The organism is Providencia sp. PROV119 (genome assembly GCF_028482435.1).
GTDB lineage: Bacteria > Pseudomonadota > Gammaproteobacteria > Enterobacterales > Enterobacteriaceae > Providencia > Providencia stuartii.
In genome coordinates this window covers 1-45167 of record NZ_JAMPQL010000032.1, presented here as the reverse complement: position 1 = coordinate 45167, position 45167 = coordinate 1, and the positions used below count along the sequence as shown (strand labels likewise).

At 42.1% G+C, this 45167-nt stretch carries 39 protein-coding genes; 22 read left to right on the top strand and 17 right to left on the bottom strand.

What is annotated here, in order from left to right; genetic code table 11:
• Together gdhA and uspA are read right to left on the bottom strand one after the other, a co-directional pair.
• Positions 1–1056 (bottom strand): NADP-specific glutamate dehydrogenase (gdhA, locus tag PSF11_RS19735; RefSeq protein ID WP_272582847.1); only part of this gene is annotated, 1056 nt, incomplete at its 3' end.
• 265 nt (positions 1057–1321) lie between these two features.
• Positions 1322–1756 (bottom strand): universal stress protein UspA, encoded by a 435-nt coding sequence (uspA, locus tag PSF11_RS19730; RefSeq protein ID WP_004916030.1) that lies wholly within the window; start codon positions 1754–1756, stop codon positions 1322–1324.
• A gap of 473 nt (positions 1757–2229) precedes the next feature.
• Here uspA and uspB point away from each other — a divergent pair, with 473 nt between their 5' ends.
• A complete protein-coding gene (gene uspB, locus PSF11_RS19725) occupies positions 2230–2565 on the top strand; it encodes a universal stress protein UspB (RefSeq protein WP_004916033.1) in 336 nt (111 codons plus the stop codon).
• Positions 2566–2685: 120 nt separating this feature from the next.
• Here the strand turns inward: uspB and pitA are convergent, their stop codons facing one another.
• Positions 2686–4173: an inorganic phosphate transporter PitA gene (pitA, locus tag PSF11_RS19720; RefSeq protein WP_004916035.1), complete on the bottom strand. Its 1488-nt coding sequence runs from the start codon at positions 4171–4173 to the stop codon at positions 2686–2688.
• Between the two features lie 477 nt (positions 4174–4650).
• Here pitA and PSF11_RS19715 point away from each other — a divergent pair, with 477 nt between their 5' ends.
• Positions 4651–5853, top strand: coding sequence for an NAD(P)/FAD-dependent oxidoreductase (locus PSF11_RS19715; RefSeq protein ID WP_004916038.1), 1203 nt, complete (start codon positions 4651–4653; stop codon positions 5851–5853).
• 538 nt (positions 5854–6391) lie between these two features.
• Positions 6392–7090, top strand: a complete 699-nt coding sequence (locus PSF11_RS19710) for a pirin family protein (RefSeq protein ID WP_004916039.1) — start codon at positions 6392–6394, stop codon at positions 7088–7090.
• Between the two features lie 86 nt (positions 7091–7176).
• On the opposite strand, the gene pckA is transcribed toward PSF11_RS19710, so the two are convergent.
• The 4 genes from pckA to PSF11_RS19690 form a co-directional block, all read right to left on the bottom strand.
• Positions 7177–8796 carry a phosphoenolpyruvate carboxykinase (ATP) gene (gene pckA, locus PSF11_RS19705; protein WP_072502635.1) on the bottom strand — a complete coding sequence of 540 codons (1620 nt, stop codon included), beginning with the start codon at positions 8794–8796 and terminating at the stop codon, positions 7177–7179.
• A gap of 204 nt (positions 8797–9000) precedes the next feature.
• Positions 9001–9873: an Hsp33 family molecular chaperone HslO gene (gene hslO, locus PSF11_RS19700; protein ID WP_072502636.1), complete on the bottom strand. Its 873-nt coding sequence runs from the start codon at positions 9871–9873 to the stop codon at positions 9001–9003.
• An 85-nt stretch (positions 9874–9958) separates the two neighbouring features.
• The gene (gene hslR / locus PSF11_RS19695) at positions 9959–10366 is read right to left on the bottom strand and encodes a ribosome-associated heat shock protein Hsp15 (RefSeq protein ID WP_004916047.1); all 408 of its coding nucleotides are present in this window, start codon (positions 10364–10366) and stop codon (positions 9959–9961) included.
• Positions 10367–10417: 51 nt separating this feature from the next.
• Positions 10418–12511 carry an IgaA/UmoB family intracellular growth attenuator gene (locus tag PSF11_RS19690; protein WP_004916096.1) on the bottom strand — a complete coding sequence of 698 codons (2094 nt, stop codon included), beginning with the start codon at positions 12509–12511 and terminating at the stop codon, positions 10418–10420.
• A gap of 421 nt (positions 12512–12932) precedes the next feature.
• Here PSF11_RS19690 and nudE point away from each other — a divergent pair, with 421 nt between their 5' ends.
• Complete coding sequence (nudE, locus tag PSF11_RS19685) at positions 12933–13484, top strand: ADP compounds hydrolase NudE (protein WP_004916049.1); 552 nt, start codon at positions 12933–12935, stop codon at positions 13482–13484.
• Positions 13485–13612: 128 nt separating this feature from the next.
• Here the strand turns inward: nudE and mrcA are convergent, their stop codons facing one another.
• Positions 13613–16144: a peptidoglycan glycosyltransferase/peptidoglycan DD-transpeptidase MrcA gene (gene mrcA / locus PSF11_RS19680; protein ID WP_014657121.1), complete on the bottom strand. Its 2532-nt coding sequence runs from the start codon at positions 16142–16144 to the stop codon at positions 13613–13615.
• 116 nt (positions 16145–16260) lie between these two features.
• Between mrcA and pilM the strand changes: the two genes are divergently transcribed.
• The 12 genes from pilM to PSF11_RS19620 all read left to right on the top strand — a co-directional run bounded on the left by pilM (position 16261) and on the right by PSF11_RS19620 (position 26914).
• A complete protein-coding gene (pilM, locus tag PSF11_RS19675) occupies positions 16261–17103 on the top strand; it encodes a pilus assembly protein PilM (RefSeq protein WP_014657122.1) in 843 nt (280 codons plus the stop codon).
• Complete coding sequence (locus tag PSF11_RS19670) at positions 17090–17629, top strand: PilN domain-containing protein (protein ID WP_004916052.1); 540 nt, start codon at positions 17090–17092, stop codon at positions 17627–17629. Before pilM ends, PSF11_RS19670 begins: the two co-directional genes overlap by 14 nt.
• A complete protein-coding gene (locus tag PSF11_RS19665) occupies positions 17622–18170 on the top strand; it encodes a hypothetical protein (protein ID WP_014657123.1) in 549 nt (182 codons plus the stop codon). Before PSF11_RS19670 ends, PSF11_RS19665 begins: the two co-directional genes overlap by 8 nt.
• Positions 18160–19197, top strand: coding sequence for a secretin N-terminal domain-containing protein (locus PSF11_RS19660; protein WP_014657124.1), 1038 nt, complete (start codon positions 18160–18162; stop codon positions 19195–19197). The genes PSF11_RS19665 and PSF11_RS19660 overlap by 11 nt, the downstream gene beginning before the upstream one ends.
• Before the next feature lie 503 nt (positions 19198–19700).
• Entirely contained in the window at positions 19701–20222 is a 522-nt protein-coding gene (aroK, locus tag PSF11_RS19655) for a shikimate kinase AroK (protein ID WP_004916057.1), read from the top strand.
• Between the two features lie 34 nt (positions 20223–20256).
• Entirely contained in the window at positions 20257–21351 is a 1095-nt protein-coding gene (gene aroB, locus PSF11_RS19650; protein ID WP_004916059.1) for a 3-dehydroquinate synthase, read from the top strand.
• A gap of 319 nt (positions 21352–21670) precedes the next feature.
• A complete protein-coding gene (locus PSF11_RS19645; RefSeq protein ID WP_272682877.1) occupies positions 21671–22576 on the top strand; it encodes an SPOR domain-containing protein in 906 nt (301 codons plus the stop codon).
• An 80-nt stretch (positions 22577–22656) separates the two neighbouring features.
• Complete coding sequence (gene dam, locus PSF11_RS19640; RefSeq protein WP_272682876.1) at positions 22657–23541, top strand: adenine-specific DNA-methyltransferase; 885 nt, start codon at positions 22657–22659, stop codon at positions 23539–23541.
• A 34-nt stretch (positions 23542–23575) separates the two neighbouring features.
• Positions 23576–24250 (top strand): ribulose-phosphate 3-epimerase, encoded by a 675-nt coding sequence (gene rpe, locus PSF11_RS19635; protein ID WP_004916064.1) that lies wholly within the window; start codon positions 23576–23578, stop codon positions 24248–24250.
• Positions 24247–24939: a phosphoglycolate phosphatase gene (locus PSF11_RS19630; RefSeq protein ID WP_072502638.1), complete on the top strand. Its 693-nt coding sequence runs from the start codon at positions 24247–24249 to the stop codon at positions 24937–24939. Before rpe ends, PSF11_RS19630 begins: the two co-directional genes overlap by 4 nt.
• Positions 24940–24958: 19 nt before the next feature.
• Positions 24959–26002 (top strand): tryptophan--tRNA ligase, encoded by a 1044-nt coding sequence (gene trpS / locus PSF11_RS19625; protein ID WP_072502639.1) that lies wholly within the window; start codon positions 24959–24961, stop codon positions 26000–26002.
• Positions 26003–26176: 174 nt separating this feature from the next.
• Positions 26177–26914 (top strand): 3-oxoacyl-ACP reductase family protein, encoded by a 738-nt coding sequence (locus tag PSF11_RS19620; protein WP_014657127.1) that lies wholly within the window; start codon positions 26177–26179, stop codon positions 26912–26914.
• A 57-nt stretch (positions 26915–26971) separates the two neighbouring features.
• Here PSF11_RS19620 and PSF11_RS19615 read toward each other — a convergent pair whose 3' ends face one another.
• The 3 genes from PSF11_RS19615 to PSF11_RS19605 form a co-directional block, all read right to left on the bottom strand.
• Complete coding sequence (locus PSF11_RS19615; protein ID WP_225829671.1) at positions 26972–28150, bottom strand: lactate oxidase; 1179 nt, start codon at positions 28148–28150, stop codon at positions 26972–26974.
• A gap of 52 nt (positions 28151–28202) precedes the next feature.
• Positions 28203–28769: a YceI family protein gene (locus tag PSF11_RS19610; RefSeq protein ID WP_072502641.1), complete on the bottom strand. Its 567-nt coding sequence runs from the start codon at positions 28767–28769 to the stop codon at positions 28203–28205.
• A gap of 97 nt (positions 28770–28866) precedes the next feature.
• The gene (locus tag PSF11_RS19605) at positions 28867–29544 is read right to left on the bottom strand and encodes a hydrolase (protein WP_004916074.1); all 678 of its coding nucleotides are present in this window, start codon (positions 29542–29544) and stop codon (positions 28867–28869) included.
• A gap of 266 nt (positions 29545–29810) precedes the next feature.
• Here PSF11_RS19605 and PSF11_RS19600 point away from each other — a divergent pair, with 266 nt between their 5' ends.
• A complete protein-coding gene (locus PSF11_RS19600; RefSeq protein ID WP_004916075.1) occupies positions 29811–30686 on the top strand; it encodes a pirin family protein in 876 nt (291 codons plus the stop codon).
• Positions 30687–30742: 56 nt separating this feature from the next.
• Here the strand turns inward: PSF11_RS19600 and PSF11_RS19595 are convergent, their stop codons facing one another.
• A complete protein-coding gene (locus tag PSF11_RS19595) occupies positions 30743–31654 on the bottom strand; it encodes a LysR substrate-binding domain-containing protein (RefSeq protein ID WP_004916076.1) in 912 nt (303 codons plus the stop codon).
• Between the two features lie 186 nt (positions 31655–31840).
• On the opposite strand from PSF11_RS19595, the gene PSF11_RS19590 reads away from it, so the two are divergent.
• Together PSF11_RS19590 and PSF11_RS19585 are read left to right on the top strand one after the other, a co-directional pair.
• A complete protein-coding gene (locus PSF11_RS19590; protein WP_072502642.1) occupies positions 31841–33523 on the top strand; it encodes an ABC transporter ATP-binding protein in 1683 nt (560 codons plus the stop codon).
• Positions 33520–35151 (top strand): ATP-binding cassette domain-containing protein, encoded by a 1632-nt coding sequence (locus PSF11_RS19585; RefSeq protein WP_004916077.1) that lies wholly within the window; start codon positions 33520–33522, stop codon positions 35149–35151. The genes PSF11_RS19590 and PSF11_RS19585 overlap by 4 nt, the downstream gene beginning before the upstream one ends.
• A 5-nt stretch (positions 35152–35156) precedes the next feature.
• Here PSF11_RS19585 and yiiM read toward each other — a convergent pair whose 3' ends face one another.
• The 4 genes from yiiM to sodA all read right to left on the bottom strand — a co-directional run bounded on the left by yiiM (position 35157) and on the right by sodA (position 39903).
• On the bottom strand, positions 35157–35837 hold the full coding sequence (gene yiiM / locus PSF11_RS19580) for a 6-hydroxyaminopurine reductase (protein WP_004916078.1): 681 nt from the start codon (positions 35835–35837) through the stop codon (positions 35157–35159).
• A gap of 71 nt (positions 35838–35908) precedes the next feature.
• A complete protein-coding gene (locus tag PSF11_RS19575) occupies positions 35909–37372 on the bottom strand; it encodes a J domain-containing protein (RefSeq protein WP_060561501.1) in 1464 nt (487 codons plus the stop codon).
• Entirely contained in the window at positions 37372–39069 is a 1698-nt protein-coding gene (locus tag PSF11_RS19570) for an Hsp70 family protein (protein WP_014657134.1), read from the bottom strand. Before PSF11_RS19570 ends, PSF11_RS19575 begins: the two co-directional genes overlap by 1 nt.
• A 207-nt stretch (positions 39070–39276) precedes the next feature.
• Positions 39277–39903: a superoxide dismutase [Mn] gene (sodA, locus tag PSF11_RS19565; protein ID WP_014657135.1), complete on the bottom strand. Its 627-nt coding sequence runs from the start codon at positions 39901–39903 to the stop codon at positions 39277–39279.
• A 423-nt stretch (positions 39904–40326) separates the two neighbouring features.
• On the opposite strand from sodA, the gene acs reads away from it, so the two are divergent.
• From acs to actP, 3 genes are all read left to right on the top strand, one after another.
• A complete protein-coding gene (gene acs / locus PSF11_RS19560; protein WP_004916080.1) occupies positions 40327–42282 on the top strand; it encodes an acetate--CoA ligase in 1956 nt (651 codons plus the stop codon).
• Between the two features lie 67 nt (positions 42283–42349).
• A complete protein-coding gene (locus PSF11_RS19555) occupies positions 42350–42661 on the top strand; it encodes a DUF485 domain-containing protein (protein WP_004916081.1) in 312 nt (103 codons plus the stop codon).
• Positions 42658–44307, top strand: coding sequence for a cation/acetate symporter ActP (gene actP / locus PSF11_RS19550; RefSeq protein WP_004916106.1), 1650 nt, complete (start codon positions 42658–42660; stop codon positions 44305–44307). Before PSF11_RS19555 ends, actP begins: the two co-directional genes overlap by 4 nt.
• 79 nt (positions 44308–44386) lie before the next feature.
• On the opposite strand, the gene PSF11_RS19545 is transcribed toward actP, so the two are convergent.
• On the bottom strand, positions 44387–44815 hold the full coding sequence (locus PSF11_RS19545) for a hypothetical protein (RefSeq protein ID WP_014657136.1): 429 nt from the start codon (positions 44813–44815) through the stop codon (positions 44387–44389).
• Positions 44816–45167: the final 352 nt, after the last annotated feature.

The window sequence follows — 45167 nt, the reverse complement described above, 5'->3', positions numbered from 1 at the left end:
AGTCGCTGGGATTGTCGTTGGCATATTCGCGCCTTCAGCAACCGCTTTAACACCATTTTTGATCAGCAATTCTGCGGCAGCAGTATCTAATTCGTTTTGTGTCGCACATGGTAGAGCAATATCAACAGGTACACACCAAGGTTGCTGACCTGCTAAGTAGGTTAAGCCAAACTCTTTTGCATAGGCCTCTACACGACCATAATTGTTTTTAATTTCTTCCAAACGCGCTAATTTTTCTGGTGTAAAGCCAGCTTCATCAACAACAGTACCATTTGAGTCGGATGCCGTGACGACCGTTGCGCCAAGCTCCATACATTTTTCAATCGTATACTGCGCAACGTTACCAGAGCCAGATACCGCTACACGCATGCCTTCAAAACCTAAACCATGGCGTTTTAACATCGCATTTGTGAAATAAACTAAACCGTAACCGGTTGCTTCTGGGCGAATTAAGCTTCCCCCGAAAGAGAGTCCCTTACCCGTGAAAACACATGAAGTATCATTCGATAATTTCTTCATCATCCCAGCCATAAAACCAACTTCACGACCACCAACCCCGATATCACCCGCGGGTACGTCAGTATCCGCGCCTAAATGGCGATACAATTCGGTCATCAGTGCTTGGCAAAAGCGCATCACTTCACCATAGCTTTTGCCTTTCGGATCAAAGTCAGAGCCACCCTTGCCACCGCCCATTGGTAAGGTTGTCAGTGCATTTTTTAGTGTCTGTTCAAAGCCTAAGAATTTTAGAATGGAAAGGTTAACTGAAGGGTGGAAACGCATACCGCCTTTAAATGGGCCGATAGCAGAGCTATATTGAACCCGCCAAGCCCTATTCACTTGCACTTTACCTTGGTCATCCACCCAACAAACACGAAACTGAATCACTCTTTCAGGCTCAACAAAACGCTCAAGTAGTGCTTGTTCACGATATTTAGGATTATTTTCTAAGAATGGCCAAAGTGAGGTAAAGACTTCGCGAACAGCCTGGAGGAATTCAGGTTGCTGAGGGTCTCTTTTTTGTACAGACTCCAAGAACGATGATAGTGAATTCATCTATATCTTCCTTTTTAAATTTTTTGTTGTGATATTCCTCACTCTTTCTTGTGATAATTTTTGGGGAAATGTGAGGTTGATTTGCATTTGCCTATTGAATATATCACTAGTTTGTATTCAAGTTTCAAGGTTTTTTTTACTCTAATACAAAAAAATTTTTCTTGACCTGACAATAAGTAACTTAATTTAAATTTTTTAAGCCAAAAAAAACGCCTGCATAAGCAAGCGTTTTTAGCGAATAGTTTTTCATTTTTAACTGAATGGATTATTCATCATCGTCATTCAGTGGAACAATCAACATATCAACATGGACAGTATTAATCAACTGGCGAGCTGAAGACATCAACTTGCTCCAAAAATCTTGGTGGTGACCACAGACCACTAAGTCCATATCATATTTTTTGATTGCATCAACCAAGACCTGACCAAGATCACCACTACCGCTCAATGTTTCTTGAATTTCATAACCTGCGCCTGCGGAGAGGTCTTTGAGTGAATTACGAGTTTCATCCGTGATACGCTGTTGCATGTCGCCCAAATTCACATCAATAAGGCCAGTGTAGAGATCTGAGTAGTTCACATCAACATGGATCATGGATACTTTAGCCCCGTAAGGTTTTGCCATAGAGACGGCTTTATCCAGTAATATTTTACTTTCAGGTGATAAATCTACCGCTACGAGAATATGTTTGTACGCCATAAAGTAAACTCCTTCCGAATGCTGATTTTGTGATAAGTTAAGAGCCTATCCTATTCTTAGCCTCTTAACTCACCAATCGCTTATAAATACTATACCTGCATACTATGATAGATAAGTGTCGTTTTGATCACATCTGTGCAGATTAGCCTAGTGAATCTTTCATCACATAACATTTTAGAAAACAATAACATCATCTCTACAATATTAATATATAAACGAGAGTTATGTGTGATATTTTTCAATATAAACAAGCAGTAGCCTATTTCTTAGATAATCATTCTGTTATTACACACTTTTACCCAATATCTCTTTTTTATCAGCTTAAATTCGGATAAAAATCGCTCAAAAATCCTCGGGTTTGCACTTTTTTTAGGCAACTTATTATCCTACAATAAACAATAAGCTAGCTTAACACTGTGTTTGCTTTATTTCCTTTGTAGCAACAGCGCAAGCTGATACCTAAGGAGGTGAGTATGTTCAGTATGGTTGCCTTGTTCTGGGCTTTATGCTTTTTGTGTATCATCAATATGATACGCTACTTTTCTTCCATCCGTGTTTTGCTTTATATCCTACGGGATACCGACCCGTTGCTTTATCAATCTGTCGACGGTAATGGCTTTTTCACAACCCACGGCCAGTTAAACAAACAGCTAAAACTGGTTCGTTATATCAATAGTAAGCAATACCTTGAGCATTTTGACGATGAGGTCATATTACGGTGTGAGAGGATACGCAAACAATTTCTACAAATTAGTCAGCTAAGTATCTTAGTGATTGTTAGCTTAATTTACCTACTTATTTTTGCTTAATAGCAGGGTAAAAAAACAAACTCGATACTCCACGGTTTTCAAGGCAAAAAAATAGTGATGAACTGAGCAGCTCATCACTATTATGTTGTATTCATTCTATCAACAGTTTGCGAAACTGTTCTAGATAATCATCAATGCAATCCAGTACAAACCACCAGATAGACAGATAGAAACAGGCAGTGTTAATAACCATGCCAAAGCAATACTCTTAATTGTCTTGCTCTGAACACCCCCACCGTCAACGACCATGGTTCCCGCAACTGCGGAAGATAATACCTGAGTCGTCGAAACAGGCATCCCTGTGTAGCTCGCAACACCAATTGAAACAGCGGCAGTCACCTGAGCAGAAACACCTTGCGCATATGTCATGCCTTTCTTACCGATTTTCTCACCGATAGTGACCGCAACGCGTTTCCAACCAAACATTGTTCCGAGAGACAATGCTAAAGCAACTGAAATAATGATCCACAATGGCGCATACTCAACGGTATACAGTAAGTCATTACTCAATTTTTTCAGCAAGCTTGCATCTTGAGAGCTAGTTTCTGGCAGCTTAGCAACCGCATTTGCGGTATCAGAGATACACATTAATAAGCGACGCATATGATTACGTTGCTCTGGTGATAACTCATCGTAGCTTTGTACGCCATTCAACAACTTTTGAGCTTGGCTCAGAACGATAGCCGTACGTGAGCTATCACAATGGAACTCTTCGCCAATTTCATCGGTGCCAGTCACTGCTGGTGTATTTTCAATTGCATGGTTGAGTGCTGGTTTATGTGTCTCATAGTATTGTTGCAAGTGAACAACAGCATCATGCGTTCTTGCGATATCGTAACCGCTTGAATTCATATTGACGACAAAACCGGCTGGCGCAACACCAATCAGTACTAACATGATAAGACCGATGCCTTTCTGACCGTCATTTGCACCATGTGAGAAACTCACGCCAACGGCGGAAAGAATCAGTGCAGTACGGGTCCAGAATGGTGGCTTGCGCTTACCATCTTTTTTCTCACGCTCTGCGGGCGTTAAGTGAATACGGCGACGTTTTTTCGTACCACTCCAGTAACGGCGTAGAACAAATATCATCAAGCCCGCGATCACAAAACCAATAGCAGGAGAAAGGATAAGGGACATGAAAATACTGATCATTTTGGGTATGTTGAGGGCATCCACAACCGATGAATCAGTCACAATTGCATTGGTTAAACCAACACCAATAATCGCCCCGATTAACGTATGAGAACTGGATGCAGGGATACCAAAGTACCAGGTTCCAAGGTTCCAGATAATTGCAGCCAATAGCAATGAAAAGACCATTGCTAGGCCGTGAGCTGAACTCACATTAAGCAAAAGATCTGTCGGCAATAGGTGCACAATTGCATAAGCAACGCTTAACCCCCCGAGCAGAACGCCAAAAAAGTTAAAAACACCCGCCATAACAACCGCGAACTGAGCGCGCATTGCACGGGTATAAATAACTGTCGCTACCGCATTCGCGGTATCATGGAAGCCATTTATAGCCTCATAGAACAGCACAAATAACAGTGCCAGTACTAACAGTAGGCCGGTGTAAAATTCCAAACCTGTAAAAAGATGTAGCATAGACGTTAAGCCATTTTATGTTGGTCATGAACGCGGCGCATTATCAGTGACAAACGCTAGCGGTGGAAGCAAAATCTAACCTTTTTTTGATTTCACTACTGTTGAAAAAAGTACAACATGATTATTATCCTATAATTATCAGCATATTACACAATTTGTTTTTATTCTGATTTTTTTTCTCTTTTTCGTTAGAATTTCACGCAAATCAGAGTAAATTCATCTTTTTTGGCGAATATCGAACGAACCGCTGATCTTTTAGAAAAACCCTAAAACCAATTTTGAGTCAGCGTCATTGATTAATCACTGACCAAAAAATAAGCCTAAAAGTTCAGCAGACCCTAATTATAATATGTATTCAATACTTTTCATCAGTTGTTACACGATACATGGTATCGCAACGATAAAAGTTTAACGAACTCTAGCCACTCATAAAATTGTAGTGTCTTTTAAAATCAAACAGATAGAGAATTTCTTATTGTGAAAAATTATGACGTCATTATTCTGGGTGCAGGTGCCGCAGGACTTTTTTGTGCATCACTCGCAGGGAAGCGTGGTTTGAATACACTGGTCTTGGATAACGGAAAAAAACTTGGCAGAAAAATCCTCATGTCAGGAGGCGGGCGTTGTAACTTTACCAATATCTATGCCGAACACAGTAATTACCTTTCCGCCAACCCTCACTTTTGTAAGTCAGCACTTGCTCGCTATACACAGTGGGATTTCATTGCGTTGGTTAATAAATATAATATCCCTTACCACGAGAAAACATTAGGCCAATTATTCTGTGACAATAGCGCCCAAGATATTGTTGATATGCTCGAAGAAGAGTGCCGCTTACCCAATATCACCATAAAATTGCGTAGCGAAGTGACTGGCGTTGAAAAAATAGACAATGGTTTTGTGGTAACAGTGAACGGAAATAAAGTGAGTGCACACTCACTTGTTGTCGCAACGGGCGGCCTATCCATGCCCGGACTAGGAGCGACACCTTTTGGTTATCGAATTGCCGAACAGTTCGGTCATCAGATTTTACCGACCCGCGCAGCGTTAGTTCCTTTTACACTGCATAAGCCGCTGTTAGAGACGCTACAAGTCCTCTCGGGTGTCTCTGTTGCAGCAACCGTTACCTCCGCCGATGGTACTTTATTTAAAGAAAATATTCTTTTTACTCACCGTGGCCTATCTGGCCCCGCTATTTTACAGATCTCCAATTATTGGAACCCCGGAGAGTTTGTAAGTATTAACTTACTTCCTGAACACTCTCTGACGGATTATTTGGCTGAAGAAAAGCAAACACATCCAAACCAATCCCTTAAAACAACACTCGCCAAATTATTACCAAAACGGTTAGTTGAAGTTTTGCAAACGCTAGGCCAGATACCTGATTGCGCACTCAAACAACTTACCCACCCACAAATTGAGACACTGCATAACAACTTACATCAGTGGCAAATACAACCTAATGGTACTGAAGGCTATCGTACCGCTGAGGTCACTTTAGGTGGCGTTGATACCCGCGAAATTTCATCGAAAACGATGGGCTCACTAAAAACAGAAGGATTATATTTCATCGGTGAGGTTTTGGATGTCACAGGCTGGCTAGGCGGTTATAACTTCCAATGGGCGTGGAGTTCGGCTGCGGCTTGCGCGGAAAATCTGCCGTTACATACAGAGCAATAAACTATTTAAAGGCGTAACCTACGCAAAAAATCATTTAAAGCCACGCAATGGTTTTTGCATAAACATAATTAAACGGGGTAATAGCGAGGCATTCTAACCTCAATAATACCCCTACTTTCCCTATGTATCGTTCAAAAATCTCGCTGAACCTATAAAAAGTTAATCCATTGAAAAATAATGGATATTATTTAATTTGATAGAAATCATATAATTGCGATTTTTATTGTAATTTATACGATTTTGATTAAAAAAAACACTTTACAAACGATAGTGATAACTATTATCATCAAATCACTACCTCGACATCACTGATACAGTCACTGTCTTGGCAGTACGACATTGCTCACATTGCTTCCAGTGTTTAGTTTAGCCAGCCTTGTGCTGGCTACTTTTTTATCTCCTGATCTTGTTCAAACTTTTTGAATTCTATGGTCAATCGTAACGGCTTCTCTCTATTATTAAATTGTTTAAACTGTCATCAACAAATTTAGCACTGTTCCAACATCGGTTGGCGATAGGCTTTTAAGGAGATGACACAATGATCTATTTACGCAAAGCAAATGAACGTGGCCATGCTAATCATGGTTGGCTAGATAGCTGGCATACTTTTTCGTTTGCCAATTATTATGATAAGCAATTTATGGGCTTCTCTGCGCTCCGTGTCATCAACGAAGACGTTATCGATGCAGGGCAAGGCTTTGGTACCCATCCTCATAAAGATATGGAGATCCTCACCTATGTTCTAGAAGGCACCGTTGAACATAAAGACAGCATGGGCAATATGGAGCAGATCCCAGCCGGTGAATTTCAAATAATGAGTGCGGGTACGGGAGTACGTCATTCTGAGTACAACCCTGATGATAAAAACCGCCTTCACCTTTATCAAATCTGGATTTTGCCGGAAAAGGCCGGTATCGAGCCACGTTATGAGCAAAAACGTTTTGATTCAAAGGATGGGAAACAGCTAGTGCTATCACCTGATGCGAGAGATGGCTCGCTAAAAGTGTATCAAGACATGACATTGTGGCGTTGGGCGTTATCGAACAATGACACCCAAACCTATGCGATTGCCGACAAACGCGTTGTTTGGATCCAAGTGGTTAAAGGCAACATCGAGGTTAATGGCCAAACTGCCACAACCAGCGATGGCTTAGCGATCTGGCAAGAAGCTAGCCTCACAATGACAGCGAGTGAAGACAGCGAAATTTTACTGTTTGATTTACCTGCGGCTGACTAATAGATGACTGCATGCAGATTTACCCACTCAATAAAAAACAAAGGCCCTGAATTCAGGGCCTTATAATTATTTGTTCAACAAACCCATTACAGTTTAGGGCCTGCTTTCACTAATGCTGCACCTGCTGGCGTGTCAGTATATTTGTCGAAGTTCTTCACGAAACGATCAGCCAAGTCTTTCGCTTTCTCATCCCATTGTGATTTATCAGCATAGGTATTACGAGGGTCAAGGATATTGGTATCAACGCCCGGTAATGCTGTTGGAACTTCCAAATCAAAGATTGGCAGCTTAATGGTATCTGCTTTTTCGATATCACCACTTAAGATAGCGTCAATAATAGCGCGCGTATCTTTAATAGAAATACGTTTACCAGTACCGTTCCAACCCGTATTCACTAAGTAAGCTTTCGCGCCGGCAGCTTCCATACGCTTAACTAATACTTCAGCATATTGTGTTGGGTGCAGTGATAGGAATGCCGCACCAAAACAGGCAGAGAAGGTTGGTGTTGGTTCAGTGACACCACGCTCAGTACCTGCCAACTTAGCCGTAAAGCCAGATAGGAAATGATACTGTGTTTGCTCTGGCGTCAAACGTGAAACTGGAGGTAACACCCCAAACGCATCTGCCGTTAAGAAAATGACTTTCGTCGCGTGACCCGCTTTAGAGACTGGCTTAACAATGTTTTCGATATGGTAGATTGGGTAAGAAACACGCGTGTTTTCTGTTTTCGAACCATCGTCAAAATCAACGCTACCATCCGCCAGTACCGTGACGTTTTCTAACAGAGCATCACGTTTGATGGCGCCATAGATATCTGGCTCGGCTTCTTTAGAAAGGTGGATAGTTTTTGCATAGCAACCACCTTCAAAGTTAAACACACCATCGTCATCCCAACCGTGCTCATCGTCACCGATTAGCTTACGTTTTGGATCTGTAGACAATGTTGTTTTACCTGTACCAGACAAGCCGAAGAAAATAGCGACATCGCCTTTTTCACCAACGTTAGCAGAACAGTGCATTGATGCGATGCCTTTAAGTGGCAACAGGTAGTTCATCATTGAGAACATACCTTTTTTCATTTCGCCGCCGTACCAAGAACCACCGATTAACTGCATGCGCTCTGTTAGGTTGAAAGCCACAAAGTTTTCTGAGTTCAGACCTTGCTCTTTCCAATTTGGGTTAGTGCATTTTGCACCGTTCATAACGATAAAGTCTGGCTCAAAACCAACCAGTTCTGCGTCAGTTGGGCGAATAAACATGTTTTTAACGAAATGCGCTTGCCATGCCACTTCCGTGATAAAACGCACTTTTAAGCGAGTGTCCGCATTCGCGCCACAGAATGCATCAACGATAAACAAACGTTTACCTGATAGCTGCTCTGTCACTAAATGTTTTAATTCATTCCAAACTTCTTGGGTCATTGGTTTGTTGTCGTTTTTACCTTTGCCCTGATCAGCCCACCAGACAGTATCACGGGTGACATCATCACGCACAATGTACTTATCTTTTGGTGAACGACCAGTAAAAATACCGGTATCAACCGCAACAGCACCTAACGTGGTCACTGTGCCACGCTCATAGCCTTCTAATCCAGGTTTAGTTTCTTCCTTGAATAGCAGTTCATAACTAGGGTTATAGACAACTTCGGCTACATCATGAATGCCATATTGTTCGAGTTCCTTCGGGGTAATACTTTTAGCGCTCATTATTATTGCTCCTGGTAATCATAACTAATCTACAGATGATCATAATTCTTTACGACTAATTAACAGCGATAGCTATCAAAGAATTGAAAATGTATAATTTTTTTTAATTCATTATGAGACTTAGAGCACGTAATAAGCCTTTAAAATTATAAAAAAAGGGTGCAAAATTGCACCCTCGTCACATAATTAGGTTGCTAAATCGTATCAGTGAAGTTGCTGATTTTGCTCATTTTTCAACCCTTGAATATCGGATTCAATAAATACGTAGTGTGAGCCACAATATTCACACTCCATATCAATTTTTCCATCTTTTTGCAATATATCGATAACATCTTCTTCAGGTAAAGTCATTAATGTGCTTTCACAACGCTCCCGTGAGCAAGTGCAACGAAATTCAACGGATTGTGGGTCGTATAGCGTAACATCTTCTTCATGATATAAACGATGTAGCACCTCTTTGACATCCAGCTCACTCAACTCTTCGCCTTTAATGGTCGCGGTCAACTGCACTAAGTGATCAAAGATATCATGGCTACCTTCATCCGCAGCAGGGAGTACTTGCAGTAACATGCCGCCGGCAATCGCTTTACCTTGTGATTCACCAACGCGAATAAACAAGCGCGTTGGTAACTGTTCTGACTGCATAAAGTAAGCATCAATGCACTCTTCTAGCGTTTCACCTTCGATTGCAACAATCCCTTGATAACGCTCCCCTTGATTGGGTGTGATAGTAATGACCATATAGCCATTACCAATCATCTGCTTTAGTGTGCTCCCAGCAACCACGGAGCCATCAACACGCGCAACACCCCGCATTTGTTGTAAGTTATTGCCATTAATAACAGCCAAATTCACTGGGCCATCACCTTGGATTTGTACAGTAATATCACCATCAAATTTCAATGTTGCGGTAAGCAGGCTGGTAGCAACAAGCAATTCACCTAATAGTCCTTTAACGGCATCTGGGTAGTCATGATTGTTCAGGATCTGCTGAAATGTCTCATCGACAGTGATCATCTCCCCACGTACAGCATGCTGTTCAAAAAGGAAACGGTGGAGTAGGTCTTGTTTAGCCATAATTTCTCTCTATTGCTTATGAGAGGCCTCGTTAAAAACCTCTCACCTTGATTAAAATGTTTTTAAATACGAATAACATCAACGGTTACACGTCATGGGAATTTGTCTGCTTAAATTTTAGCAGGGTTCGACGCTCTTTTTTATCGGGTCGCCGTTCTGGATGCGGCATCGTTAATGCGTTCATCTTCCGAGCTTGGGCCAATTTTTCACGCTGCTCTTGGCTCTCGGGGGTTTCACGATAAAGTAATTGGGCTTCTGGCGCGCCTCTGCGCTGACCACTCACTTCCAATACTTCGACAGTCCGTTCATCATTACCTTGCCTTAGCCTGATTAACGCATTCAGTTCAACAATTTTACCGGGCTTGGTCCTTTGCCCGTTGTAATGAACTTTTCCGCCATCAATCATATCGCGAGCTATCGAGCGTGTTTTGTAAAAACGCGCTGCCCATAACCATTTATCTAGGCGAACTTGTTCTGTAGGTGATTGTTTCATGATGTTATCCTCAGTGCCAATCTTTAAAATGAGGCCTCCATCATTTAGAAACTAACTTTGATTGGAGGGATTGTCTGCCTCAAAGCACTTATCATAATATCGTTTAATATTACGTAATCGCTTTTTATTATTCATGATACGGAATATGACTAAAGTACCATTTAATAACACGCCAATGCCGAGAAAGAGAGTGAATAAGGAACTGATCACATATTGCGACAATACCTTCTCATCCGGTTTGCTATGAAGGGTGATATGTAATGTCCCGTTCGCATCCGTCGACAAATCCGTGATAATACCTTCGACATCAAACGGGGTGTTGATAAGCAAGCCCGCTATCCGTTTAAGCTCCACCCAGCGTTGCAAAGGCGTCATATCATTGAATGTGCTCCCCACGATAAAATCGACGAGCGCTTTATTTTCATCACTGATCAGTAGCACGCCACCCGGTGGAGGGCTATTCAGTTTTGCAGCCTCTTTTTCAACTTCGACTTTGATAAATTCATATGTGGTGACTTCAACTAGCTTTTCCAAGGCCTCGGCACTACCTGCGCGTAATAAAACATGAGCGCCACTTAATTTCCCTGTGGACGCTTTAACAACAAGTGTTCCCCAATCATCGGTGCTGCCTAAATTGGTTAGCGCACTTTTCAGCTTAGAGCAGGCATGTTCTTGGTAACATAACTCGTTGGTTTTCAATATTATTTCAGAGAAATCAAAAATAATATTCATCCCTGATTTCATAATATCACGCTGTAAGCGCGGGTTAACCCCAACACTGTTTTTTTCAGGGTGTAGCTGCTTTTGCACTGTATTAAGTAGCCTAATTGCGCGCTCTATCACTTCAGATTCCGGGTCTGGCGTCAAATTCATATTGTTCCAATACACGCCTGAACAATCAAAAGGCGCAAACTGAGCATGATTCGTATCAGACAGATTAGGCGGCCGATAGCACATCCCAACCCCTTTCGCACTTAAGCTATCACCAACTTTTAATTTTCGCGTTTCCAGTTCAGCCACATTCATGACCTTGATCTTTTCAGCGCCCTCAAGCCATGCAAACCCGAGTTTGATGGGTAAGCACATGGATTGATAGGAAAACATCAAAAATAAAACCAGTAAACCAGTTGCGAGTATCAGGAGATTTTTTTTATATCGCCGATAAGGGTAATAGCGCTCCTCTTCGTGCAATGATAGAAATTGCCCATGCCGCAAAACCTGCCCTGACGGGTACATGTCTATCTGAGTCGCTTTGTTTAACTCATGGTGGATATAAGGTTCCCAATGGGAAGGATAATAGAGATCGATCCCCCCTATAGAGACGGTCGATGATTGCCTTTTATCTAGTTCCCCATACAGTTCCCACCGTTTCGGCTGCCCAAAAACGCACTGCACATCTTGTAATTTCTTAGGGAAGACACGTAAGCGAAAGAGAGCCAATAGGCCCGCAACAAAACAGAAAAAGGCTCCGACAAACCCCCATGACTGCAAAAAAGGAATGGCAATTAGTGCTAAATACCCAAGTAAAAAGCTCAAACAAATCAGTAAAGTGCCTAGCCAACCAGAGGAATGATTTAGCCGATGCTCCTCAATAGTTTCTTTGCGAACACGCAATACTTGAACATTAGGTTCTCCTCTTTCATGAATTGCCGCTTCAGGGGTAACAATTTCCTGAATATCATCAGAGGTCCACTCATAATTAAAATCTTTTAACGAGAAATTATTTAGAGAAATAATTAATGGTAGATGGTTAGTTTCAACTAACTCCATCACATTTTTTTGCTGTAAATAAGGTTCAAGCTGGTGGGGAAGTTTAACTTCAATGGTATCAATAAAATAACGCCAACTATTCGCTTGCTCTTGCCGCAAATTAAATCGAGTGACTGAATTACACACCGTTGCGATCACGGCATTTTTCTTCAATTGCCACGGTGTTTGCTCAGCGCTTTGGGAAGGAAAAGGGTTGGTACGTAAGTACTGAGAGATGATTTGATAGTCGTTATCTATCATCTTCCGGTAAGATGGCTCAGCTTGAGAAGGGATCTGATAGACACCAGAATTCCGCCCCCGCCTGAAATACAGAAAGGAAGCCATTATAGTTAGGCTAATTATAAAAATAGCCATTATAATGACGTAAGTAAGCATTTTTTCCCCAGTGAAATAATATCAAGAAAAGCATAGCAATCACGGCGCTATCGCTATATAAGCCAATTCCTATTCTATTTTTAGTTTTTATGTTAATTTACAATATGTTGTAATTAAAAAATTTTATTTATTAATCTGTGCTCTTTTTATACACTTCATATATACATAAAATAATTCAAGTTGTATGTTTGTATACATGCTAAGTACGCCATTTTAATATAAAAACCTAAGAGACGAAGCACTGTACCTTATTATCATACCTCTCACACAACTAGAAGTGCGATAGGTATACTAACAGCATTTTATCAACCCGATAATCTCTATCAATTTTTTTTGATATGGGTCATAGTTAACAACAGTGTAATAGCGACATTGTAGCGTCGCTGATATTTTTATTCACTCACCCTATTCGGGAATTGTTATGACTGAGCTTAAAAAGCCAAAAATCTTGAATATTCAGGATGTTGCTCATTCCAAGTTATTCAGTATCCAATCTGTTGACCTCGAGTTTAGCAACGGCGAAAAACGCATTTATGAAAGGATGCGTCCAGGGAAACGTGAGGCCGTACTCATTGTTCCTATCATCAATGATAGTTTGATCCTAATCCGTGAATACGCTGTCGGTATTGAAGATTACGAATTAGGGTTCCCTAAAGGCGCTATCGATCCCGGTGAAACCCCAATAGAAGCAGCACAACGCGAGTTAAAAGAAGAAATCGGTTTTGGTGCCAATCACATCACACAAGTGGCGAAACTCACCATGTCACCCTCTTACTTCTCTAGTAAGATGAATATTCTCATCGCAAGCGACCTTTATCATGAAAAGCTAGAAGGGGATGAACCAGAGCCTTTACAACAGGTTAGATGGCCAATTGCACGCATGATGGAGTTACTTGAACACCCTGATTTCAATGAAGCGCGTAATATCAGTGCCTTATTCTATCTTGAGCGTTATTTAAAAAAATACAATTAGCGCCATTTTTCCAAATAGATCACCGATTAATTTTTGCGTTAAAAATAAATAGGAAAATCAATACAACGATTTTCCTATTTAACATTTACTCTCTTGTTAGCTCCCCTTTGAACAGGGAGCCAAACACATTAGAACAGTTCTTGGCTCTCGCCGCCCTCTTCAAAGATAGTCGTTCCAACCTCTTGAATAGCATGCTCTTTAGGCTCAGTACCCTCAATAAAATACTCTTTACGAGAATTGCCTAGCTTACCCGTCCGACTATCAATAGAAACAGCAATGATCCCTTTCGGTGGCTTCATCATCGTAACCGGTACACCTTCTAAGATTGACTTCATAAAGTCATCCCATATTGGTTGAGCGCTTTTCGCCCCCGCTTCACCACCGCTGATTGCAGTGCGCCCTAAGGTACGCCTATTATCATCAAAACCAATCCAAGCCGAGGCGACAACATCAGGGCCGTAACCGGAGAACCAAGCATCTTTCGAGCTATTCGTTGTGCCTGTTTTACCACCAATATCACGGCGACCACCTAGATCTCTCGCTGCACGCCAGCCAGTACCTAACCAGCCTGGTTCACCATAGATATTCGTCATCATTGCATCCCTAATTAAGAACGCTAAAGGTGTGCTGATAACATGAGGCGCATACATATCTTGAGGTGTCGCTTCTTTTGGTGCCGCAGATGTCACTTCCATCGTTGGCTCTTGCTCCGTTGGTTTATCATCTGATTGAGTAATTTCTTCTGTCGACTCGTCATCAACACCTTTAAGGGCGATCGTACGCTCCGTATTTCCATAAATCACTGGAATATCAGTACAATCAGGGCAAGCTATTCTTGGATTAGCTTCAAAAAGCACCTCACCCTCTGCATTCTCAATTTTTTGGATATAGTAAGGGTCAATCAGATAACCACCATTCACCATCACCGCATAGCCTCGCACCATCTGCATTGGCGTAAATGATGGCGCACCGAGCGCTAAGGCTTCAGTCCGATTGATATTTTCCGCAGGGAAGCCAAAACGTGTGAGGTAATCGGCTGCATAGTCAACCCCCATCGCTCTCATGGCGCGTACCATAACCACGTTCTTTGATTCACCTAACCCTTGTCTTAAGCGGATAGGGCCTGCATAACGAGGTGGTGAGTTTTTCGGCCGCCAATCTGACCCTGCTCCCGCATCCCAACGACTGATAGGAACATCATTTAACAGTGATGCCAGCGTCAAGCCTTTATCCATCGCTGCTGTATACAAGAAAGGTTTGATATTCGAGCCAACTTGGCGTAATGACTGAGTGACGCGGTTAAACTCACTCATATTAAAGTCAAAGCCACCCACTAAGGCGATAATCGCACCATTATTTGGGTTCAATGCCACAAAAGCCCCGTTAACTTCAGGAACCTGTCCCAGCCACCAAATATCTTTTACTTTGCGGATCCAAACTTGCTCACCTGCTTTCATCACCGCATTCACTTTACTTGGCATGGCACCTTGCTGGGTATCGGAAATGAATTTACGCGCCCAACGCACACCCGCTAAAGTGATTTTCTCTGTTGAGCCATCGGCCAATTGCACCGTCGCTTCGCTGTCCGTTGAGGAAAGGACAACAGCAGGTAATAATGGCCCATAAACAGGGGATTTTTTAAGTTTTTCGATAATTTTTTCTGTCGTCCAGGCAGGCTCTCCTGCTGTCCACAACACGTCTGCTGGCCCGCGATAACCATGACGGACATCATAATCAATTAAATTATTGCGTACCGCATCAGTGGCTGCGAGTTGGTCTTTGCGAATAACCGTTGTGTAGACTTTGTAACCGTCAGTATAAGCATCTTCACCATGTTGCTCATACAATGTTTGGCGTGCCATTTCGGCGAGGTAGGGTGCTGAGAAATCAATTTTCGGTGCGTGATAAGACGCTTCAATTCGCTCATTTTTTGCCTGTTCATATTCAGCTTGGGTGATGTATTTTTCTTCTAGCATACGCCCAAGCACCACATTACGACGGCTAATCGCTTTTTCATAAGAGAATAAAGGATTTGATGTCGAAGGTGCTTTTGGTAAGCCCGCGATCATCGCCATTTCACTGAGCGTTAATTCATTGACCGTTTTACCAAAATACACATACGCGGCTGCGCCAACCCCATATGCACGGTTACCAAGGTAAATTTTATTGAGGTACAGTTCCATGATCTCATTTTTGGTGAATAACTGCTCAATTCTCACCGCAAGAAAGACCTCTTTTACCTTACGCATTATGGTTCTTTCTGGGCTTAAGTAAAAGTTTCTGGCTAATTGCTGGGTGATTGTACTCGCCCCTTGGGAAGCACGACCCGAAGATGCCATTACCGTAACGGCACGGAAAATACCCACAGGGTCGATACCATGATGCTCATAAAAACGGCTATCTTCCGTTGCAATAAAGGCCTTGATCATCAGGGGGGGGATATCAGCTAATGGCAGCGGAATACGGCGTTTTTCACCATATTGTGCAATTAATTCACCATCAGCACTGAAGATTTGCATCGGCGTTTGTAGGCGGATGTCTTTCATTGTTGCGACGTCAGGTAACTCATTTTCGACATATTTGTACATGCCAAAAATCGAGGCGGTTCCCAAAAAAATGCAACAAATAACAATAATAAAAAAATATTTTACGAACTTCACCGGATAATTCCCATACTCAACAGACAGGAGGGTTTAGATATAGCTGGCGCGTAGTATAAAGCTTATACAGCTCAATAGAAATCGTAATTTATTTGTTGATGATAAGGAAATTATCTATGTATTCACAAAAATGGAACATCGGAATAGACCTTTGCCAAGCCTCAATTCAACTTGTTGCCACAAAACAAAACCGCAAACGGCGGTACTTATGCGAGTGTTGGCAACATAATATTCCAAACGAAATCACCAGCCAATCTGAACATGATAGATACGAGATGCTACTGAAAATTTTAATACAATGGCGTCGGAAATTACCTAAAAATTGTCAGGTCTCAATGGCATTTTCTGCTCTGAGAACATTAAAACAGCAAGTGACTTTACCTGAACAAGTGACTTTAAAGCAACCTGAGCTAGGTTGGTACTTACAAAGCTGCGCCGAAAAATTGTTTCCACTAAGTTCAGAAGATTTGGTGATCGATTATCGTGTGATAGACAATCGAGCCTACCTAAACGGGGTACGTAAGTCAGAGATCGTGTTTTGGCAAAATTTATTACATGACAGTGGCTTCTTGTTAACCGCAATTGATGTCGCCCCTTGTGTCTTACGTTACATTGCACGCTATGCTGGGTTACCCGATGAGAGTTGGCTAATACATTATCGCCAAGGGGAGTGGCTATGGACTGGCCCCGTCAGTCAACCTGCAACTTATAATCAAATCCAAGAAAATGACATCACCACACTTCCACAAATTATCGCTCTACTCAATGAAAACAATGGGCCACTAAAATTGCCTCTCTATTATATCGGCGATCACCATAAGTCTCAGGCAGTACATTCATGGAGCCTATTGCAAGCCTTTCATAACCATACCGTTAGGCTCCCTCACCAACTCGGTGATTTTGTGGTTGCAACAGGTTTAGCGTTACGCGATAAGGATCGTGACCATGTATCAAGTTAATTTTTTACCTTGGCGGCAACAGCGTATTACTCGCAATAAACGGCGGTGTTTCGCGCTATTTATTCTGCAAAGTTGTCTAGTCGCGATCGTGGTTATCTACAGTTCTTCACAACAGCAGTTCGAACAAACACAGTGGCAGATCACCAAAATGCAACTCGAACAACATGTCGCGCAAAAGCAGCAACAGATAAAGGTGATTAACGAAAAACAAGCCAAGCTCGCTGAATGGCAAACGCACCGACAACACCTTAATCGGCAAGCACAAAGTAACCGAACTCGGTTAAATCTTCTTTATAAGCTACCTGAACTTACACCGCAAAAAAGCTGGCTCGCGAAGGTCTCACTCACTGGTAATAACCTAGAAATAGCTGCTGTTAGCTATGATTTTCACGATATTAGCCAATTGATCACTCGCTTAGAAAGCAACCCGTTATTGCATCAAGTACAACTCATAAAAATGGGGAAAACTCGTCAGGTTAACTACTTGCATGTAAGTGCACACTATCAGGAGGAGACGAATGAATGATAATGCCTCTGGGTTTTGGTATCGCCCTTTTTGGCAACAAACTATTCCTCTTTGGGTTGCTACGATTGCTATCTTACTGGCTTACACCTTTTTTTATTGGCAGGAAGTGGAGTCTCAACTGACTGAACTTAAAAATAAAACTCAGCATATCGCCTCTCAATCACAACAATATACGCAGGCACTAACACAACTTCCTTCACTCCATCAACTTGAGCAACAAATGGTGGCTCTGGAGCAAGAATTAACATTATCAAAACAAAACGCAACACAATTTGTGGCTCATATACAACACATGGTTACCCAAACAAAGGTCGTACTTAACCGTTTACAACCCTCGCCGGCTGTAGCGGCCAATGAGCAGCGTTATCAGGTTGAAGTTCAAGGTGATTACCCGCAAATTTACCGCTTCATCCATGCCATTATCACGCCCGCATCATACCAAACAGGTCTCATTTCTGAGGTACGTTTTTCGCCTCGCAATGGCGAGTTAACAGCCACATTCACCCTCTCATTTATCAAGGATGATATTAATGAACAATAAACTGTTTTTAGCTGTAATCATTGTTTTTACTATTCCCTTAAACGTGATCGCTCAAGAGATGCGCGACCCCTTCATCCCTCTGCCTTTAGATGAAACTCACCAAAAGCTCGCCTCTCCCTCACCAACTCCCTCTCATCAACCCGTCGAGAATCCATTCATCGAAAAAATCTTTAAACTCACATCCATAAGTGCAACAGATGCCCTCGAACAGTTAAAACACCCTGAAAATGCTTTATTATCGAGCCAAGCTACCGCCATCAGCCACTTTGCAACAAATAGTTTAGTGATAAAAGAGACAAAAACCCGCTTACAACTGATTGAAGAGTGGTTAAAGCAACTTGATGTTCCTAAACAGCAAGTCCAAATTACCGCACACATTATCAGCAGCAGCCGGACAGCCCTGCAAGAGTTAGGCTTGGAGTGGGGAATGTTATCGGGTAGCCCCAATAATAGCCGCTACCAGCGTTATAACCGCTATGACTCTTCATCAGGTCAGTTTAATTTACTTCGGCTGGGCGAAGGGCTGTTAGAACTTAAACTTAATGCTTTAGAAAAAGAAAATTTGCTCTCTATTATCGCAAGCCCTCGTTTGATGGCTTCACACAAACACCCCGCCAGTATTCAGCAAGGGTCTGAAATCCCCTATGTCACTAGCACAGAAAAGAAAACACACGTTCAGTTTAAAGATGCGGTATTAGGAATGGAGGTCACGCCAACTCTCTCACGCGGAGATCACGTTGAGCTACTACTGAAAATCAGTCATAACTCCCCTGATAAAGCGATTACCACCAGTGATGAACACTATTTAGCGATCAATAAGCAAGAAATCGCTACCTCTGTCACGATACGCAACAATGAAACATTGATACTCGGCGGCATTTTTCAACAGAAGCAAGAAAAAACAGAAACAGGCCTACCTTTTCTTTCCAACATTCCCCTTTTGGGAAAGTTATTTACCAATACAGGTGAACATATTGACCGTAGAGTTCTTGTGGTTTTTATCACACCAAAGCTGATCAATATTTAGATAAAAAAATAATATTGATACTTCAAGTAGTTGAATGAATATAAAGGAAATGTGAGCAGAGAAAATTATTTTTTATGCCATAAACTTACCGGATAAATTTGACGCTGACGTCGTTTTAGCATACAAGGTTACCCATTGAGTGTTCTAACTATCAGTAGATTAAAGAACAAGCTATCAGCCGCTTATAAAATAGCCGCAATCAATTTGCTCTATAAATTAACACGTTCCTCTGCTTTTATATGCAGTGGCAATACTGTTAAAACTCATGTTGAACAAAACGTTAGGCAAAATAGACGGCATAATAGAAGAAACCAGTAACACAAATGTGGCACTTTGTTCGCTCAGTGCCACATTTATATAGTTGCAATTCAGGTTGATGTATTGAGATAATTTTCTTATCTGATCTCACTTATCACTCATGAGGTTTCAGTTTAGGTCCCGTCGCTAATTCGATTGGCGGGGCGGGTTATCATTAACGAATAATCGTAGTAATACCAAAAAACATGGCAGAGAAACGCAATATCTTTCTGGTTGGACCGATGGGTGCCGGCAAAAGCACTATTGGTCGTCAATTGGCTCAACAGCTTAATATGGAGTTTTTCGACTCTGATCACGAGATTGAAAAACGTACAGGTGCAGATGTAGGCTGGGTCTTTGACCTAGAAGGCGAGGAAGGCTTCCGCGAGCGCGAAGAAAAAATCATCAATGAGCTTACCGAAAAACAAGGCATCGTACTGGCAACGGGTGGCGGTTCAGTAAAATCGAAAGAAACTCGCAATCGCCTATCTGCTCGTGGTGTTGTTGTGTATCTCGAAACCACTATCGAGAAACAGTTGTCTCGAACTCAACGTGATAAAAAACGGCCACTATTACAAGTGGATGAACCGGCTCGTGAAGTTCTTGAAAAATTGGCATCTGAACGCAACCCGATGTATGAAGAAATTGCTGATATCACCATTCATACTGATGAGCAAAGTGCCAAAGTTGTCGCAAGCCAAATCATTGAGCTGTTAGAAAAAAACTAACTTAACATTACTCATGGCAACAAGGTAAAGCAAGATGGAAAAAGTCACTGTTACTCTGGATGAACGCAGTTATCCAATCACAATTGCTCCGGGTCTTTATAACCAACCAGATGCTTTTTGGCCACTCAAAGCGGGTCAACGAGCTATGTTGGTGACCAACGAGACACTTGCGCCTATCTATCTTGAGAAAGTGACGCGTGCTCTTGAAGCAGCAGGGGTAACAGTAGATTCAATCATTTTACCGGATGGGGAACAGTATAAATCCTTGTTCATTATGAACGATGTTTTCACTGCCTTACTCGAAAAACGCCATAATCGCGATACCACCCTCATAGCACTTGGTGGGGGTGTTATCGGTGACCTAACAGGTTTCGCCGCAGCAAGTTATCAACGTGGGGTTCGTTTTATCCAAGTACCAACCACCTTGTTATCACAAGTAGATTCATCCGTAGGCGGCAAAACCGCGGTAAACCATCCATTAGGCAAAAATATGATCGGGGCATTTTATCAGCCCGCCTCTGTCATCATCGACCTTGATTGCTTAAAAACGTTACCGAAAAGAGAGCTTTCATCTGGTCTTGCTGAAGTCATCAAGTATGGCATCATCCTTGATGGTGAGTTTTTCAGCTGGCTAGAAGCGAATATCGACGCTCTAATGGCTCTTGATAATCAAGCCATGGCTTACTGCATCCGTCGCTGCTGTGAATTAAAAGCACAGGTCGTCGCGGCTGATGAGAAAGAGACTAGCGGCTTAAGGGCGCTACTTAACCTTGGCCATACTTTTGGTCATGCTATTGAAGCCCATATGGGCTATGGCGTTTGGCTGCACGGTGAAGCCGTTGCAGCAGGTATGGTGATGGCGGCTAAAACGGCAGAACGCATAGGCACATTCACCGCACACCAAACTCAGCGAATTATCGCCTTGTTAGAACGCGCTGAGCTACCTGTGACGGGTCCTGAGCAAATGAAACCGGATGACTATTTACCTCATATGATGCGGGATAAAAAGGTCATGGGCGGGAAACTCCATCTTATCTTACCTACCACAATCGGCCATGCAGAAATGCGCTCAGATATTGAAACACAAACAGTACGAGATGCGATATCGTCCTGTTTACCCGAAACCTAAGCCATCTTGTGTGATTATCAGCCAGAAACAGATAAAACCATCCAGATAATTTGAGGTTTTAAAATGTTTCTGGCAGATATGTCTTAAAATCGTTAAATTATAAGCTATGCCTAAAGTTTCAGGTTACAACACACTCTCAAACACTTAGACTTTTAGACATGCAATATCATATGTCGTATTAATCATATGAAGACGATATGACAAGTATAAGACTATCCTTTGCAACATCGCGGGTATACACTATTTACTCGTGAAGAGGCCGTAATGAAAAGAGAAATTTTATCTCGATTACAAGGTGATATTTATTCGGGAGGGCAAAATGGACGAATTTAAACCAGATAATCAGCCTAATACACAAAATGATCTACGGCCAGATACATCCGACCGACCGGCAGGTCGTAGCCGTCCATCATCAACAGCAAAACCTAAACTCACGATATCTCGCCAACATATTATGATTGGTGTAGGTGTTTTGGTGCTGTTATTACTGATTATCGCCATTAGCTCAGCCTTAAAAGCTCCAACAGAGCATGAAAAGCAGCAAACTGATACAACGGCAAACGAGCGTAATATCGATTTGTCTAGCTCTTCATCGCTTAGCAATAATCAAAGCCCATCAGGCCAGGCACAAGAGATAAACGTACCGCCTGTGAACCCAGTACCTACCCAAGGTACTCAACAGCAACAAACAAATAATTATGGTGAACGGATTGAAATCCCGGGTGATGTTGTCGATGCCCTAAACCAAGGTCAATCACTCAACCAAGGCACGGCGAATACGCCGGCACAAAATATTGCACCGCCTCCTGTGACACAAACGCCACCGGCCCAAAAGCCACAAACGGTGCCTGCAAAACCAGAGAGGACGCAAACAAAGCCTGTTGAAACTAAACAACCGACTCAACCTAAGCAGTCAGCAAAAACAACCACGGCGAACCAAAATCAAAGTGGTAACTTAATGTCAGCGCCTGCGAGTAACTACACATTACAATTAAGCAGTGCAAGCCGTTCTGATACACTAGAAGCTTTCGCTAAACAACATAAACTCAATAACTATAAAGTTTATAAAACAATCCGTAATGGGCAAACTTGGTATGTTCTGATCCACGGCAACTATCGCTCCGTCAATGAAGCTAAAAGCGCTATTGCGACTTTACCAGCCGAAATTCAAGCGAAAAAACCATGGGTTAGAAATATGAAGCAAGTTCAACAGGATCAGAAATAACAACGTTTTATAGCGGGCGCATTATGCTGTCCTGACAGAGTACCCAATACTACTCTAAACGTTTGTAACAATAAGACGGCATGAAAAAAACACGCGCTTTTTTGAAATGGGCCGGCGGCAAATACCCTCTAGTGGAAGATATCAAAAAACATCTTCCACAGGGTGATTGCTTGATCGAGCCCTTTGTAGGAGCAGGTTCTGTTTTCCTAAATACCAGCTACGATGCTTATGTCCTAGCTGATATCAACAGCGACCTCATTAACCTCTACAATACCGTAAAATACCGTACAGACTCTTTCATCGGAGAAGTACGCGAGATCTTTACGCCTGAATTTAATACCGCCGAGCAGTATTACATTAAACGTCAAGAATTTAACCAATCTACAGACCCTATCAAACGTAGCGTATTATTTTTATATCTAAATCGCCACTGCTACAACGGGCTATGTCGTTATAATTCACGCGGCGAATTTAATGTGCCTTTTGGTCGTTATAAAAAGCCCTACTTTCCAGAAGAAGAACTACTGTGGTTTGCCGATAAAGCGCAAAAAGCGACCTTTGTGACCCAAGATTATGAAAGTACGCTGCTATCTGCGGAATCAGGCTCGGTCGTTTATTGTGACCCTCCGTATGCTCCGCTTTCCGAAACAGCGAACTTTACGGCCTATCACACCAATGCCTTTAGCGCTCAAAAACAACAAAATCTTGCGCGATTAGCCCATTATTTGTCTTCAGATCGCAAAATTCCGGTTCTGATTTCAAATCATGACACGCCAGCAACAAGAGAGTGGTATCATCAAGCTAAATTACACATTGTCAAAGTGCGTCGAACAATCAGTCGAAACATACTTAATCGCGCGAAAGTCAATGAGTTGTTGGCACTATATAACGGGGAGCCTGCGCTAAAACTCCCCAAAAACGCTGATAAGAAAAACATCAAGCGCCTCTCGTCTGGCGTGGAATGACTCTCAGGTGACGTTTAAATAATCGGAGACAATAATGAAAGATTTTCTCATTGCCCCATCTATTTTATCTGCAGATTTTGCCCGTTTAGGCGAAGATACCGCAAAAGTACTAGCCGCTGGCGCGGATATCGTGCATTTTGACGTTATGGACAACCACTATGTTCCTAACCTCACGTTCGGTGCACCGATTTGTAAAGCCCTACGCGACTACGGAATTACTGCGCCAATCGATGTCCACTTGATGGTTAAACCTGTCGACAGAATTATCCCTGACTTTGCAAAAGCAGGCGCAAATCATATCAGCTTCCACGTTGAAGCCAGCGAACATGTCGATAGAACACTACAGTTAATCAAAGAACATGGCTGTACTGCTGGCCTCGTTTTCAACCCAGCAACACCATTGAGCCACCTAGAGTATGTGATGGATAAAGTCGATATGATCCTACTCATGTCGGTAAACCCAGGCTTTGGTGGTCAATCCTTTATTCCACATACGCTGACTAAATTGCGCCAAGTCCGTAAAATGATCGATGAAAGTGGCTATGATATTCGTTTAGAAATCGATGGCGGTGTTAAAGTTGATAATATTGCCGAAATTGCCGCTGCTGGTGCCGACACCTTTGTTGCAGGATCTGCAATTTTTGGTCAGCCTGATTACAAAACCGTCATTGATCAAATGCGTAAGGAATTACAAAAGGTATCTCAATGACACAACCGAGTTTAGAAAACATCAAAGCAATTGCCTTTGATTTAGATGGTACTCTCGTTGACAGTGCTGGTGGATTAGCTGAAGCGCTAGATAACGCATTAAAAGAACAAGGTTTTCCACCAGCAGGGAAAGAGCGTGTTTCAATTTGGGTAGGTAACGGTGCCGATGTCATGATTGAACGCGCATTAACATGGGCGGGAGCAACCATCACTCCCGAGCTTCACCAAGCGACCCGTGACAGTTTTGATAAATTCTATGCCACCGCTGTGACAACGGGCAGCGAACTATTTCCAGAAGTCAAAGAGACGTTAGAAAAGCTCGCATTCCATAACATCCCTATGGCCATAGTGACCAATAAACCCACTCCTTTTATCGCGCCATTACTGAAAAAATTAGCCATTGATCGCTATTTTTCGTTAGTGCTTGGCGGCGATGATGTGAAAGAGAAAAAGCCACACCCAGCGCCACTGTATCTCACCATGGGCAAGCTTGGTTTACGTAAAGAGGAATTGCTTTTTGTCGGTGATTCCCGTAATGATATTATTGCGGCAAAAAGCGCACAATGCCTTAGCGTTGGCCTAACTTACGGTTATAACTATGGTGAATCAATCGCTCTGAGTGAGCCTGACTGTGTATTAACACACTTTTCAGATATCCTGCCTACCATCGGTTTATCTGACACAAAATAATTAAAGGATATAAAAAGAAATGAGTGAACCCACTGAAAAACAAAAGCAAACCCAAAAACCTATCGTATTCAGCGGCGCGCAGCCTTCCGGTGAATTGACCATCGGTAACTACATGGGTGCGCTACGTCAGTGGGTACAAATGCAAGATGATTACGACTGCATCTATTGTATCGTTGACCAACATGCGATCACTGTACGTCAAGACCCTGACGAGCTACGCAAAAGAACCCTCGATACCTTAGCACTCTACCTCGCTTGTGGCATTGACCCGAATAAAAGCACTATTTTTGTTCAATCCCATGTGCCGCAACATGCGCAACTTAGCTGGGCGCTAAACTGTTACACTTACTTCGGCGAACTAAGCCGTATGACACAATTTAAAGATAAATCAGCGCGTCATGCAGAAAACATTAACGCTGGTTTATTTGATTATCCTGTATTAATGGCTGCCGATATTTTACTTTATCAAACTAACCAAGTTCCTGTTGGTATCGACCAAAAACAGCATCTTGAGTTAAGCCGTGATATTGCACAGCGTTTTAACGCGATTTATGGCGATATCTTTACCGTGCCAGATCCTTTTATTCCGACTGGAGGTGGCGCTCGTGTCATGGCTTTGCAAGATCCAATGAAGAAAATGTCTAAGTCTGATGATAACCGCAATAACGTTATCGCCCTGCTTGAAGATCCAAAATCAGCAGCGAAAAAAATCAAACGTGCGGTCACTGACTCAGAAGAGCCGCCTCGTGTTCGTTATGACATCGAAAACAAACCAGGTGTTTCAAACCTGCTAGATATTTTATCTGGCGTAACGGGTAAAAAGATTGCCGAGCTTGAAGCCGAATTTGAAGGTCAAATGTACGGTCATTTTAAAGGTGCAGTGGCAGATGCCGTCTCTGGCATGTTGGCTACACTCCAAGAGCGTTATCATCAATTCCGTAATGACGAAGCGCTGCTCAACAAAATTATGGATGAAGGCGCAACCAAAGCGGCAGCACGCGCGCAAGAAACCGTTGATAAAGTTTATGAAGCCATTGGTTTTGTAAAACGCCCTCAGCTGTAATTCATACACGCCCTTATCTCTTCTAAAAGGTAAGGGCTTTTAATTTAAAAACTCACCTTTCTCTTCACCTTCAATTATTTTCAACAACCTCATCGATTTATCTCTCTGGTGTCTCTGTGCTTTTCTCAGTCAAATAGCTCACTCATTGATATGTAATAACGTTAAGGTGAATCTATGTTATTCAAAAATAAATATGCTTTTGTTCAAGGTGGGTCAAGAGGTATCGGTGCTGCTATCGTCAAACAATTTGCTCAAGCTGGGGCCAGTGTCGCTTTTACCTACGCCTCTTCTGACGATAAAGCTAAAGCTTTAGTGGCTGAAATTGAGCAATTTTCAGGTAACGTATTGGCAATCAAAGCAAATAGCGCTGATGAAAATGAAATAAAAGCCGCCATCACACAAGCCGCCAATACATTTGGTAGCCTTGATATCTTAGTTAACAATGTTGGTATTTTAGAGCTAGGAACATTAGATACCCTATCATTAGAAGCGTTCGATCGCTCCTATCACCTCAATGTTCGTAGCCTATTTATTGCCAGCCAAGCTGCATTAGAAGTGATGAATAATAATGGGCGCATTATTCATATTGGTAGCATTAACGCACAAAGAGTACCATTTGAAGGCGGTAGTGCTTATGCGATGAGCAAAGCCGCTATCGTAGGGCTTACTAAAGGGATGGCTCGTGATGTCGCTAGCCGAGGCATTACTGTGAATAATATCCAGCCCGGTCCTGTCAACACGGACATGAATCCTGAACAAGGTGAGTTTGCAGAGAGTTTAAAACAGATCATGGCATTAAAACGTTATGCCAGCGCCGATGAAATAGCCAGTTTTGTCGTTTATTTAGCCAGCCCTGCCGCTGCTTATATCACAGGTGCAAGCTTAAATATTGATGGTGGATTTAGCATCTAATTATCTTAATAGCATAAAAAAACGGGAGGCATCTCCCGTTTTTTCACTTAATGAAATTTATTGAAAATCTGTATCGGTATAAAGCTTCGTTGCTTTTACACTTTCAATATTTTTCGCGCCACCCAACATCATATTAATGGATAATTCTTTATTCAGTTGCTGAATAACGGAATTCACCCCTTCCGCGCCCCCTAAATTTAATCCATATAAAATTGGACGACCCACCGCAACAACATCAGCACCACTTGCTAGCGCTTTAAACACATGGGAGCCACGGCGAACACCACTATCAAAAACAATAGGAACACGTTTGTTGACCACTTTTGCAATGGAAGGCAAAACATCAAAAGAAGCTGGGCCGCTATCTAATTGTCGCCCACCATGGTTAGATACCCAAATTGCATCTGCACCAGCCTTGATCACTCTATCTGCATCTTCAGGTGATTGGATCCCTTTCACTATCACAGGCAAACCCGATAGTTTTTTCACGTAAGCAATATCTGCTGGGGTAAAGGCTTGTTTAGCTTGAGCATAAATTTCGCTGATCCCTGCCCCTTTACCTGTTTTAGAGCCATCATCATTTTGTTTAGCGAACAGTTCTAAATTGGCAAAACCAAGTGGGAATTGGAAGTTATTGCGAATATCATCTTCGCGATAGCCACCAACTGGCGAATCCACCGTTAAAATAATCGCTTTAGCACCACTCTCTTTAGCTCGTTTCAAGGTAAACTCATTGAAAGCATTATTCTTGCTCATATAAAGTTGGAAGAAGAATGGGCTTTCCCCTGAAACTTCGGCGACTTCTTCAATAGTCTTGTTACCATAAGTACTTAATGAAAAAATTGAGCCAGCTTTCGCCATCCCTTTGGCTGTCGCAATTTCACCGTCTTGATGGGCCAAACCTTGAGCAGCCATTGGGGCTTGAATAATTGGCGTTTTTAAATCAATCCCTAAAAATTGGGTTGATAAGTCAATATCTTTAATTTCAATCCCTTGCATTACCCGCGGCATAATGTATTTTCTATCAAAGCTACGCGTATTTTTATCTAGGTTCAGCTCATCTTCGGCCCCACCACGAATATAGCCAAAAGCCCCTTTTTCCATGTTTTTCGCAACTTGGTCTTCTAACTCATCTAAATTGATAATTTTAATCGGTCCTTCTTTGGTACTCGCTTGATAATCCGCGGCTTGTACAGCCCCAACAGATAAGGTCAAAGCCAGTATCGCCGATGACATCACCGCGATGGGCTGTTTTTTTGCTCTGTGTAACATACTCCACCTCCTCAACTTATTGTTTGATAGCTTCCGCTTGTATTTTTATCACTACCTCTTTTGCCATTCCCTCTTTTGCAAGGAAATCCACCCCCCATTTTGTACGGTCAATGGTCGTTTCAAAGTCACCACCACAAACATCCGCTTTAAAAATAGGACTGAAATAACAGCCGAATTTCGTTGTTTTCAACTGAACGGGATGAGACTGTCCTTTCATGGTTAAAATGCCATCAATAGAAACAGGTTTATTATCCGCAAAGTTCCATTTAGTTGATTTAAATTCGATGGTTGGGTATTTCTCTACATCTAACATATCGGCGCTCTTAATATGGTTATCAAACGCTGTTAGACCGGTATTTAATGTCTCCGCTGGGATTTTGACATTAATGCTTCCCTTGTTTTTTTCTGGGGAATAGCTCATATCACCACGAATGTTGTAGAAACCACCGCTATTGGTCGATGTATTAAAGTGATCAATATAGAAAACCGCTTTAGTATGGGTTGGATCTAACTGATAATTTGCGGCTTGAGCAGTACCGGCTACCAATAGTGAAGCCAATAATGGCAATACAATCTTTTTCATGGAATACATCCTAATTATTTGTTTTATCTAAATTAATACAGATAGGTAGCCTCTACTTTTAGTAAAGGCTACGGATAATTCGAGTTAAAAATAAGGCTTAGCGTTCTGAATCTAATTGCTCATTGTTTTTCAAAACATCTTGAGCTTTCATATAGCTTTCAATGAGCAGTTGATATGCAGGGAAAATTTGCGTGTAAGCTTGTGCCCATTCTGCCGCATCTTCACGATTCCACGTTTTCTGAATTTCAGACGCGACCGCGGCTGTATCCATTGGTACAACACCAGCTTGAACCATGCGTGCTAAGGTGATTTCTTGTGCCATTTTGCTATAAGTACCAGATGCATCAATGACGACAAAAACTTGGTAACCGTCAGCTACCGCACTAATAGCAGGGAAAGCCATGCAAACACTGGTTATCGTGCCCGCGATAATCAGTTGTTTTTTACCCGTTGCTTTAACTGCTTCAACAAATTCAGGGTTATCCCATGCGTTGATTTCACCGCGACGTGCAATATATTGTGCATGTGGCGCATTTTGGTGAATTTCAGGGATCAGAGGGCCATTCGGGCCTTGTGGTACAGATGCTGTTGTGATGACAGGCATTTTTGCCAATGAAGCTATTTTTGCGAGAACAGCAGCACGCGCTCGCAGCTCTGTCATTGGCATATCACCGACAGTTTGGAACAAACCACTTTGATGGTCTATCAATAACATCACTGCATCATCTGGATTAATAACAGGACGCTGTCCATTGAAGTTTGCCGGATTACTCATAATGAAACCTCTCAATCAATAAAATAATGAAATGCTTTTAAACGAGAAATAGAACAATCGTTGCCCCGCTCTCTTGTTATTTACATTAATTCATCGATTTTTTGTTGAGTAGTCCGGTTTTTAGTAAACACTGTTCTAAAAATAGGATAATGGAAACCAGAACTATTGTTCTAGTAATGAAACAATGAAACCTATTTTTACCACTACTGATAACGAAATCGTGCCCCTATGATAAATACATCAGAATCTATTTTAGGAGCATAACCATGAAAAAGATCATTGGTATTTATAACGCACCTCGCAGTCATTGGGTTGGAGATGGCTTCCCTGTTCGCTCATTATTTAGCTATAACAACCACGGGAAATATCTCAACCCATTTCTTTTACTTGATAGAGCGGGGCCTTTTACCTTCCCAAGCTCAGATGCTGAGAACCGTGGTGTTGGAGAGCATCCGCACAAAGGGTTCGAAACGGTAACTATCGTCTATGATGGTGAGGTTGCACATCATGATTCTACAGGTGAAGGGGGCGTGATTGGTCCAGGAGATGTTCAGTGGATGACTGCGGCATCCGGTATTTTACATCAAGAATACCAATCCGATGATTTTATGAAAAATGGCGGCACCTTAGATATGGTGCAACTGTGGGTCAACTTACCGGCTAAAGATAAATTGGCGTCTCCGGGATACCAACTGCTAAAAAGTAGCCATATTCCGAATATTGCTTTACCTAATGATGCAGGCTATTTACGCGTCATTGCAGGTAACTATCTAGGAAATAATGGTGCTGCACGTACATTTACCCCTTTAGATGTTTGGGATCTCAAACTGAAAAAAGGTAAAACAGTAGGGTTACAAACTAAAGCCGGTCGTAATGTTGGTTTAGTGATGTTACATGGCTCGTTAATTGTTGATGGTCACGCTAGTTTAAATGAGGGAGAGCTGCTCATCCTTGATAGTAGTGACAGTAATATTGTTATGGAAGCCACGGAAGATGCTGTTGTACTCTTCTTAAGCGGTGAGCCTATTGATGAACCCGTTGTCGGCTATGGTCCCTTTGTGATGAATAGCGATAAAGAAATTATCGAAGCGGTTAATGATTTTAATCGTGGTAAATTTGGCCGAATCCCTCAAAATCAATAAGATAATAACTCCTCGATAGGGTGGCTATTGAGGAGTTATCTTTTTACGGTGATGGATTATGATGATTTAACAGTTGGTGAAATATTCTCAGCCAAATAATTTAATAATAGTTGTACTGATGGCAATAAACCTTTTCTTGATGGGTAAACCGCATGAATAATATCTTCAGGAAAACGCCATTCAGGTAATATTTCAATCAATGCCCCTGAACTTAAGTCTTTTTCCACCACACCATAAGGCAATCGAGCAATACCAATTCCCTTTAATGCGGCTTTATACAAGGTCAAAATATCGGTTGTTGCTAATTTGGGGATAAAGTGCTGAGTGAAGCTTAAGTCCTCACTGTTTTTCAGTGTCACCGTATAATTTTGGGAATGTTCGGTATTTGCCAATATTGGGTAATTCACTAACTCTTCAGGTTGTTGCAGCGGCTCTCCGCCTTTAAATAACAACGGGCTAGCGACCAAAACCCGCCGTGAATAACCCAATACTTTCATCATTAAACCCGAATCATCTAACGGCAGCGAACGCACTCGCAGCGCCATATCTAACCCTTCACTGATCACATCAACGGGCCGATTAACTGCTAAGATTTGTACATCGATCTCCGGATACTTCACCATAAAATCGACTAATAAATCTTGCAGATACACTTGAAGTAAAGCGACAGGACAAGACAATTTAATGATCCCTTTCGGGTCAGTTTGTACAGAGCAGATCAGCTCCTCAGCAATTTTCGCTTCATCGACAACATTTTTGCATTGTTGATAAAAGGTTTGGCCGATTTCAGTCACATGGAACTGGCGTGTTGAACGATAAATTAAGGAAACATTGAGTTTCTGCTCAAGATCAGCAATACGGCGGCTAAGTTTAGATTTCGGGATCCCCAAAGCAAGACCTGCTTGTGAAAACCCGCCATGCTCGACTACTTTGACATAGTAGTAGAGGTCATTTAAATCGTACCGCATCCCTATTCCCCTTTTTACTAAAACCTATTTATATTACTGAAAATCGATAATAAGTCTGCTTAAATTACGCCATTTACCCCGTCAATAAGACCCGTTAGCCAAACAAATAGTTTCGGTATCGAAACAACTCATTGCCAGTTAAACAAGGAAATCAATTAAAGTAACTACCCGGCTATGGAGGTTTCTATGTACCGCGCACTTTGGGCATTGTTACGCCCTTATCGTTTTGTTTTAATATTTGCTGTTATTTTACAAGCTATCGCTGGCATTAGCTCCCTGATCCCTTGGGTTGCAATTAGCCAAATCGCCTTATCCCCTGTTGAACAAGGGAACACTTGGGTCATTATTGCATTTATTAGCGGAGTCGTATGGCTCGTTTGCCAAACACTTGCCCTATACCTAACCCATCAAACGGATAACCAATTGTGCTATCAATTAAGGCTAAAAATACTCAATAAACTCAATCGACTTCCTTTGAGTGAGTTTGTTTATTCAGGTAAAGAAGGGATCCAAAAAATTGTTGATCGCGATGTGCGCTTGCTGCATCAACTCACCGCCCATGCACCTGCCGACTTGGCTCAACTGTTTGTCGTTCCCATAACCGCAACGCTGATCTTATTATGGACCAACTGGGCATTAATGATTTTTTGCCTACTTCCTTTAATCATCACCATTTACCTTTTCCGCCAGCTACGCTCACCACGTTATCAATCGCTATTCACTGCTCGTGACCAGACGATGGGGAATTTATATGCTCAATATGCAGAGTTTGCCGATAACCCATTACTTGCAAGACAGTATCCAAACCGCGCCATTCAACTTGCTGTGACACAAGCACTCTCCGCTTTTCTCGTGGCCTTTAATCGCTGGATTAACAAAATCGGCGCATTCAGTTCACTGACTCAAATTGGAATGAGTACCACATTACTGACGTTATGGGTGATTATTGGGTCGTTGGTAGTGCCGACCTCGGTGTCACTGTCGCAAATGGTGTTGTTTATTCTTTTGATGCATAGCATTACCGCTCCAATCGCTGCCATGGGGCATGGTGCCGATGCCCTCAACCATGCAGTCGCCGCTTCAGAGCGTATTCGCCATTTTCTTGAGCAAACAGAAATGCAGTATGGTGATAAATCACTGCAAGGAGCGCCTTGTGCCGTTCATATTCACGATGTGGATTATTGTGTACAGGATAAAACTTTACTCTCTAACATCAACTTAACCATTCAACCCGGTCAGCTTGTCGCTATTGTTGGTGCATCGGGAGCAGGAAAAAGTACACTTTTACAATTGATGGCACGGTTCCTCGACCCAACTCGTGGCGAGTTATACTTTAATACGACGCCCCTACCTCAATTCTCATTAGCAGGGTTAAACCAGCAAGTATCTATTGTGATGCAGAATACTCAACCTATGCCGTGTTCGCTGAAAGAAAATCTACAGCTATTTGCCCCCGATGCGACAGCGGTCGAAATCACTGACTACCTTGAAAAATTAAATCTACTAACACGGCTCCAGCAATTACCAAAGGGGCTAGACAGTTTAGTCGGTCATGATATCACCTTATCAGGTGGTGAAGCTCAACGTTTAGCCATCGCTCGCGTGCTGCTCTCTAAAGCCCCTATTTTGTTGTTTGATGAGCCAACATCTGCATTAGATCCGCAAAATGCCGAATTATTTTTCCAGCTTTTAAACCAAGAGCAGCGTACACGAGTCTTGGTCACCCATGATCTGAGCTATTTATGCCATGCAGATACGGTGATCTTACTGGAAGAAGGACAAATAATTGCTCAAGGTACACACCTACAGTTATCTGAACATACTCCCCAATATCAACAATTACTAAGTGCATTGGAGGACGCCGCATGATCCGTCTGTTCTTAAGTACCGTCCGTCGTGCGCTATTATGGATGATATTCGCTGCTATCTTAGATGGTATCAGCGGGTTGCTACTCGTTCCTGTGATCATCAATTGGGGCTCCGACGATATAAGTGCGCTGATTTGGCTACTGGTGAGTAGCTTAGTGTCATTAACCGTTATTTTTATCGCCACTCAGAAAGGCTACCTTGCAGGTGGCATTGTTATGCGCACGCTCACCAACGCATTAATACGCCATCTACCTGTCTCATTAAAACCAATCCCGAGTGCGACAAGTTTAGTTTCTGGGCCTATTTCCCATGTGATGTCCATTCCTGCTCACTTATTACACCCAATCATTAGCGGTATTGTCACCCCTTTAACCGTGATCTTAGGGGCATTGATTCTGAACTTTTGGCTAGGAAGCATCCTGTTAATGATTGGCTTCATGTTATTACTTATTTTACGTTTTTCCGCCAAACACGTGTCATTCGCCGAAAAGCAAGTACACGCCTCACAGCAGAAGGTTATCGATGAATTAGGCCACTTTGCCACACATCAACCGCTGCTTCGCAGAGCGGGTGTCAGTCAACAGCAGCAGCAAGGTTTAGAGCAGAGCCTGACTCAGCAATATCAGACACAAAAACAACTTCAACGCCGTAGCTTGCCTTTTCATTTGCTGTTTTCATTCGCTATTCAAGTAACCTTTATCGGCTTATTAGCTTTCGGCTTATTGGCGGTCAATCGTGAAACACTTACCCTACCTATGTGGTTAGCCGCCATGCTGTTATTAGCGCGTTTTATTGAGCCACTCTGGTTGCTTTCCCATTTAGACCAAGCATTACGCCAAGCTAAAAAATCGCTCAATCAGATAACCCAAGCACTGGAAACACCTGAGCTTAATTTTGTTCGTTCATCTCAAACCCCATCTGAAAATACCGTGAGCTGTAACGCCTTATCTCAGCGTACAGAGGAGGGGAAAGTCCTATTAAAACCGCTCGACTTAACTTTTAAAGCAAATACATTCACGGCCATTGTGGGGGCGTCTGGCGCTGGAAAAAGCACGTTATTGAATTTGTTGGCGCGCTTGCAAGACCCTTCACAAGGCGTAGTGCGGTATGGCAATAAAGATATCGCTCAATTATCGCAAGCAGTGCTCTGTAGTAAGCGAGGCATATTATTTCAAGATAACCGGCTGTTTAAAGGCAGTTTACGGCAAAATATGACTGCCAGTTCAGAAGAGATCGATGATCCATCAATCATCGCCATGCTTCAACAACTCAATATCGATGCAGATCATACTTTACTAGATGGAGATGTAGGTGCTGGAGGGCAAATTTTCTCTGGTGGACAAAGGCAACGTTTGTGTATTGCAAGACTACTATTAAGCCGTCCTGATATTATTTTGATGGATGAGCCGACAGCTAGCCTTGATTACATCAATACTGCCGCTGTTATTGAACAGCTACTCACTGCCAACCAGCAGACACGTATTGTTGTGACTCACCAACCGATGCTTGCCAGCCAAGCCGATCATATTATTGTGATGGCATCTGGCGAAATCGTTGACCAAGGAACACATGCAGAATTATTAGCCCGTGAGCCTTGGTATCAACAATTTATCAGCGGCAGCCTTTAAGAATATCAGCCTCGCTTACCAAATAAGCGATGGCTGAACTCTTCAATACGGCGATGCTCAAGCCTATTTTGCATCGTCAGGCTCCAACTTGCAGACAGCCCCGCGGCTCCTAGCAAACGTTGATATAACTCTTCATCGAATGGGGCATGAAAAGCGATCATAATCGCTTCTTGAACAGAAATATCGCTATTACGACTTAAAAGGGTGATCGGTGTTGCGGCACTGACTGACCCCGTCTTTATCACTCGATACAACCAACCACAACGACCATTTTCTTGCATTATTTGAGCAAAGTTTTCAACGCCTGTCAGGCCATTGAGCTTATAGCATGGCGAGCGTGGTTGGGTGACTTGAATACGAGCATCACCCCAAGCATAAATATCACCAATAAAGACATTCTCTTCTGTCATACCTTGAGTCGAGATATTTTCACCAAACGCTGGTGGCGTAAAAAGAGATTCAAGTTCAGGATAAGCATTAGCCCAGAATTGATAGTGCTCTGCCGGATAATGGCATAGCGCCCGATCAGGGCCACCATGAAAGCGTTTTTCAGCTTGCTCATCTCCCTCAAGCCCTAATTGCCCTAATGGCAACGGCCCATCCACTTGACGCTTATGAATAGCGCTCTGACCACAATCTAATGTGGCTTTGACTTCGCCGATATAGACTTGAGGATGAATTTGCATTGCGATTACACCTTTATCGTGGCTTTAAATTCAATGAACTCATCATTATCACGTTGAACGAGCATCAGAGTTCAATTTACTAGAAATTCTGTACAATACTTCAATAAGTTATGCATAGCACTATAATAAATCAAATAGATAATAACTAACCAAACGAGTGAAAACCATGAAAACTTAAAGTACTCCAAAAATTTCCATGGACTCGCAAACACCCGATACATCATTATGCCCGGTCTGCGTATACTAGGTTTATCTTTCGGCCATGCATACCAAAAAAGCCACATAAGAATAAAAATCACCATCGCTTGTGCACCATGTGCAGGCCCAATATCCAAGCCAGTGATAAAGAATAAGAGTACCTCAGACAGACCAAGAAAAAAGATCAGGATAACGAATAACGTTATAAAAAATTCACTGACCAAAAATACAGTGAATGCTTTTTTCCTAGAATGAAGCCCAAACATAATCAGGTCATTGAAAAATAAATAGAATAAAATAATCACACCAGCAACTATTGCCACGCCGCTATTAACATCAGGCTGAGTAGCAACCATGTTCAATAACAATCCCCAAAAAATACATAAGAAGACCCCGCGCCAGTTGAACGCTAGCCTAGGCTGCTGTATGAAAGATAAAATAGCAGGGTTAAATTTATCCTTTAGCTCTGGGTATTCACTGGTTCGTTGTTTCACTTGCTCAGCGATTTGAGGGATCAATCCAGGTATCAAGCGAACTTTATAAGAAACTTTCTCATTTTTACTCGTCAGTACACGTAAAGATTGAGAAACGATATAGTCTCCATGGACAGCATCAATCTGACACTGCTTCCATGCTCGAGCCACCTCAGTCTGGCGTAGCTGTTCAGTTAATGCGTTTTGAATATAAAACGGGATAATTTGCTCTGAGTTATATTCATCAAGCCGCCAGCCTAATAGAGACGAAACATGTTCCACAACAGCTTCGGTTAAACCTTCTTGCTCTGATAATGCCCACGCAAAATCTTGATGAAATTGCTGATGTGTCTGCAAACTACCTTTTTGAGAGACGTTTTCCCACAATTCGACTAATTCACGTTTTGCCGCGTTTTCATCAATAATAAACAGCTTCGCGAGCCAATCAATTAACTCTTGGGTATAAGCTGTTTCAACAACCGGTAATTCATTAATCGATGGTTGATAATCATCTAACAACACATCTGAAAATGGGTAAGTAATCCGAATTTCAGACAGCTCTTGCTGTTGTTGATCATCATTAACGGCTTCTTCATTAACAGCCTCTTGGTGTAAGAGGCTTTCTAAATGAGGCACATCAACGTCTATATTCGCCTGCTCTTCAACATATTCATCATCGGCAGATTCATCATCATAAATAGCGTAAGCGGCATATCTTTTTGCCTCCTCAAAAGCTTCACGTAATTGTTGATACTCTTCAGGGTGGCTATCGGGTCGATATTTTTTTACCTGCCGCGCATAAGCACGCCGAATTTCCTTTTCATCGTTTGTTTGAGTGATTCCCAATGTTTGCCATATACTCATTAATGCGAGTCTCCCTCATAGCGACTCAAAAATTGTTCCACTTGTTGACGAATGGCCGCAATACGGCGTGGATCTTGGCTATCGAGTGCTCTTTCAAACTCCGTTGTGACTTGATCCATCCAATAGCGATCCTCACCCAGTAAAAACTCATATAACCGAGCACAGCGTGACAATAACACGCGATTCTCTTTTCTATCCCTCGGATGCTGTTTTAAATCAGCAATTTTTAATAAGCTTTGTTCGATTTGCGCTTCATTCATTTGCCCCGGAACTTTCTCTATCACTAGCCGAAACACCTCAGGGTTACCTTGATAACGACACTCAACTTCTAGTAATCCATCAACGGTATAGGTAAACCGGACATCAATATCCACTTCTCCAGCAGGCTTCTGAGGGATATCAATCGCCATCTCCCCCAAAAATACGTTATCTTGGACGCGACGCGCTTCCCCCTGATAAATCTTTAATAAAATCATTTTTTGGTTATCTTCAATCGTGCTGACCGTTTGCATCTTGCTCACAGGTAAAAAGGTATTTCGCTCAATTAAAGGTAAAAAATAACCCGAATCATAATGGGTTCCGTTTCTTTTTGAGGTTTCAATCCCCAAAGAAAATGGCATTACGTCGGTTAAAATAACATCATCAAGGGCTGTATCTGCCATCACCATACCCGCTTGAACCCCTGCACCTAATGCAACGGCTTCATCTGGATTAAGGTCATGGCGAGGAAAACGTCCAAACAGACGCGCTACCGTTTGTCGGATAAGTGGCATTCGTGTTGCACCACCAACTAATAAGATGTCGTCCAAATCATTGAGAGTAAAACGAGAATCATGCAAAGCCTGCAAAATAGGTTGTTGCAATCGTGCTAATAAAGATTGGCAACAAGAAGCTAGCTCCTGATCTGTCATTGTCCAATGCCAATCCTGATCATTCCACCGTAGCGAAGCCGTCGCTTCATTGCTTTGACCTAATGCGATTTTTAATGTTTCTGCTTGTTTGAGTAATTCCGCGCGAATATCTGCTTGGGCTTCTTTCAGTTCAGGATGCTGCTTTAACATCCACAGATAAATAGCTTCACTGAAATCATCACCGCCTAAACGGACATCGCCACTACTCGCGCAAACCTCAATAACGCCTTCAAACATATCAATTATCGAAACATCAAACGTTCCCCCACCAAGGTCAAAGGTTAGGTATTTGTGTTCTTTGTTTTCGAGTAACCCAAAGGCCAACGATGCCGCAGTAGGTTCATTCAATAACCTTAAAACATTTAGCCCAGCGAGTTGTCCCGCTGTTTTAACCGCCCGACGCTGAACATCATTAAAATAAGCAGGAACCGTGATCACTGCATCTTTAACGGGGTAACCAAGCCAAGCTTCAACATCCTCTTTTAATTGCCGTAATAATAATGCAGAAAGCTCCTCAGCCCGAAAAGTCAGAGAGCCTAATGATAACGTTGCATCCGTGCCCATAAAACGCTTAAAGCTGGCTTGGGTTAAATGGGGGTGACTCTGTAGACGTTCACGAGCGAATTTTCCGACCAAGATCTGGTCATCATCATCAAGAGCAACAACAGATGGCGTTAAAACATCACCTTGTTTATTGGGTACCAATACCGCTCGCCCTTCAATCCATAAACTCACTGCACTATTACTGGTCCCAAGATCAATCCCCATAACCATGTCAGCCGCCATATTATCTCCCTTATCATTCACTTTATTGAATTATTACTGGATAGAATATCAATCTGTTTTTTGTACTTATGAGACACATTATGAACAAAACACAAGATATTAAAACGAGACAAAGCTGAGATTAATAGAAAAAAGAAAAAGAGAGGCATAAAAAAAGCGCAACCCCAAAAGGGTTACGCCCATCTAATTATCATTTAATTTAATGAATTATTTAGTTTTTTCTGCAAAACGTTTTGCAGCTTCATCCCAGTTAACGACTGACCAGAATGCTTTGATGTAGTCAGGACGACGGTTTTGATATTTCAGATAATAAGCGTGTTCCCAAACATCAAGGCCAATAATTGGGTAACCTGAAGTACCAGAAATCGCTTCACCCATCAGAGGGCTGTCTTGGTTAGCTGTAGAAACAACCGCTAGCTTACCGTCATCTTTTAGAACTAGCCATGCCCAGCCAGAACCAAAACGAGAAGCTGCTGCTTTCTCAAATTGTTCTTTGAAAGCGTCAACACTACCAAAATCACGCTCGATAGCTGCTTTCAGATCACCGCTTAGTTCAGTACCTAATTTTAGGCCTTTCCAGAACAGGCTGTGGTTTGAGTGACCACCAGCATTGTTACGAACAAAAGTACGTTGATCAGCAGGAACTTTATCCAATTGTTGGATCAGATCATCAATGTCTAGGTTAGCCAGTTCAGGTAATTTTTCTAACGCAGTGTTAGTGTTGTTAACGTAGGTTTGATGATGCTTGGTGTGATGGATTTCCATTGTTTGCTTATCGAAATGAGGTTCCAGCGCATCATAAGCATAAGGTAAAGCAGGTAATGTATAGCTCATTGTATTTGTCTCCAGTGACTTATTGACATATACCTCTATATCTCTCACTCAATGCCAAGACACATAGGGTATACACTTCAGAAACTTCACACCTTGTGAGTCGGTATCAATTATAGTTATTTTACTGTTAATGAAAATCATTATCAAACCCATGATATTTATATGGTCTTTCTCATCAACTATCATTGTTGATTTATTTAGCAACTAATACCAATATCGCCCTGCTTTGTTTTTCTTTAATTCTACCCTTATACAGATAATCAGATGATTAATCTAATTGACGATTTCGCATCAAATGATAATCCTGTTAAATCCATTACAATTAATACGTGATCTCCCGCTCAAAAGAAAAACAAATTTATATTTCCTGCTTTAGTTAACCATTTTTTGACATAGTATTAACATCTGCAAGGAGATAAAAATATGACTCAAATAACTAAGCATCCCGTTACTGCTGAAATTGCAGAAAATGCCCTGATAAACGAGCAACAGTACAACAATGAGTATCAACTCTCTATTCAAGACCCTGAAACGTTTTGGGGGGAGAAAGGAAAGGTTGTTGATTGGATTAAGCCGTATACCCGAGTAAAAAACACCTCCTTCGATCCTGGCCATATCAGCATTCGCTGGTTTGAAGATGGCACCCTTAACTTAAGCGCTAACTGTTTAGATCGTCATCTGGCAGATAAGGGCGATCAAACCGCAATCATATGGGAAGGTGATGACCCTTCTCAATCAAAAAATGTCACTTACCGTGAACTGCATCATGATGTTAGTCAGTTCGCTAACGTATTAAAACAACATGGTATTCGTAAAGGCGATGTTGTCGCGATTTACATGCCAATGGTGGTTGAAGCTGCCGTCGCAATGTTAGCTTGTGCTCGCATTGGGGCGATTCATACTGTTATCTTTGCTGGCTTCTCTCCAGAAGCGGTATCGGGTCGTGTTATCGACTGTAAAGCAAAACTGATTATTACAGCCGATGAAGGCCTACGTGCTGGCCGCTCAATACCTCTCAAGAAAAACGTTGATGACGCATTAACCAATGCCAATGTCACCACCGTTAAGAATGTCATTGTCTACCGTCGTACTGGGAATGTTCCAAGCTGGGTAGAAGGGCGTGACTTATGGTGGCACGATGTGATTGATGGCGTCAGCGCCGACTGCCCACCTGAAGAAATGAACGCAGAAGACCCATTATTCATTCTGTATACTTCAGGCTCAACAGGTAAACCAAAAGGTGTACTGCATACTACTGGCGGTTATTTAGTCTATGCAACACTCACCTTTAAATATACTTTCGACTACCATCCCGGTGAAGTGTATTGGTGTACTGCCGATGTTGGCTGGGTAACGGGTCACAGCTATTTGTTATATGGCCCTCTATCTAATGGTGCCAAGACATTGATGTTTGAAGGCGTGCCTAACTACCCTGCGGTCAATCGCATGAGCCAAGTGGTCGATAAGCACCAAGTCAATATCCTGTATACCGCGCCGACTGCTATCCGCGCCCTAATGGCTGAAGGTGATAAAGCCATTGAAGGCACCAACCGTAGCTCGTTGCGTATCCTAGGATCCGTTGGTGAACCTATCAACCCTGAAGCATGGGAATGGTTCTATAAGAAGATTGGTGATAGTCGTTGCCCAATTGTTGATACATGGTGGCAAACAGAAACTGGCGGCTTTATGATCACTCCGCTACCGGGAGCGACCATGCTAAAACCAGGCTCAGCAACGTTACCTTTCTTCGGGGTTCGTCCTGCTCTTGTTGATAATCTTGGGGAACCATTAGAAGGTGCAACAGAGGGTAACCTCGTCATTGTTGATTCATGGCCTGGTCAAGCACGTACCTTATTTGGTGACCACGAGCGTTTTGAGCAAACCTACTTTTCTACTTTTAAAGGTATGTATTTCAGTGGCGATGGTGCTCGCCGCGATGAAGATGGCTATTTCTGGATCACGGGCCGTGTTGATGATGTATTAAATATTTCCGGTCACCGCCTAGGTACTGCTGAAATTGAATCTGCATTAGTTGCACACCCAAAAATTGCAGAAGCAGCCGTTGTTGGTATTCCTCATAATATTAAGGGGCAAGCTATCTATGCTTATGTCACCTTAATTTCGGGGGAAGAGCCTTCACCTGAGCTATATACCGAAGTTCGTAATTGGGTTCGAAAAGAAATCGGTCCAATTGCAACACCTGATGTTCTACACTGGACGGACTCTTTACCTAAAACCCGCTCCGGTAAGATCATGCGCCGTATCCTACGTAAAATTGCCTCAGGAGATACTAGTAACTTAGGAGATACTTCCACACTGGCAGATCCTGGCGTTGTCGAAAAACTACTCGAAGAAAAACAATCAATGAGTATGTCATAAGCCTGAAGGTCGCCTTTATGGCGACCTTACATACATTCCAATAAGACGATAACAGAGGAGAACTCTGATGAATGCTACTGCTTATCAAGAGGTAGAGAATAACCCTCGCTTTAAAGAATTGGTAAGGAAACGCGGTCGATTTTCATGGTTGTTGTCAGCTATCACATTAATATTGTATGTCGGTTTTATCTTTCTTATTGCTTTTAACCCAAGTTGGCTTGGAACGCCGATTAGTGAAGGATCCTATATCACACGAGGTATACCTATTGGTGTAGGATTGATTGTCATCTCTTTCTTATTAACTGGCCTATATGTTATTCGGGCAAATGGTGAATACGACCGTTTAACGGCTGAAATCTTAAAAGAGGTGCAAAAATGATAAAACTCCTTCCTCTCATCTTACTTTTCGCCTCTTCAGCCGCATTTTCTGATGCACTGACAGGGGATGTCGAGCGGCAACCTGTGAATATTCAAGCCATTATCATGTTCTTGTTATTCGTCGGGTTTACTCTCTATATTACTTATTGGGCATCTAAAAGAACGCGTTCTCGCTCAGACTACTACACCGCAGGCGGTAAAATTACAGGTTTTCAAAATGGGATGGCCATTGCGGGTGACTTTATGTCCGCAGCCTCATTCTTAGGTATTTCAGCACTGGTTTACACCTCCGGTTATGATGGCTTGATCTACTCCATCGGCTTCTTAATTGGCTGGCCTATTATTCTTTTCTTAATTGCTGAACGCTTACGTAACCTCGGTCGTTATACCTTCGCCGATGTTGCGTCATATCGATTAAAACAAAGACCAATACGGATACTGTCTGCCGTTGGCTCTCTTGTTGTCGTTGCACTCTACCTCATTGCACAAATGGTTGGTGCAGGGAAGTTGATCGAACTACTGTTTGGTCTTAATTACCATGTTGCCGTCGTAATTGTAGGTATTTTGATGGTGTTATACGTCCTATTTGGTGGAATGTTAGCCACTACATGGGTACAAATCATCAAAGCAATTCTCTTATTAGCAGGCGCAACATTTATGGCCGTAATGGTCATGAAACATGTTGGTTTCAATTTCAATACCCTATTTAAAGAAGCCGTCGAAGTACATAAAAATGGCATTGCCATTATGAGCCCAGGAGGATTAGTTTCAGATCCTATATCGGCTTTATCACTTGGGCTAGCGCTGATGTTTGGTACAGCGGGGCTACCTCATATTATTATGCGTTTCTTTACGGTCAGTGACGCGAAAGAAGCTCGTAAGAGTGTGTTCTATGCAACAGGTTTCATTGGCTACTTCTATATTTTAACTTTCATTATCGGTTTTGGTGCGATTGTTCTTGTTAGTGCAAACCCTGACTTTAAAGATGCAGCAGGCAAATTGATCGGTGGAACAAACATGGCCGCCGTACACCTTGCAGATGCCGTCGGAGGGAACTTCTTCCTTGGCTTTATTTCTGCTGTTGCTTTCGCTACGATATTAGCTGTTGTTGCGGGGCTAACACTCGCCGGCGCCTCAGCGGTTTCCCATGACCTTTATGCCATGGCAATCAAAGACGGTAAGGCAAATGAAAAAGAGGAGTTACGTGTATCCAAAATTACGGTAGTGATCTTAGGCTTTGTTGCTATCGGGTTAGGTATTTTGTTCGAAAACCAAAATATCGCCTTCATGGTAGGCCTCGCATTCTCTATCGCTGCAAGCTGTAACTTCCCTATCATCCTGTTATCGATGTATTGGAAGAAATTAACAACACGTGGTGCCTTAGCAGGCGGATGGTTAGGACTTATTACCGCCGTTGTGCTGATGATATTAGGGCCAACTATTTGGGTAAGCATCTTACATCATGAGAAACCTATCTATCCTTATGAGTATCCTGCATTCTTCTCGATGATAGTGGCATTTGTCGCTTCTTGGTTATTCTCTATCACAGATAACTCAGAAAGAGGCAAATTCGAGAGAGAACGCTTTAGAGAGCAATTTGTACGTTCACAAATTGGCTTAGGTATTGAGCAAGGTAAATCTCACTAACCCTTAATATTACCTCTAGAAAGAAACATAAAAAAAGCGGCTCTTAATAAGCCGCTTTTTTAATCTGTATAAAACCACGTTATCTCGCATAAGTCATTTTTTCAGTATTTACCCACTCATCAACTAACTCAAAAAAGCGTGCTGGTTGGTTTTTTACTTCGACTTTAAAGTTCTCAAACTCAGATTTGTTATTAGGTACATACATTGATAATAATATATTTAACGATATTTCTTTGTTCGCAAATTTCTGGCTAATATTAAATGCCTTATAGAGGATCGCCGCCAATACAAAACTAACCACTGCTATACCAGCCATAGCAGCAAAACTGTAATCTATGTGTAGAAGCTGGCGAGCCTCATTCAGTAGTAAGAAAGGCGTAAAAAACATCACCAGCAGAGATAAGATAATTGCCCCATCTTGACCATTGTTGAATTCGTGTTCCTTTTGCTTATTAACGGCAACAATATCCCTAAATATTTGGCTATTAACAGATTTTATATTCTTCATTATATTCACCTTGATAAACAAGCGCATTATCGTGTGTAAAAATCATTCATAACATCTAATTAAGTTACTTATTGATAGTATATGTTTAACTTTTTGCAACATAAATTTAACATTTGTTATCTATTTTAATGGGAAAGTATCTTAAGAAGAGTAGGTAAATAGAAGATATAGAACAACAAACCCGATGATCACAAAACCGTGTTTATGGCCTATCTATTGATATTAAAAGTAAAGTTGAAAAATGATCTAACTTAAACGGATTTTATTTAACATTTAAACAAATTAATTTATAAAAAATTAATTATTAAAGTTATAAAGCTTGCTTATCGATACTCATTACCTTTTTCCCAAA

What these genes read in the sequence shown, in the direction of transcription:
- acs (WP_004916080.1), top strand. Translation starts at nt 40,327, where the DNA reads ATGACTCAAATAACTAAGCATCCCGTTACTGCTGAAATTGCAGAAAAT.
- pilM (WP_014657122.1), top strand. Translation starts at nt 16,261, where the DNA reads ATGTATTCACAAAAATGGAACATCGGAATAGACCTTTGCCAAGCCTCA.
- PSF11_RS19660 (WP_014657124.1), top strand. Translation starts at nt 18,160, where the DNA reads ATGAACAATAAACTGTTTTTAGCTGTAATCATTGTTTTTACTATTCCC.
- PSF11_RS19645 (WP_272682877.1), top strand. Translation starts at nt 21,671, where the DNA reads ATGGACGAATTTAAACCAGATAATCAGCCTAATACACAAAATGATCTA.
- trpS (WP_072502639.1), top strand. Translation starts at nt 24,959, where the DNA reads ATGAGTGAACCCACTGAAAAACAAAAGCAAACCCAAAAACCTATCGTA.
- PSF11_RS19590 (WP_072502642.1), top strand. Translation starts at nt 31,841, where the DNA reads ATGTACCGCGCACTTTGGGCATTGTTACGCCCTTATCGTTTTGTTTTA.
- pitA (WP_004916035.1), bottom strand. Translation starts at nt 4,173, where the DNA reads ATGCTACATCTTTTTACAGGTTTGGAATTTTACACCGGCCTACTGTTA.
- sodA (WP_014657135.1), bottom strand. Translation starts at nt 39,903, where the DNA reads ATGAGCTATACATTACCTGCTTTACCTTATGCTTATGATGCGCTGGAA.
- hslO (WP_072502636.1), bottom strand. Translation starts at nt 9,873, where the DNA reads ATGGCTAAACAAGACCTACTCCACCGTTTCCTTTTTGAACAGCATGCT.
- PSF11_RS19615 (WP_225829671.1), bottom strand. Translation starts at nt 28,150, where the DNA reads ATGTCATCGGCGATACTGGCTTTGACCTTATCTGTTGGGGCTGTACAA.
- aroK (WP_004916057.1), top strand. Translation starts at nt 19,701, where the DNA reads ATGGCAGAGAAACGCAATATCTTTCTGGTTGGACCGATGGGTGCCGGC.
- PSF11_RS19665 (WP_014657123.1), top strand. Translation starts at nt 17,622, where the DNA reads ATGAATGATAATGCCTCTGGGTTTTGGTATCGCCCTTTTTGGCAACAA.
- PSF11_RS19690 (WP_004916096.1), bottom strand. Translation starts at nt 12,511, where the DNA reads ATGCTTACTTACGTCATTATAATGGCTATTTTTATAATTAGCCTAACT.
- PSF11_RS19600 (WP_004916075.1), top strand. Translation starts at nt 29,811, where the DNA reads ATGAAAAAGATCATTGGTATTTATAACGCACCTCGCAGTCATTGGGTT.
- PSF11_RS19585 (WP_004916077.1), top strand. Translation starts at nt 33,520, where the DNA reads ATGATCCGTCTGTTCTTAAGTACCGTCCGTCGTGCGCTATTATGGATG.
- dam (WP_272682876.1), top strand. Translation starts at nt 22,657, where the DNA reads ATGAAAAAAACACGCGCTTTTTTGAAATGGGCCGGCGGCAAATACCCT.
- hslR (WP_004916047.1), bottom strand. Translation starts at nt 10,366, where the DNA reads ATGAAACAATCACCTACAGAACAAGTTCGCCTAGATAAATGGTTATGG.
- PSF11_RS19570 (WP_014657134.1), bottom strand. Translation starts at nt 39,069, where the DNA reads ATGGCGGCTGACATGGTTATGGGGATTGATCTTGGGACCAGTAATAGT.
- pckA (WP_072502635.1), bottom strand. Translation starts at nt 8,796, where the DNA reads ATGAGCGCTAAAAGTATTACCCCGAAGGAACTCGAACAATATGGCATT.
- nudE (WP_004916049.1), top strand. Translation starts at nt 12,933, where the DNA reads ATGACTGAGCTTAAAAAGCCAAAAATCTTGAATATTCAGGATGTTGCT.
- PSF11_RS19620 (WP_014657127.1), top strand. Translation starts at nt 26,177, where the DNA reads ATGTTATTCAAAAATAAATATGCTTTTGTTCAAGGTGGGTCAAGAGGT.
- PSF11_RS19630 (WP_072502638.1), top strand. Translation starts at nt 24,247, where the DNA reads ATGACACAACCGAGTTTAGAAAACATCAAAGCAATTGCCTTTGATTTA.
- PSF11_RS19670 (WP_004916052.1), top strand. Translation starts at nt 17,090, where the DNA reads ATGTATCAAGTTAATTTTTTACCTTGGCGGCAACAGCGTATTACTCGC.
- PSF11_RS19545 (WP_014657136.1), bottom strand. Translation starts at nt 44,815, where the DNA reads ATGAAGAATATAAAATCTGTTAATAGCCAAATATTTAGGGATATTGTT.
- PSF11_RS19710 (WP_004916039.1), top strand. Translation starts at nt 6,392, where the DNA reads ATGATCTATTTACGCAAAGCAAATGAACGTGGCCATGCTAATCATGGT.
- PSF11_RS19575 (WP_060561501.1), bottom strand. Translation starts at nt 37,372, where the DNA reads ATGAGTATATGGCAAACATTGGGAATCACTCAAACAAACGATGAAAAG.
- aroB (WP_004916059.1), top strand. Translation starts at nt 20,257, where the DNA reads ATGGAAAAAGTCACTGTTACTCTGGATGAACGCAGTTATCCAATCACA.
- rpe (WP_004916064.1), top strand. Translation starts at nt 23,576, where the DNA reads ATGAAAGATTTTCTCATTGCCCCATCTATTTTATCTGCAGATTTTGCC.
- PSF11_RS19555 (WP_004916081.1), top strand. Translation starts at nt 42,350, where the DNA reads ATGAATGCTACTGCTTATCAAGAGGTAGAGAATAACCCTCGCTTTAAA.
- PSF11_RS19605 (WP_004916074.1), bottom strand. Translation starts at nt 29,544, where the DNA reads ATGAGTAATCCGGCAAACTTCAATGGACAGCGTCCTGTTATTAATCCA.
- actP (WP_004916106.1), top strand. Translation starts at nt 42,658, where the DNA reads ATGATAAAACTCCTTCCTCTCATCTTACTTTTCGCCTCTTCAGCCGCA.
- PSF11_RS19595 (WP_004916076.1), bottom strand. Translation starts at nt 31,654, where the DNA reads ATGCGGTACGATTTAAATGACCTCTACTACTATGTCAAAGTAGTCGAG.
- yiiM (WP_004916078.1), bottom strand. Translation starts at nt 35,837, where the DNA reads ATGCAAATTCATCCTCAAGTCTATATCGGCGAAGTCAAAGCCACATTA.
- PSF11_RS19610 (WP_072502641.1), bottom strand. Translation starts at nt 28,769, where the DNA reads ATGAAAAAGATTGTATTGCCATTATTGGCTTCACTATTGGTAGCCGGT.
- uspB (WP_004916033.1), top strand. Translation starts at nt 2,230, where the DNA reads ATGTTCAGTATGGTTGCCTTGTTCTGGGCTTTATGCTTTTTGTGTATC.
- uspA (WP_004916030.1), bottom strand. Translation starts at nt 1,756, where the DNA reads ATGGCGTACAAACATATTCTCGTAGCGGTAGATTTATCACCTGAAAGT.